This is a genomic window from Amycolatopsis sp. NPDC005961 (assembly GCF_040629235.1).
Taxonomy (GTDB): domain Bacteria; phylum Actinomycetota; class Actinomycetes; order Mycobacteriales; family Pseudonocardiaceae; genus Amycolatopsis; species Amycolatopsis camponoti.
The window spans coordinates 1-55,680 of the sequence record NZ_JBEXVF010000010.1 but is presented as its reverse complement, the minus strand read 5'-3'; the positions used below and the strand labels follow the sequence as shown (position 1 = coordinate 55,680).

Annotated in this window: 57 protein-coding genes (1 of these 57 only partly in view); 16 read left to right on the top strand and 41 right to left on the bottom strand. The window is 71.2% G+C overall.

Going from position 1 to position 55,680, the window contains the following annotated elements; all coding sequences use genetic code 11:
- From ABZ342_RS11580 to ABZ342_RS11550, 7 genes are all read right to left on the bottom strand, one after another.
- Positions 1-1,124: the 5' portion of an MFS transporter gene (locus ABZ342_RS11580; protein WP_360471615.1), read on the bottom strand. 193 nt of this gene lie to the left of the window's left edge; the window shows 1,124 of its 1,317 coding nt (coding positions 1-1,124); its start codon is at positions 1,122-1,124; the stop codon falls past the left edge of the window.
- A 211-nt stretch (positions 1,125-1,335) separates the two neighbouring features.
- Positions 1,336-1,929, bottom strand: a complete 594-nt coding sequence (locus tag ABZ342_RS11575) for a TetR family transcriptional regulator (protein ID WP_360471612.1) — start codon at positions 1,927-1,929, stop codon at positions 1,336-1,338.
- A 44-nt stretch (positions 1,930-1,973) separates the two neighbouring features.
- Positions 1,974-2,717 (bottom strand): 3-hydroxybutyrate dehydrogenase, encoded by a 744-nt coding sequence (locus ABZ342_RS11570; protein WP_360471609.1) that lies wholly within the window; start codon positions 2,715-2,717, stop codon positions 1,974-1,976.
- Entirely contained in the window at positions 2,714-3,571 is an 858-nt protein-coding gene (locus tag ABZ342_RS11565; RefSeq protein WP_360471607.1) for a VOC family protein, read from the bottom strand. Before ABZ342_RS11565 ends, ABZ342_RS11570 begins: the two co-directional genes overlap by 4 nt.
- Before the next feature lie 5 nt (positions 3,572-3,576).
- Complete coding sequence (locus ABZ342_RS11560; RefSeq protein WP_360471605.1) at positions 3,577-4,392, bottom strand: alpha/beta fold hydrolase; 816 nt, start codon at positions 4,390-4,392, stop codon at positions 3,577-3,579.
- Between the two features lie 88 nt (positions 4,393-4,480).
- On the bottom strand, positions 4,481-5,119 hold the full coding sequence (locus tag ABZ342_RS11555; protein ID WP_360471602.1) for a TetR/AcrR family transcriptional regulator: 639 nt from the start codon (positions 5,117-5,119) through the stop codon (positions 4,481-4,483).
- An 84-nt stretch (positions 5,120-5,203) separates the two neighbouring features.
- Positions 5,204-5,632 carry an organic hydroperoxide resistance protein gene (locus ABZ342_RS11550; protein ID WP_360471599.1) on the bottom strand — a complete coding sequence of 143 codons (429 nt, stop codon included), beginning with the start codon at positions 5,630-5,632 and terminating at the stop codon, positions 5,204-5,206.
- Positions 5,633-5,781: 149 nt separating this feature from the next.
- Between ABZ342_RS11550 and ABZ342_RS11545 the strand changes: the two genes are divergently transcribed.
- Both ABZ342_RS11545 and ABZ342_RS11540 read left to right on the top strand, forming a co-directional pair.
- Positions 5,782-6,732 carry an oxidoreductase gene (locus ABZ342_RS11545; RefSeq protein WP_360471597.1) on the top strand — a complete coding sequence of 317 codons (951 nt, stop codon included), beginning with the start codon at positions 5,782-5,784 and terminating at the stop codon, positions 6,730-6,732.
- Positions 6,729-7,346, top strand: a complete 618-nt coding sequence (locus ABZ342_RS11540) for a chorismate mutase (RefSeq protein ID WP_360471594.1) — start codon at positions 6,729-6,731, stop codon at positions 7,344-7,346. The genes ABZ342_RS11545 and ABZ342_RS11540 overlap by 4 nt, the downstream gene beginning before the upstream one ends.
- 69 nt (positions 7,347-7,415) lie before the next feature.
- Here the strand turns inward: ABZ342_RS11540 and ABZ342_RS11535 are convergent, their stop codons facing one another.
- Positions 7,416-8,015 carry a TetR/AcrR family transcriptional regulator gene (locus tag ABZ342_RS11535; RefSeq protein WP_360471591.1) on the bottom strand — a complete coding sequence of 200 codons (600 nt, stop codon included), beginning with the start codon at positions 8,013-8,015 and terminating at the stop codon, positions 7,416-7,418.
- Positions 8,016-8,107: 92 nt separating this feature from the next.
- Here ABZ342_RS11535 and ABZ342_RS11530 point away from each other — a divergent pair, with 92 nt between their 5' ends.
- From ABZ342_RS11530 to ABZ342_RS11515, 4 genes are all read left to right on the top strand, one after another.
- On the top strand, positions 8,108-8,857 hold the full coding sequence (locus tag ABZ342_RS11530; protein ID WP_360471588.1) for an SDR family oxidoreductase: 750 nt from the start codon (positions 8,108-8,110) through the stop codon (positions 8,855-8,857).
- A gap of 86 nt (positions 8,858-8,943) precedes the next feature.
- Entirely contained in the window at positions 8,944-9,444 is a 501-nt protein-coding gene (locus ABZ342_RS11525; RefSeq protein WP_360471585.1) for a TetR family transcriptional regulator, read from the top strand.
- Between the two features lie 13 nt (positions 9,445-9,457).
- Positions 9,458-9,808 (top strand): hypothetical protein, encoded by a 351-nt coding sequence (locus tag ABZ342_RS11520; RefSeq protein WP_360471582.1) that lies wholly within the window; start codon positions 9,458-9,460, stop codon positions 9,806-9,808.
- An 11-nt stretch (positions 9,809-9,819) separates the two neighbouring features.
- Positions 9,820-10,833, top strand: a complete 1,014-nt coding sequence (locus ABZ342_RS11515; RefSeq protein WP_360471579.1) for an alpha/beta hydrolase — start codon at positions 9,820-9,822, stop codon at positions 10,831-10,833.
- On the opposite strand, the gene ABZ342_RS11510 is transcribed toward ABZ342_RS11515, so the two are convergent.
- Positions 10,812-11,261: a hypothetical protein gene (locus ABZ342_RS11510; protein ID WP_360471576.1), complete on the bottom strand. Its 450-nt coding sequence runs from the start codon at positions 11,259-11,261 to the stop codon at positions 10,812-10,814. The two genes, ABZ342_RS11515 and ABZ342_RS11510, sit on opposite strands and share 22 nt — an antisense overlap.
- Positions 11,262-11,383: 122 nt before the next feature.
- Between ABZ342_RS11510 and ABZ342_RS11505 the strand changes: the two genes are divergently transcribed.
- Entirely contained in the window at positions 11,384-12,199 is an 816-nt protein-coding gene (locus ABZ342_RS11505; protein WP_360471573.1) for an endonuclease/exonuclease/phosphatase family protein, read from the top strand.
- A 112-nt stretch (positions 12,200-12,311) separates the two neighbouring features.
- Here the strand turns inward: ABZ342_RS11505 and ABZ342_RS11500 are convergent, their stop codons facing one another.
- A complete protein-coding gene (locus ABZ342_RS11500) occupies positions 12,312-13,187 on the bottom strand; it encodes an alpha/beta hydrolase (RefSeq protein ID WP_360471570.1) in 876 nt (291 codons plus the stop codon).
- Positions 13,188-13,282: 95 nt separating this feature from the next.
- Between ABZ342_RS11500 and ABZ342_RS11495 the strand changes: the two genes are divergently transcribed.
- Positions 13,283-13,738 (top strand): MarR family transcriptional regulator, encoded by a 456-nt coding sequence (locus ABZ342_RS11495; RefSeq protein WP_360471568.1) that lies wholly within the window; start codon positions 13,283-13,285, stop codon positions 13,736-13,738.
- Here the strand turns inward: ABZ342_RS11495 and ABZ342_RS11490 are convergent.
- Both ABZ342_RS11490 and ABZ342_RS11485 read right to left on the bottom strand, forming a co-directional pair.
- Positions 13,713-14,282 carry a hypothetical protein gene (locus ABZ342_RS11490; RefSeq protein WP_360471565.1) on the bottom strand — a complete coding sequence of 190 codons (570 nt, stop codon included), beginning with the start codon at positions 14,280-14,282 and terminating at the stop codon, positions 13,713-13,715. The genes ABZ342_RS11495 and ABZ342_RS11490 overlap by 26 nt on opposite strands.
- A 75-nt stretch (positions 14,283-14,357) precedes the next feature.
- Positions 14,358-15,560: a cytochrome P450 gene (locus tag ABZ342_RS11485; protein ID WP_360471562.1), complete on the bottom strand. Its 1,203-nt coding sequence runs from the start codon at positions 15,558-15,560 to the stop codon at positions 14,358-14,360.
- Between the two features lie 162 nt (positions 15,561-15,722).
- On the opposite strand from ABZ342_RS11485, the gene ABZ342_RS11480 reads away from it, so the two are divergent.
- Positions 15,723-16,277, top strand: a complete 555-nt coding sequence (locus ABZ342_RS11480; RefSeq protein WP_360471559.1) for a sigma-70 family RNA polymerase sigma factor — start codon at positions 15,723-15,725, stop codon at positions 16,275-16,277.
- A gap of 28 nt (positions 16,278-16,305) precedes the next feature.
- Entirely contained in the window at positions 16,306-17,334 is a 1,029-nt protein-coding gene (locus ABZ342_RS11475; RefSeq protein ID WP_360471556.1) for a hypothetical protein, read from the top strand.
- Positions 17,335-17,388: 54 nt separating this feature from the next.
- Here the strand turns inward: ABZ342_RS11475 and ABZ342_RS11470 are convergent, their stop codons facing one another.
- Together ABZ342_RS11470 and ABZ342_RS11465 are read right to left on the bottom strand one after the other, a co-directional pair.
- Positions 17,389-17,700: a hypothetical protein gene (locus tag ABZ342_RS11470; protein ID WP_360471553.1), complete on the bottom strand. Its 312-nt coding sequence runs from the start codon at positions 17,698-17,700 to the stop codon at positions 17,389-17,391.
- 121 nt (positions 17,701-17,821) lie between these two features.
- The gene (locus tag ABZ342_RS11465; protein ID WP_360471550.1) at positions 17,822-18,577 is read right to left on the bottom strand and encodes a DinB family protein; all 756 of its coding nucleotides are present in this window, start codon (positions 18,575-18,577) and stop codon (positions 17,822-17,824) included.
- Positions 18,578-18,701: 124 nt separating this feature from the next.
- On the opposite strand from ABZ342_RS11465, the gene ABZ342_RS11460 reads away from it, so the two are divergent.
- A complete protein-coding gene (locus ABZ342_RS11460) occupies positions 18,702-19,772 on the top strand; it encodes a class I SAM-dependent methyltransferase (RefSeq protein ID WP_360471547.1) in 1,071 nt (356 codons plus the stop codon).
- 36 nt (positions 19,773-19,808) lie between these two features.
- Here ABZ342_RS11460 and ABZ342_RS11455 read toward each other — a convergent pair whose 3' ends face one another.
- From ABZ342_RS11455 to ABZ342_RS11440, 4 genes are all read right to left on the bottom strand, one after another.
- Complete coding sequence (locus ABZ342_RS11455) at positions 19,809-20,447, bottom strand: hypothetical protein (protein ID WP_360471545.1); 639 nt, start codon at positions 20,445-20,447, stop codon at positions 19,809-19,811.
- Positions 20,447-25,207 carry a hypothetical protein gene (locus ABZ342_RS11450; protein WP_360471542.1) on the bottom strand — a complete coding sequence of 1,587 codons (4,761 nt, stop codon included), beginning with the start codon at positions 25,205-25,207 and terminating at the stop codon, positions 20,447-20,449. The genes ABZ342_RS11455 and ABZ342_RS11450 overlap by 1 nt, the downstream gene beginning before the upstream one ends.
- 139 nt (positions 25,208-25,346) lie before the next feature.
- On the bottom strand, positions 25,347-25,793 hold the full coding sequence (locus ABZ342_RS11445; RefSeq protein WP_360471539.1) for a hypothetical protein: 447 nt from the start codon (positions 25,791-25,793) through the stop codon (positions 25,347-25,349).
- An 87-nt stretch (positions 25,794-25,880) separates the two neighbouring features.
- Positions 25,881-26,747 carry an alpha/beta hydrolase gene (locus ABZ342_RS11440; protein WP_360471537.1) on the bottom strand — a complete coding sequence of 289 codons (867 nt, stop codon included), beginning with the start codon at positions 26,745-26,747 and terminating at the stop codon, positions 25,881-25,883.
- Positions 26,748-26,873: 126 nt separating this feature from the next.
- Here ABZ342_RS11440 and ABZ342_RS11435 point away from each other — a divergent pair, with 126 nt between their 5' ends.
- Together ABZ342_RS11435 and ABZ342_RS11430 are read left to right on the top strand one after the other, a co-directional pair.
- The gene (locus ABZ342_RS11435; protein ID WP_360471535.1) at positions 26,874-27,782 is read left to right on the top strand and encodes a sigma-70 family RNA polymerase sigma factor; all 909 of its coding nucleotides are present in this window, start codon (positions 26,874-26,876) and stop codon (positions 27,780-27,782) included.
- An 82-nt stretch (positions 27,783-27,864) separates the two neighbouring features.
- Positions 27,865-28,578, top strand: coding sequence for a hypothetical protein (locus ABZ342_RS11430; RefSeq protein WP_360471532.1), 714 nt, complete (start codon positions 27,865-27,867; stop codon positions 28,576-28,578).
- A 35-nt stretch (positions 28,579-28,613) separates the two neighbouring features.
- On the opposite strand, the gene ABZ342_RS11425 is transcribed toward ABZ342_RS11430, so the two are convergent.
- Positions 28,614-31,907, bottom strand: coding sequence for a hypothetical protein (locus ABZ342_RS11425; protein ID WP_360471529.1), 3,294 nt, complete (start codon positions 31,905-31,907; stop codon positions 28,614-28,616).
- A 255-nt stretch (positions 31,908-32,162) separates the two neighbouring features.
- Here ABZ342_RS11425 and ABZ342_RS11420 point away from each other — a divergent pair, with 255 nt between their 5' ends.
- Positions 32,163-32,909 carry a methyltransferase domain-containing protein gene (locus ABZ342_RS11420; RefSeq protein ID WP_360471526.1) on the top strand — a complete coding sequence of 249 codons (747 nt, stop codon included), beginning with the start codon at positions 32,163-32,165 and terminating at the stop codon, positions 32,907-32,909.
- A gap of 45 nt (positions 32,910-32,954) precedes the next feature.
- On the opposite strand, the gene ABZ342_RS11415 is transcribed toward ABZ342_RS11420, so the two are convergent.
- From ABZ342_RS11415 to pyrR, 18 genes are all read right to left on the bottom strand, one after another.
- Positions 32,955-33,554: an NAD(P)H-dependent oxidoreductase gene (locus ABZ342_RS11415; protein ID WP_360471523.1), complete on the bottom strand. Its 600-nt coding sequence runs from the start codon at positions 33,552-33,554 to the stop codon at positions 32,955-32,957.
- Positions 33,551-34,006 (bottom strand): MarR family transcriptional regulator, encoded by a 456-nt coding sequence (locus ABZ342_RS11410; protein ID WP_360471520.1) that lies wholly within the window; start codon positions 34,004-34,006, stop codon positions 33,551-33,553. The genes ABZ342_RS11415 and ABZ342_RS11410 overlap by 4 nt, the downstream gene beginning before the upstream one ends.
- A 180-nt stretch (positions 34,007-34,186) precedes the next feature.
- Complete coding sequence (locus ABZ342_RS11405; RefSeq protein WP_360471517.1) at positions 34,187-34,663, bottom strand: hypothetical protein; 477 nt, start codon at positions 34,661-34,663, stop codon at positions 34,187-34,189.
- A 2-nt stretch (positions 34,664-34,665) separates the two neighbouring features.
- Positions 34,666-34,869 carry a hypothetical protein gene (locus ABZ342_RS11400; RefSeq protein ID WP_155542404.1) on the bottom strand — a complete coding sequence of 68 codons (204 nt, stop codon included), beginning with the start codon at positions 34,867-34,869 and terminating at the stop codon, positions 34,666-34,668.
- A gap of 6 nt (positions 34,870-34,875) precedes the next feature.
- The gene (locus ABZ342_RS11395; protein ID WP_360471514.1) at positions 34,876-35,553 is read right to left on the bottom strand and encodes a Crp/Fnr family transcriptional regulator; all 678 of its coding nucleotides are present in this window, start codon (positions 35,551-35,553) and stop codon (positions 34,876-34,878) included.
- A 51-nt stretch (positions 35,554-35,604) separates the two neighbouring features.
- Positions 35,605-37,707, bottom strand: a complete 2,103-nt coding sequence (locus tag ABZ342_RS11390; protein WP_360471511.1) for a primosomal protein N' — start codon at positions 37,705-37,707, stop codon at positions 35,605-35,607.
- 89 nt (positions 37,708-37,796) lie between these two features.
- Positions 37,797-38,999, bottom strand: coding sequence for a methionine adenosyltransferase (metK, locus tag ABZ342_RS11385; protein WP_196425431.1), 1,203 nt, complete (start codon positions 38,997-38,999; stop codon positions 37,797-37,799).
- 93 nt (positions 39,000-39,092) lie between these two features.
- Entirely contained in the window at positions 39,093-40,313 is a 1,221-nt protein-coding gene (gene coaBC, locus ABZ342_RS11380) for a bifunctional phosphopantothenoylcysteine decarboxylase/phosphopantothenate--cysteine ligase CoaBC (RefSeq protein WP_360471508.1), read from the bottom strand.
- Entirely contained in the window at positions 40,306-40,575 is a 270-nt protein-coding gene (rpoZ, locus tag ABZ342_RS11375) for a DNA-directed RNA polymerase subunit omega (RefSeq protein WP_005152353.1), read from the bottom strand. The genes coaBC and rpoZ overlap by 8 nt, the downstream gene beginning before the upstream one ends.
- A complete protein-coding gene (gene gmk, locus ABZ342_RS11370; RefSeq protein ID WP_360471506.1) occupies positions 40,572-41,240 on the bottom strand; it encodes a guanylate kinase in 669 nt (222 codons plus the stop codon). The genes rpoZ and gmk overlap by 4 nt, the downstream gene beginning before the upstream one ends.
- Positions 41,237-41,554 carry an integration host factor, actinobacterial type gene (gene mihF / locus ABZ342_RS11365; protein WP_013224622.1) on the bottom strand — a complete coding sequence of 106 codons (318 nt, stop codon included), beginning with the start codon at positions 41,552-41,554 and terminating at the stop codon, positions 41,237-41,239. Before mihF ends, gmk begins: the two co-directional genes overlap by 4 nt.
- A gap of 107 nt (positions 41,555-41,661) precedes the next feature.
- Positions 41,662-42,510 (bottom strand): orotidine-5'-phosphate decarboxylase, encoded by an 849-nt coding sequence (pyrF, locus tag ABZ342_RS11360; RefSeq protein ID WP_360471504.1) that lies wholly within the window; start codon positions 42,508-42,510, stop codon positions 41,662-41,664.
- Entirely contained in the window at positions 42,507-45,821 is a 3,315-nt protein-coding gene (gene carB / locus ABZ342_RS11355; RefSeq protein ID WP_360471502.1) for a carbamoyl-phosphate synthase large subunit, read from the bottom strand. The genes pyrF and carB overlap by 4 nt, the downstream gene beginning before the upstream one ends.
- Positions 45,821-46,942 carry a glutamine-hydrolyzing carbamoyl-phosphate synthase small subunit gene (gene carA / locus ABZ342_RS11350; RefSeq protein ID WP_360471499.1) on the bottom strand — a complete coding sequence of 374 codons (1,122 nt, stop codon included), beginning with the start codon at positions 46,940-46,942 and terminating at the stop codon, positions 45,821-45,823. The genes carB and carA overlap by 1 nt, the downstream gene beginning before the upstream one ends.
- Positions 46,939-47,433 (bottom strand): transporter, encoded by a 495-nt coding sequence (locus tag ABZ342_RS11345; RefSeq protein WP_360471496.1) that lies wholly within the window; start codon positions 47,431-47,433, stop codon positions 46,939-46,941. The genes carA and ABZ342_RS11345 overlap by 4 nt, the downstream gene beginning before the upstream one ends.
- Positions 47,433-48,719: a dihydroorotase gene (locus ABZ342_RS11340; RefSeq protein ID WP_360471493.1), complete on the bottom strand. Its 1,287-nt coding sequence runs from the start codon at positions 48,717-48,719 to the stop codon at positions 47,433-47,435. The genes ABZ342_RS11345 and ABZ342_RS11340 overlap by 1 nt, the downstream gene beginning before the upstream one ends.
- A complete protein-coding gene (locus tag ABZ342_RS11335; RefSeq protein WP_086671159.1) occupies positions 48,716-49,648 on the bottom strand; it encodes an aspartate carbamoyltransferase catalytic subunit in 933 nt (310 codons plus the stop codon). Before ABZ342_RS11335 ends, ABZ342_RS11340 begins: the two co-directional genes overlap by 4 nt.
- Complete coding sequence (gene pyrR, locus ABZ342_RS11330) at positions 49,645-50,262, bottom strand: bifunctional pyr operon transcriptional regulator/uracil phosphoribosyltransferase PyrR (protein WP_155542396.1); 618 nt, start codon at positions 50,260-50,262, stop codon at positions 49,645-49,647. Before pyrR ends, ABZ342_RS11335 begins: the two co-directional genes overlap by 4 nt.
- Before the next feature lie 247 nt (positions 50,263-50,509).
- On the opposite strand from pyrR, the gene ABZ342_RS11325 reads away from it, so the two are divergent.
- On the top strand, positions 50,510-50,998 hold the full coding sequence (locus ABZ342_RS11325; protein WP_003096372.1) for a helix-turn-helix domain-containing protein: 489 nt from the start codon (positions 50,510-50,512) through the stop codon (positions 50,996-50,998).
- 89 nt (positions 50,999-51,087) lie between these two features.
- On the opposite strand, the gene nusB is transcribed toward ABZ342_RS11325, so the two are convergent.
- From nusB to ABZ342_RS11310, 3 genes are read right to left on the bottom strand one after another with little or no spacing between them, the layout of a single operon-like run.
- Positions 51,088-51,543, bottom strand: a complete 456-nt coding sequence (gene nusB, locus ABZ342_RS11320; RefSeq protein ID WP_360471489.1) for a transcription antitermination factor NusB — start codon at positions 51,541-51,543, stop codon at positions 51,088-51,090.
- Positions 51,543-52,106: an elongation factor P gene (gene efp / locus ABZ342_RS11315; RefSeq protein WP_155542394.1), complete on the bottom strand. Its 564-nt coding sequence runs from the start codon at positions 52,104-52,106 to the stop codon at positions 51,543-51,545. The genes nusB and efp overlap by 1 nt, the downstream gene beginning before the upstream one ends.
- 43 nt (positions 52,107-52,149) lie before the next feature.
- Positions 52,150-53,238, bottom strand: coding sequence for a Xaa-Pro peptidase family protein (locus tag ABZ342_RS11310; RefSeq protein WP_360471485.1), 1,089 nt, complete (start codon positions 53,236-53,238; stop codon positions 52,150-52,152).
- Positions 53,239-53,300: 62 nt separating this feature from the next.
- On the opposite strand from ABZ342_RS11310, the gene ABZ342_RS11305 reads away from it, so the two are divergent.
- The gene (locus tag ABZ342_RS11305) at positions 53,301-53,891 is read left to right on the top strand and encodes a B-4DMT family transporter (protein ID WP_360471483.1); all 591 of its coding nucleotides are present in this window, start codon (positions 53,301-53,303) and stop codon (positions 53,889-53,891) included.
- A gap of 57 nt (positions 53,892-53,948) precedes the next feature.
- Here ABZ342_RS11305 and ABZ342_RS11300 read toward each other — a convergent pair whose 3' ends face one another.
- On the bottom strand, positions 53,949-55,430 hold the full coding sequence (locus tag ABZ342_RS11300; protein WP_360471901.1) for a beta-xylosidase: 1,482 nt from the start codon (positions 55,428-55,430) through the stop codon (positions 53,949-53,951).
- Positions 55,431-55,680: the final 250 nt, after the last annotated feature.

The window sequence follows — 55,680 nt, the reverse complement described above, 5'->3', positions numbered from 1 at the left end:
CGGCTCACCGCGACCGCCATGCCGAGGGCGGTCGCGCGGGCTTCGGCCGGGTACAGGCTCGGGATGATGACGTTGATCCCGGTGACCGTCCCGTTGAGGAACAACCCGACGAGCACCGCCACGACGAGCGCGATCACCAGTGTGCCGAGCGAGAAGGAGAACAGGATGAGCGCGAGGGCGCCGATGCCGAAGTAGGCCGCCGTCAGCCGCCGTGGGCCGATCCGGGACACCAGCAACCCCAGCAGCACCGCGCCCGTCACGCCGCCGAGGCTGAGGAGGACGCCGCCGCTGATGCCCTGCCGGCTCGACATCCCCGCCTTGAGCAGCAGGCTGGGCGTCCACGAACTGGCGAAGTAGAACATCAGCTGCGCCGAGACGAAAGCCACCCAGACCAGCACGGTCCGCACCGCGTTGCGCCCGCGGAACAGCGAGTCGAGGACCACCTTGCGCGTCGTCGCGGTGGACGGCGCCGCGGGCAGCTCCCCGACCGGCGTGCGGCCCATCGAGACGAGGATCCGGTTGAGCTTGTCCAGGGCCCCGCGGGGACGGCGGGCGACGAGGAAGTCCATCGACTCCGGCAGGAACCGCAGCGCCACCGCGAAGAGCAGAGCCGTCAGGACGGCGCCGAACACGAAGACCGACCGCCACCCGAACGAGCCCAGCAGCACGCTCGACGCGATTCCGGCGATGACCGAACCCAGGCCGTAGCCGGTGGTGATCAGCGCGACCACGAGCCCGCGGCGGCGGTGGTTCGCGTATTCGGACGTGAGCACCGGCAGGCTGGCCGCCATCGCCCCCACGGCCGCCCCCGTCACCACCCGGCACGCGAGCAGCTGGCCGAAGTCCTGCGCCGCGGCGGCGGCGAGCATGCCCAGCGACGCCAGGGCGAGACAGCCGAGGGTGAGCCGGCGGCGTCCGACGCGGTCGGCCAGCGGAGCGAGGAAGAGCCCGCCGATGGCCATGCCGGCCAGCCCGCCGCTGAGCAGCACGCCCACCGCGGACGGGGACAGGCCCCACTGCCGGGTGATCGACGGCCCGACGTAGGAAGTGACCAGCAGGTCGAAGCCGTCGATCAGGTTGATCACGAGGCAGAGCGCGACCGCTCTCACCTGGGCGCGGCTCATCGGTGAATTCTTCACCTGGTCAAGGACGTTCAAGGAAACCTCGCTTCGTTGCGGCGGCCGGTTACGTCCCCCCGGGAAGCTCTGTATGTAGCGCTCACTATACAACTTCCGCGACGGGTTGACCAGCGCTCGCGGCGCCGAACGTCAGTCCACAGTGGAGTACAGCGTCAGGCTGTTCGGGCCGCCGAGGCGGTCTACCCCCGGAGCGGGGTCACTTCCCCGCGGCCTCGAGACGGTGCCGCAGGAGCCCGTCGACACCCTGGAGGAACGTGTCGCAGACCTCGGCGGGATCCGACAGGCAGCCCGCCGTCATCGCGCCGTCGCGCAGCATCACGAAGTGACGCCCCGCGAGCTCCGGCGCGGTCTCCCCCACCTGCGCGAGCAGGTCCGTGACCGTCCGGCGGAACCACTCGCGATGAGCGAGGACGGTCTGGTGCACCGGGTGGGCGGGATCCGGGTATTCCGCCACGGCGTTGAGGAAAGCGCAGCCCCGGAAGTGCGCCGACCCGATACCGTCGGCGATCGACCGGGCGATCGCCCGCAAGCCGTCGGCCGCCGGCATGCCACCGGCGACGACCTTGTCGACCCCTTCGCGCTCCATTTCGTGGACACCTTGGAGGTACGCGACGACGAGGTCGTCCTTGCTGGGAAAGTGCCGGTACAGGGTGGCGCGGGTGACCTTCGCCTCGGCGACGATCCGGTCGATCCCCACGGAGTGCAGGCCCTCGGCGTAGAAGATCCGCGTGGCCGTCGCGAGCAGCCGCGACCGCGCTTCGGAGACCTGACCTCGAGCGTTCTGCACCATCTTTCGAGTGTAGCAGAGAGAACGTTCGGTACCCCTCTGCCTGATCAGGAGGCGCTCCAGCCTCCGTCCAGGACCAGTTCGGTCCCGCTGATCGAGGCGGCTTCGGGCGAGCACAGGTACGCCACCGCGCCGGCGACCTCGCCCGGCTCGATCAGCCGCTTGACCGCCGACCTCGCCAGCAGCACCTCCGACAACACCTCGCCGGCGCTCAGCCCGTGCACCGCCGCCTGGTCCGCCAGCTGGTTCTCGACCAGCGGGGTGCGCACGTACCCCGGACACACGCAGTTGCTGGTGACCCCGTGGGCCGCACCCTCCAGCGCGAGCACTTTGGACAGTCCCAGCAGGCCGTGCTTGGCGCTTACGTACGCGGACTTGTACGCGCTCGCCCGCAGGCCGTGGATGCTGGAAAGGTGCACGATCCGGCCCCAGCCGCGCGCGTACATGCCCGGCAGCACGGCGCGGCTGAGCACGAACGGCGCCACCAGCATCAGGCGCGTCATGGCCGCGAACCGCTCGGGTTCGAAGCGTTCGACGGGTGCGACGTGCTGCACCCCGGCGTTGTTCACCAGGATGTCGGCGTCGAACGCCCGCTCGGCGAGGGCGTCAGTGTCGCTCAGGTCGATCGACAGTGCTTCGCCGCCGATTCCCTCGGCCGCCCGCGCCGCGCCCTCGGCGTCGATGTCGCACACCACGACGTGGGCGCCGAGCCCGGCGAGCCGGGTGGCCACGGCCCATCCGATCCCGCTCGCCGCGCCGGTGACGAGGGCGCGGCGACCCGAGAGGCTCATGACTTCGGCGCGGCGAACGGGTTCGCGTCCGCGTGGTGGTGTCCCCACTCGTCCGAGCGCCCGAAGTCGTGCGGGACCCAGTCGTCGCCGACTTCGATGCCGCCGCAGCCGATCTCCAGGTGGAACCCGCTGGGGTTGCGGATGTAGAAGGAGATCGCCTTGTCGTTCATGTGCCGGCCGAGGCTGATCGAGATCGGCACCTCGTGGGCCTGGGCCCGGTCGTAGGCCCTCCCGACGTCGTCGATCGAGCCGTGTTCCAGCTCCAGGTGGTGGATCGACGCGGTGTCCGCGTTCGCGAGCGCGATGCTGTGGTGCGTCCGGTTGCAGCGGAAGAAGAACAGACCCGGCGCACGGTAGTCGGTCAGCTTGAACTCGAGCACGGACTCGTACAGCTCCCGCAGTTCGGCGAGCCGGGGACTGGCGAGCACGAGATGGCCCAGGCCGGTCACGCCGGCCGGCCGGTCGACCCCGAGGCGCACCTTGGCTTCCCCGACCGCCAGCTCCACGCGGTAGCCGACCGGGTCGATGAACCAGCGCAGCTGCGTGGCACCGCGCAAGTCCTTCTCCTCCACGGAGCCGTCCGCGACGGCGAACCCGGCGTCGGTGAGCCGCCGGGTCAGCCGGTCCAGCTCGCGTGGTGAGTCGACGATCCAGCCCAGCTCGCGCGGACGGTCCTCAGTGGACGGACGAAGGGCGAGGCGGTACTTGAACTCGTCGAGCTCGGCGAGGGCGATCTCGTCCGTGCCGGACTTGGCGTGGGTGACCCCGACACCCAACGTGCGCCCGAGCAGGTCGGTCCATGCATCGAGGTCGGTGACGTCGAGACCGACGTAGCCCAGCTTCCTGATTCCCACGTGTGTCACCCCTCCGCCGCGGCGGCCGCGCCGCCCTGCAGGAACTCGCGGACGATGTGGTTGAACTCGGGCGCGCGCTCGTACTGGACCCAGTGCCGGCAGTGCGGCAGCACCCGCAGCTCCGCGTTCGGGATGCCGTCGAGGATCCTGGGCGCCCAGGTCAGCGGGACGGTCTGGTCCTCCCGGCCCCACACGAGCAGCGTGGGGGCGGCGATGCGCCCCAGATCGGGCGTCAGGTCACCGAAGTTCGGGGGAATCGGCAGCTCGGGATGAGCACGGAGGCTCGACTCGTACCGCTCGTCGATGAGCGCCTCGGTCGCCAGCGACTCGTCGTACACCATCAGGCGTACGAACTCGGCCATCGCGTCACGCGACGGCTTTTCCGCGGCCATGTAACCGAAGAGGCGTTCGAGGCCGACGGGCCACGGCGGCGCGTCCGCCGGGAGGACCCCGCCCGGCGCCATGAGCACGAGCCGGTCCACGCGGTCGGGGTAGCGCATCGCGATCCGCATGGCCACGGCACCGCCGTAGGAGTTGCCCACCAGGTGGGCCCGCTCGATCCCGAGCGCCGTCATCGCCCGGCACACCCGGTCGGCGGCGTCGAAGATCAACGGCTCGTCCGTCTCGGGCCGCGGCGACTCGCCCCAGCCCGGCAGGTCGACCACGATGTTCCGGTGGTCGGCGAAGGCGGGCAGGTTACCGCCGAAGTTGCTCATCCCGGTGGCGCCCGGCCCCGATCCGTGCAGCCACACGACCGGGCGGCCCGAACCGGCCTCGGTGTAGGCCAGCCGCGTGTCACCGACATCCGAAGTGCTCGTCACTGTGCCGCCTCATTCGTTGTATGTAGCGCTCACTATACAACGGAGGGCGGTGTTTTCAAGGTCGATCAGCCGGCGATCGGCCTCGCGGTCAGCGCTTGCGCTTCGCCGCCCGCTGGTCCGCCAGGCCGCGGATCAGGGCGACGAACGGGGCGACCTGCGAGCGGTAGCTCATGCCGTCGAAGCTGTTGGCCACGGAAAGGCCGTCCGTCAGCGCGCGGCCGAGGACGGCCAGCTCCTGGACGAGGGCTTCGTTGTTCTTGCCGCCGTTCGGGGCGAAGATCGGCGTGAGCGCGGCCACCCAGGAAGCGTGGGCGTAGTCCCGGATGCGGCGCACGGTCGCCTGCACCGCCTCGGCGTCCTTCTGCGGGCCGACACTGATGGCGACCAGCAGTTGCAGGTAGTCCGGCCGCCGGTCGAGGGAACCGCAGGCCGCGGAGAACCACGCTTCGAGACGGTCGAGCGGCGCCCGGTCGTCGAACGACGACGGGTTCGGGAACAACGCGTGCAGCTCGTCGAAAGTCCGCTCCAGCAGCGCCGCGAGCACACCGAGCTTGTTGCCGAAGTGGTAGTAGATCGAGCTGGGCGGCAGCCCGGACTGGGCGCTCAAGTCCGAAATGGCCATGCCGTCGTAGCCCTTTTCCCCGACGAGGGCGCGCGCCGCGTTGAGGATGACCTCGCGGCTGCTCAACCCGGCAGCCGTCGGTGCGGAACTGGAATCCCTCGCCATGCGGCCATGATAGGTCCGCGGCGGCCCCGCTCCCCCACCGGGAGCGCCGGGCCGGCGGGTCTTCCGCCGGCCCGGCCGCCCGGTTCAGGCGACGGTCGCGTCGACGGTCACCGGGATGTTCCCGCGGGTCGCGTTGGAGTACGGGCAGATCGCGTGGGCGCCTTCGACGAGCTGGTCGGCCGTCGCCTGGTCCACACCGGACAGCTCGGCGTGCAGCGCCGCGCTGAGGGTGAAGCCCCCTTCCGGCGTCGTGTGCACCTGGACCTCCGCGACGACGGCGGAGTCGGTGACCTTGACCTTCCGCTGTGCCGCGACGGCCTTCAGCGCCGAGTGGAAGCACGAGGCCCAGCCCGCCGCGAACAGCTGTTCCGGGTTGGTCGCGCCGCCGGGGCCGCCCATTTCCTTGGGGATCGCCAGGGAGAGGTCGAGCAGGCCGTCGTCGGTCCGCGCCTGCCCTCCCGCGCGGCCGTCACCGGTCGAGGTGGCGATGCCGAGGTACAGGGGCTTGGTCATGAGGGGGTCCTTTCCCGATCGCGGACCACTCCGCGATACCGAACGTTCTATCCCGTTCACTATGAACCCGCGGGCTCCCCCAGTCAAGACCGAACGTTCTATCTTACTGTGTTATAGTGATCGCTACATACACTTCGAAGGGTGCGCCCGTGAAACGGCAACGCTGGTCCACCGAAGACATCCCCGCCCAGCACGGCCGGACCGCCCTCGTCACCGGCGCCAGCACCGGGCTGGGCTTCGCGATCGCGGACGCCCTCGCGCGCCGCGGCGCCGACGTCGTGCTGGCCTGCCGCGACGCCGGACGAGCGGCCGCGGCGGCCGACCGGATCCGGGCCGGCTCGCCCGGCGCCGTCGTGCGCACCCTGCTGGCGGACTTCGCCTCGCTCGCCTCGGTCCGCGCCGCCGCCCGGCGGCTGCACGACGAGTACGACCGCCTCGACCTGCTCGTGAACAACGTCGGCGGCTTCCGCGTGCGGTACGCGGTCACCGAAGACGGCTTCGAATCGACCATCGCCGTGAACCACCTCGGGCCGTTCGCGTTCACCGGCCTGGTGCTCGACCTGCTGACCGGGACCCCCGGGTCGCGGGTGGTGACGATGGGCAGCAACGGGCACCGGCAGGGCGCGATCGACCCGGCCGACCTCGACCCCGAACCCGGCCGCGCCTACCGGTTCGTGGCGGCCTACAACCGGGCCAAGCTGGCCAACCTGCTGTTCGCCCACGAACTCGACCGCCGCCTGCGGGCCGCCGGTACCCCGACGATCGCGGTGGCCGGCCACCCGGGCCTGGCCCGGACCGATGGCGGGCGCGAGCTGAACGCGCTGGTCCGGGCCGCACTCGACCCCAAGGTCAACCCGCTCGCGCTCGTCCTGTCCCAGAGCGCGGCGAAGGGTGCATTGGGGCCGCTGCGAGCCGCCACCGACCCGGCCGCCCGAGGCGGCGACTACTTCGGCCCGCGCGGACGCACCGGCTACCCCGAGCCGGCCACCTCCAGCGCGCTGTCCCACGACGCCGGCCTGCAGCGACGGCTGTGGGAGGCGTCCGAGCAGCTCACCGGCGTCAGCTATCTCCCCATCCAGGAAAGCGAGGCAAGCAGGTGAAGACGAGCAGCAAGGTGGCCCGCGGCATCGCCGCCACGGCACTCACGGTGGCCGGCGCGATGACGCTGACCGTTCCCGCGGCCACGGCCGCCGAAGTTCCCGCCGGGGCCGCGCTCGCGGCGAACGGCTCGCTCGGCAGGCTCGGCCCGCTGACCGACCTCGTCGTCGAACGCCTGCGCGTGGGCGACGACGTGGCGGCGGCCAAGTTCGGCACCGACTCGCCGATCGACGACCCCGCGCGCGAGGAGCAGGTGCTGAACCAGGTGCGCGCCCAGGCCGGGGCCATCGGGCTGGACCCGGACGCGGCGGCGGCGTTCTTCCGCGACCAGATCACCGCCAGCAAGGTGGTGCAGCGGGGGCTGTTCGCCCGCTGGACGGCGCACCCGGACGAGGCACCCACCACCCGCCCGGACCTGGGACAGATCCGGGCGCGACTCGACCGGCTCACCACGGACCTGCTCGCGCGACTGGCGTCCACGGTGGACATTCGCGCGGAGCGGATCCCGTGCGCCGTGCAGCTCGTCCTGGCGACCGGCTCGGCGGTGGTCCTGGATCGGCTGGACGCGCTGCACCGCCGGGCGCTCGGCACCGCCGTGCACTCGGTGTGCGCGTAGCCGGCTGCTGCCCCACCCAACGCTTCCTCGGGCACGTTCGTCGTCGGCCAAGGCCGCCGGTCTGAGCGCTCAGGCCGGCGGCCAGTTCCGCAGCGCGAGCTCCGCCACCCGCCGCAGATCCTCCCGGGTCGCGCCGCCCGCCGCCTGGACGGCCATGCCGTTCGCGATCGTCATGACGTAGCGGGCGATCAGCTCCGGTTCGGCGTCGGCGGGCAGATCACCCTCGTCGACGGCCCGCTGGAAGCGTTCGCGCAGGTACTCCTGGCCCAGCGCGCGCCACGCGGCCAAGGTGTCGTGCGCGACCTGCCCGGTCGCGCCGACGGCCAAAGCGCCCTGCACCCCCAGGCAGCCGGCCGGGAACCCGGGCCGGGTGTTGGCCAGGACCGAGCCGACCAGGAACAGCGTCGCCACCTCGTGCGCGGTGGGAGCTTGCAGTGCTTCGACGATGTAGGCGCCGGGGCCTTCGGTGTAGCGCTGCAACGCCAGGCGGAAGAGGTCTTCCTTGTTGCCGAAGGCCGCGTACATGCTCTTGCGGGAAATCCCCATGGCCTCGGTCAAGTCGGTCAGGCTGGCCCCGTCGTAGCCCTGCTCCCAGAAGACCACCACGGCCTTCTGCAAGGCCGCTTCGGCGTCGAACGCCCGCGGCCGGCCCACCTGCGCCTTGTCCACCGCCGCATCCTACCGCTTGTGCACCGATCGGTGCAGAAGCTGCTAGGGTCGACTTCAGCACCGATCGGTGCACAACTATCCGGAGGTCGAAAATGCTGAGGCTGGAAGGCAAAACCGCGGTCGTGACCGGGGGCGGTACGCGCGGGATCGGCCGGGCCACCGCCGCCCGGCTGGTCGCCGAGGGCGCGCACGTGTTCATCACCGGACGCCGCGAGACCGAACTGGACGAGGCGGTGGCGGCGATCGACGGGAGCGTGACCGCGGTGCCGGGTGACATCACGGACCCGGCCGACCTGGATCGCCTCTACGAGCGGGTCGCGGCCCGCGGCCAGGGCCTGGACGTGCTGTTCGCCAACGCGGCCACGGCCTCGTTCGCCACCATCGAGACGATCACCGCCGAGGACTTCGACCAGGTCTTCGGCGTCAACGTCAAGGGCACCGTCTTCACCGTCCAGAAAGCGCTTCCGCTGCTCAACGAGGGCGCCTCGGTGATCATCAACGCCTCCACCGCGGCCGACCGCGGCACCGCGGGCTTCGGCGCCTACGCGGCATCCAAGGCGGCGTTGCGGACGTTCACGCGCGTCTGGGCGAACGAGCTGAAGGACCGCGGGATCCGGGTGAACGCCCTCTCCCCCGGCCCGACCGACACCTCCGGGATGACCGAGCTCGTGGGCGAGGAGAACGCGCCGGCGTTCAAGGCGGCCGAAGCGGCCCGGATCGCCATCGGACGGCTCGGGCGAGTCGAGGAGGTCGCGGCGGCGGTGGCTTTCCTGGCTTCGCCCGACAGCAGCTTCATGCTGGGCGCCAACGTGTACGTCGACGGCGGCGAGAACCAGATCTGAGCCCGAGCCAACCCTGATCAGGACGACGAAAATTTGAGGAACGGTCGTTCTTGACTGATCGTTCCTCAAAAGGCTATCGTCGTGGCATGGGCAGGCGACGGGCGTTCGACGAGGACGAGGTGGTGCGCGCCGCCGTGGGGTTGTTCGGCGGCCGCGCGTACGACGGGGTGTCCGTCGACGACCTCGTCACCCACCTCGGCGTGCACCGCAACAGCCTGTACAAGACGTTCGGCAGCAAGCGCGGCCTCTACCTGGTCGCCTTGCGCCGGCACCTCGCCGACGACGTCCGTCCCCTGGCCGAAAAGCTCGCCACGGCACCGGATGCCGCGACCGCGCTGCGGCTCATCACCTCGGCCGACCTCGGCCTGCTGCTGCTCGCGGCGGTCGAACGGGCACCGGCCGACGACGAGGTGGCCGCCGAAGTGAACGCGGCGCTGGCCGCCGTCGACCAGGCGATCGCCGACGCGCTCGGCATTTCCACCGTCCTGGCGGCCGCCCTCACGGCGGCCGCACTGGGCATCCTCCTGCGCGGTAACCCGGACGGTGTCGCCGCCGCACTCGCCCAAAGCCTCCATTTTCCCGGCTGACAAGGAAACCGACATGGCACTGGTCCACATCGACGGCGACGACCTCGTTGTCGTGATCGAAGGTCTCGACAAGCTCTGGGCCTTCAAGAGCAGCCTGAGCATCCCGCTGGCCAACGTCCGCGGCGCGACCGCGGATCCCGGCATCGCCGCCGATCCCAAGGGAATCCGCGCGCCGGGTGCCCACGTGCCCGGCGTCATCACGGCGGGCACGTTCCACCTGGACGGCGAAAAGGTCTTCTGGGACGTCAAGGATCCGTCGAAGGCCGTCGTGATCGAACTCGCCGACGAGCGCTACGCCCGCCTGGTCGTCCAGGTCGACGACCCGCGCGCGACCGTCACGCTGGTCGAGAACGCCCTGCGCTGAAAGGCGAACCGATGCTCCCCCACCTCGCCGCGGTCGCGCTGTCGCTGGCCGCCGTGACCGCCACCCCGCCCGCCCTCGTGCCCGCCACCGATCGCGAGGTCGTCTTCACCCTCGACGGAACCGCGACGTACGGCACCCTGCACGTCCCCGAACACCATGCCGGGCAACGGTTGCGCGCCGCACTGCTGCTGCCCGGCAGCGGCCCCACCGACCGCGACGGCAACCAACCGGCCGCGTCCCCGAACACCCTGGCCCAGGTGGCCGGCGCGCTCGGCGGCGACCGGGTCGCCACGCTGCGGTTCGACAAGTACGGCACCGGCCGCACCGGCCTCGGCGCCTACCGCGACCACCCGGAGACACTCGACTACCCGGCTTTCGTCCGCCAGGCGAAAGCCGCCTACGAGTCGTTGCGCGACCAGCCGGAGACCGACCCGCACGCGCTGCTGGTCATCGGGCACAGCGAGGGCGCGATGACGGCGTTGCTGCTCGGCGGCACCGTCCACCCGCGCCCGGCCGGCCTGGCTCTGCTACAACCGCAGGCGATCCGCCTGCTGGACCTGGTCGCGCTGCAACTGCACGCCCAAACCGCCGAGGCCGCCCTCACCCCGGAGCAGCGGCGGGCCATTGACACGGCGATCGACGCCGCCGTCACCGCCCTGCGCGAACACCGGCCGGTCGACACCACCGACCTGCCGCCCGTCCTCGCCCAGCTTTTCACGGCTTTCCAAGGAGCGAGCGGCCGGTTCGTGGACAGCGACGACGCCGTCTACCCGCCGGACGCCGCCGCGGCCCTGCGTCCGGGGACCCGGGTGCTGCTGACCTGCGGCACGAACGACACCCAAGTCCCTTGTGCCACAACGGATGCCTTGACCGCCGCCCTGCGCCGCGCGCACGTGGGCGGACCGGGCCGGGTGCCGCTGCCCGGAGTGGACCACCTGCTGCACGACGCCGACCATTCGGACACTCTCGCCCCGGCCGCGCTCGACGCCCTGCACCGGTTCGGTCAGACGCCGGGCCAGAGCTGAACCAGCCAGCCCTCGACGCCTTCGGCGTAGGACCCTTCCTCGAGTTCCGCGGCCGCGACGCGCCGGCCGGAATGCACACGGGCACGGTGCGGACCGGGACGGCCGATGGTCAAGACGTTCGGCGACTGGATCGCGGTGACCGACTGCAGCCGAACCAGATCACGCAGATCGCAGGCGACCTCGACCACCTGGTCCCAGTCGCCGAGCCCCGGCAGCGGATCGGCGTCCCAGAGTTCCAGCCGCACGGCCGGGTAGTGGTCGGTCCCGGCGCTGTGGAGCAGAAGCCCGCCCGGACCGCCGACCGCGAGCCAGTCACCCCGCGGCACGGGCAGGGTCAGCGCGGTGCGGGTCATCGGGATCTCCTGCAGGAGGAACTGGCCGTACTCGACTTCGATGCGGTCGTCGATCGCGGCCGCCAGCGTCGGCATCCCCCACGCTCCTTCCCTTGTCCGCGGTGCATCGTGAGGGTAATGGGGTCGCGAAGAGCGAACGCGGCACCGGCCGGCTTGCCGGCCCCCGGCCGCCGCTCGGCGGTATCGTCGACGTCATCATGACCGTTGACCCCCTCCGGCCGTACGGGGCGCTGATCGAGTCGCGGCTCCGGCTGATCACCTGGAACGTCTGGGGCCGGTTCGGTCCATGGGAACAGCGGCAAGGCGGCATCGCCGCGGTTCTCGCCGAACACGCCCCGGACGTCGTGGCCCTTCAGGAGGCGTGGTCGGCGGCCGATCGGGATCAGGCACGGGAGCTCGCCGCCGCGGCGGGGCTGCCCCACCACCGGTTTTCCGGCGACCGCGAGGAAGAAGGCGTGACGTCGGGCAGCGCGGTGCTTTCCCGCTGGCCGATCACCACGGTGGAGTCCTGGGTCCTGCCCGGACCTCCGGGCCATGAGGGCAGCGCGGTCCGGGCCGACATCGATGGCCCTCGTGGCCCGGTCCGGCTGGTGAGCGTCATGCTCGACTGGCCGTTGCACCACACCCGCATCCGGCAGGACCAGGTCACCGAGCTGGCACAGCGAGTGCGTGAACTCGGCCGCGGCGCGCTGACCGTGGTGTGCGGCGATTTCAACGCCACACCGGATTGCGACGAAATCCGGATGCTCACCGGCCGTGCCGCGGGCGCCGGGGTGTGCTGGCACGACGCCTGGGAATTCGCCGGCACCGGCCCGGGCCACACCTGGTCCACCGCGAACCCCTGGGCGGCGGCGGTGCTGCCTCGCGACCGGCGCATCGACTACGTCTTCTCGACCTCGTTCCGCCGGGGCGGTGCCGGGCAGCCGACCCGGGCACAGCTCCTCGGCACCGCGGCAGCCGGCGCGACGATGCCCTCCGATCACTACGGAGTGCTGACCGAGCTGCGCTACTGAGCCGGCGCGCAAGCCGATGGCGCCGTCGACGAGTTCACGGACGATGTCGGCGTGGCAGGCGTGCCGGTTGATCTCGGCGATGTCACCCACCGGGTGCGCCGCCGATCGGTCGTCAATTCCGGTCGACGTCCGCGTAGAAGGACCGCAGAGCGGCCGCGAGCTGGTCGGGGGCTTCCATCGCCACGTAGTGTCCTATCCCTTCGATCCGTACCGCGGTCACGTTGGTGGCGACCTGCCGCAACGTCGTGGGTGTGAACTCCCCCGAGAACCCCGTCACCGCGAGCACGGGCATGTCCAGCTTCCGAGCTGCGAGCTCGCGAAGTTCTTCGCCTTCCGAGATGAAGGACCGGTACAGGCCGGCGGCGCCGAGAAACGCGCTGGGTCGCGCATAGGAGCGGACGAGCTCGTCGATGTCGGTGCCGGTGAACGCGTCGGGGCTCGCGGCGAGCGAGGGGATCGCGTAGTCGGCGATGAACGCGCGCTCGCGTCCGGTGAGGAGCATCTCCGGGATGCCCGGGGCGGCGAGAACGCCGATGTGCCAGGCGCCGCCGTGGGCGACGTCGGCGAGCTTCTCGGCGCCGAATCCCGGAAGCCCGGTCTCGATCCCGGTGTAGCTGCGGACGAGTTCGGGGTGGGTGTTCGCGACGCGGAACGTCGTGGGGCCGCTGATGTCCTGGCCGGCGAGGTGCACCGGTCCGACGCCCAGCCGCGTGATCAGGTCGCTGAGGTCTTTCGCCGAGGTCGCGCTGTCGTGCTCCGGGGTGGCGGTGGCGGAGTCACCGAATCCGCGCAGGTCGACGGCGAACACCCGGTGGTGCTCGCTCAGCAGGGGGATCAGCTTGTGGAAGACCCACCAGGTCTCCGGAAAGCCGTGTACCAGCAGCACGGGAGACCCCGCGGTGCCGGCGGCCGCGTAGTGCAGCTCGGTGCCGTTGACGCTGAGACGGTGGTGCTCGACGCCGGGGATGGTGGCGGCTGGGCGATTCATGAGCTTACTTCCCGTCGATAGACAAGTCACTTGTCTAACCATAGAGGATGGACAAGTGACTTGTCTATCTCAGGGCGCCTCGTATGATCGACCGCATGGCGCAGTCCAGCGGCGCCGAGCTCGCGCTTCTGCTGCTCGGCGGGTTCCACACGATGGTCGACGAGGTGAGCGTGGAGCTGGCGAGACGCGGCCACGCGGGCGTCCGCCCGGTGCACGAGTTCGCGTTGCGCGCCGTGGACGCGGGTGCGGACACTGCGTCCGAACTCGGTCGCCGCCTGTCGGTCACCAAGCAGGCCGCCGCGCAAACCATCGCCACGCTGGAGGGGTTCGGCTACGTCAACCGCGAGCCCGATCCCGGCGACGCCCGCCGCAAGCGCGTACGAGTCACCCACCGCGGCCACGAGCTGATGACCATCGGCGGCGCACTGTTCGACGACGTGCGCAGCCGCTGGGCGGCCCGGATCGGACCCGAGCAGCTCGAAGTCCTGGAAACACACCTGGCCCGGCTCACCGAGCACCGCTCCTTCACGGCCGAGGACCTGCAGGACTGACCCGGCGAAGCCGCTCCGTGGCTACCCACTCACCCGACTGCCGTCCGTTGCGGTACTCGATCGTCTCGAGCATGCAGATTTCGGTGAAGACGTGGCCCTCGGGCATCACACGGAAGGACTCCTCGGTCCGGAAGGTGGCGGTGAGCGTAATCTTGCCGTTCGTGGTCCTCCAGTAACCGTTGGAGTGGGACACGTAGCCGGCGGCCCTGATCCGCCCGGCGAGCGCCCGCCGGACCTCGGCCACCGTGCCGGGGCGGATGGTCTGCAGGCACATCGAAGCCTGGTGGCCGAGGACCGCCCACCGCCGCCGGCTCTCGTACACCAGCTCGCCGTCGCTCGCGCCGATCCGCGCGGCGAGTTTCCGCATCTCGCGCCACCGCCGCCGGATCGTGAACTCCATGCTGTACCCGGACACGACAACCAGGAACGTGACGAAGAGTGCGATCGGGAACGCCCAGAGCAGCCACGGCCAGTAGTCCGTCCAGAGCCACAGCCCGGTCGCCAGCAGGACGTACGACAGCGGCAGCCAATAACGTCCACGCATCCGGCGCTCCCCAGCTCTGGCGTCCTCGCGGCAGGGTACGCGCGAGCGCTCCGTAGCAGACGACGATCCCGGGGTTCACCACGTGATCAGGAGCCGCCGCAGTCCTCGGGTCAGGCTCTCGGGCTGCCACGCCAGCTCATCGTCCCCCTCGGCCACCCGCAGGCCGGGCATCCTGGTCACCAGGGCGTGCACCGCGACCTGCAGTTCCATCCTGGCCAGCGGCGCGCCGAGGCAGAAATGCGCACCGCGGCCGAACGACAGGTGGCGGGCGGCTTCGGTGCGGTCCACGTCGAACCGGTCCGGGTCGGGGAAGACGGCCGGGTCCCGGTTGGCCGCCGTCACGACCGGGAACACCGTGGTGCCGGCTTCGACGGTCCCGCCGGAGAATTCAACGTCTTCACGGGCCATTCGTGGCTGCCCGGCGTGTCCCAGGGCGACGATCCGGAGCAGTTCCTCGACCGCGTTCGGCACCAGGTCCGGCGCCGCCACCAGGCGTGCCCACTGGTCCGGGTGGTGGGACAACACCAGCACGGACTTGGCCAGCTGAGCCATGGTGGTCTCCTGGCCGGCGCCGATCAGCAGCATCACGGTGATCAGCAGTTCGGCCTCGCTGAGCCGATCGCCGTCCTCGTCGTGCACCTGGGTCAGTCCGGAGAGCAGGTCGTCGCCGGGCTGGTGACGCTTGCGCTCGATCAACCCGAGCAGGTGCGACGCGGCGACGGCGCCGGTGGCCGCGAACGCCTCCTGGTCGAACGTGGTGGTGATGGACATGGCTTCGATGAAGGCGAGCAGGGGTTCGCGCTCGTCGTGGGCGATGCCGAGCAGTTCGCAGATCACGATGCCGGGCAGTGGTTCGGCCAGCCCGCCGACCAGGTCCGCCGGCGGTCCGGCGGCCAGCATCCGATCCAGCAGGTCGGTCGCGACCGTCTCCACTCTCGGCCGCAGGAGTTCCACGTTGCCGATGGTGAACGCCTTGGCCACCAGGCGACGCAGTCTCGTGTGGTCGGGTGGGTCCATGTTCGGCATCATGTCCGGTGACTGCAGGCCGGGGACGATGGTGGGTGCGTCCGGCGTCGCCAGGGCGGCGCGGCTCATCCGGGGATCGGACATCGCGCGCTGGACGTCGTCGTAGCGGGTGACCAGCCGGACCTCGTGCCCGCTCGCCAACCGGACCCAGGGCACCGGGTCGGTGTGCAGCATCCGGATCGCCTCGGCGGCCGGGTCGGTCGAGGGTGGTGCGTCGAACGGGAACAGCGGTGGTCGACCGTGCGCTGTCATCGCGCTCTCCCGGTGCCGTGTCGAAGCGACGATGGCCTGGTGTGCCCGTCGACAGTGTGATCCGGTTCTGCTCGGACCGCAAAGGATCGCCCCGGCCTGAACGCTTTGGGCGCGCGGTGGCAAAGACGGGGTGTCAGGGCGAAGCGAAACCCGAGGAGCTTCATGTCGTCAGACGCGGAACTGATCGGTAGGTCGCTGCGCGGGGACACCGATGCCTTCGTGGAAGTGATCAGCCGGCACGAGACCGCGCTCGGGAACTATCTGGCGCGCAGAGTGGGGCGGCAGGCCGCCGAGGACGTGCTCGGCGATGTGTGGGTGGCGGCTTACGAGTCCCGTGCGAACTACGACCGTTCGTATCCCGAAGCCCGGCCTTGGTTGTACGGCGTCGCGCTGAACCGGCTGCGCCGGTACTGGCGGTCCGCACCGGCCGAGGAGCCGGCGTCGGACCTGACCGGCGTGGCGAGCGACTGGGATCCCTGGCCGGCGGTGGATGCCCGCGTGGACACGCAGGCACTGCTCAGCAGGGCACTGGCTCGGCTCAAACCGGAAGAGCGGGAAGTGCTGGGCCTGGTCGCCTGGGAGGACCTGACCGTCGCCGAAGCCGGGCGGGTGCTCGAAATCCCGGCCGGCACGGCCCGCCGCCTGTTGCACCAGGCCCGCAAGGCATTGCGTGAAGCCCCCGAAGTGGTCGCGCTGCTGCAAGTCCCGACAACGTGAAAGACACCCCATGGATGAAATGGATCTCATGAAGAATCTGCGCGACGTGCCGTCCCCCGGGCCCGAGGCCTATGACCGTGCCCGCACGGCGCTGCGGACGGCGATGGAGGAACAACCCGTAGCCGCGGTCGTGCGACCGAAGCGCTGGTTCTCCTGGCCCAAGGTCGGCGTCGCCGCCGTGGGCGCGGCCGCCGTCGCGGCGGCGGTGGTGGCTACGTCCGGCGGCAGCGTCCCGGCCGGCCCGTCCGACGCGGCCCCGCGGGCGGCCGAGGTACCGCCGGCGGTCGAGGCACCGCTGGTGAAGCTGGCCTCCGCGGTCAAGGCGGCCGGCACGCAGCCGGGAGACGCGTCGCTGATCGTCAACACGAAGTTCGGGCTGGACGGCAAACCGGACCTCAACTACACCCTCTACACCGACAAGGGCCAGCAGTTCACGGGTGACTCGGCGAAGACCCTGGTGGACGCGGTCGCCAAGGGTGACGCCCAGCCCGCTACCCCGTACGACGGGAAGGTGATGGCGGCGGCCCGTCTCGCCGCGAACGGCGATGTCGACCAGGCCAGGACCGCGATGATCACCGCGGGCGGCAACGCTCTGGGAGTCGGCCTGAGCCCCGCCGAGGCCGAAAAGGCCTGGGCGGACGCCCAAGCGGAGACCGCGGAGATGTTCCGCAAGATCGGCAAGCCGGTTCCCGCCCCCCGACCGCGTCCGACGGGCAAGGACCTGGAAAACCTGATCAACAACCACCTGTGGAGCAACACCGAACACGCGCTGTTCGCCAACGCCGCCGACGCGGAGGTCCGCGCGGGCGTGCTGAAGCTGTACGCGACCATCCCGGACATGATCGTCGGCATGACCGCCGTCGACGGCCAGGCCGCGCTGACCCTCACCGCGCCCCCCGCCATCCTGGGCGGCAGTGCGGACGTCCTCATCATCAACGCCGACAACGGCCTGCCGATCCGTGAGGAGATCACCTCGGCGGAACCGTCCCAGCACTGGGTGGTGAACTACAAGTCCTCCCGCGTGACCCTGGCCGACGTGGCCGCGGGCAAGATCTGATCCGTCCGGGGAGGGCCGAGATCATCTCGGCCCTCCCCGGATCGTCCCGCGTTGCTATGGGTGGTTCGCGTCCAGCACCAAGGCCGTCATGTCCAGAAGTCGTCGGTAGTACTCGCGACCATCAGCGTCCAGCTCGGGGATGACCCGGATGAGCCGCTGTTCGCATTCGGCGAGGACGTTCCACCTCCGGTCGTCCAGGAGACCTTGTTGTTCCAGCCATGCGGAGACACAACCGGCCGGGTTCGCATCGAGCATCACCATGTCGATGCCTCCCACGTCGGCACCCCGCCACCGGCTCGGGAACGGCGCCTTGCGATGGGCCTCGAAGAGCGCCGTGACGGCTGTCCGCCGATCCGTGAGATCCACCGGCTTTCCCCTCCTGACTCAGGCCAAGCACTAGTACGGGCGCACGCCGGCGGATCGCCTCCGTCCGCTCGGAACGCGATGGCCGGCGCGGCCTGCGGTCGGCCGGGGAACCGCTCGGCGGCTACCCACCTGCCTCGAGCACCGCGAGGTCGCGCACCGCGTAGCGGTGGTGCTCGGCTTCTTCCTTCAGAACCACCTTGAGGCAGCGGCGCACGACGTAGTCCTGGTCGGGATACATGACAGCCGGCTTGCGACCGCACACCCGGTCGAGTTCGGCCGGGTCGAGCCCGTCGACCGCGCGTCGCATCGCGGCCATGCGGGCGAGCCGCGGCGCGAGCACCTCGTCGAGGGTCGGGGTGGCGTCGAGGGTGAGGCCGAGCTTCTCCGCTTCTTCGGGCGGCATTCCGCCGTGGGGGTAGCCCAACGGGTGATAGGGCGCCTCCTCCTCGAGCACGGCGTTGCCGAGCCAGGCATCGCCGGCGAGCAGCAGATGCCGTTGTGTCTCGACGAAGGACCACTCACCGTCGACCCTCTCGTGGAGCTTGGCCTCGGGCAACCGCCTCGCCCGGTCGAGCGTCGTGCCCCACAGGGTCTCGATGGCGTCCCAAGCGGCCCGGTAGTCCTCGGGGGACGCCGCATTGCGCGCCAGCGCCCGCGCGGGGTGCCGGCGGTCGAGCTCGGCCTCGACGTAAGCGGTTACATCGACGTCGTTGACCACAAGGCGCTCGAAATGACCACCGAGGTAGACGTCGCTGCCGTAGCAGTCGACGATCTTCAGGCCGTCCACCTCGCAGTCGCGGATCTCGAGGCCGGCCAGGTCGCACAAGTGGATACGAGCACCGCGGAACCGGTCGGTCCGGGCGTATTCGGAAACCATCGGAGCAGTCTCGCCGACTTGTCCCGCCCGCGCCACGCTCTCTTCGCGTGCGCCGCAAGACAAGCGCACATTCGTCCGTTCGACGGTGCACCTCCCCCTGGTTCGCGCACTAGGCTCCGCCTCCATGATCGAGGACGACACGCCGGCCGATCCGGTCGCCTCGCGCCGCCCGGCCTACCTGGAGGACCTGGCCGGCGGTGTGGATCGGTTCTTCGAGCCTCGCCGGACCAGCTGTCCGTGGTGCGGCTCCGTCGCGCTTCGGGGCCGACTGCGCACGACCGACTTGCTGCAGCACAAGCCGGGCCGGTTCCTGCTCGACGAATGCCGGGACTGCGGGCACGTCTTCCAGAACCCTAGGCTGAACCCGGCCGGGCTCGAGTTCTACTACCGGGACTGCTACGACGGGCTCGGCGAGAAGAACATGACCGGCATGTTCGAAGGCAACCGGGCGGGGTACCGCTCCCGGGCCGAGCTGGCCCGGGAAGCCGGTGCATCGGGTGAGTGGCTCGACGTCGGCATGGGACACGGGCATTTCTGCGCGGAAGCCGCCGCGGTGCTGCCCGGAGTCGAGTTCGACGGCCTCGATCTCGGCGACGGGGTGGACCTGGCGCGCCAGCAGGGCCGGATCCGTACCGGCTACCGGGGCTTGTTCGTGGACCGGGCCGAGGAGCTCGCCGGGCGCTACGACGTGGTCAGCATGTACCACTACCTGGAACACACGGCGGAACCCCAGCGAGAGCTGGCGGCGGCGAGGACGGTGTTGCGGCCCGGCGGGCTGCTGGCCATCGAGTTGCCCGATCCGGAATGTCGCTGGGCGAAGGTGCTCGGCCGGTGGTGGATGCCCTGGCTGCAACCCCAGCATCTGAACCTGATGCCGATCGGCAACCTCCGTGCCGAGCTGGCGGCCCGCGGATTCACGGTGGTCGCCGAGCAACGGGCCGAGCCGCACGGCGCCATCGACGTGCTGGCCGCGTCGATCATGGCGGTCAACGCACTGACGATCGCCGGGGAGGATCTTCCGTGGCGGGGCGCCCCGCCGGCGTGGTGGCGGCGGATCCTGCGCAAGGTCACGTTCGTCGCGTGCGTGCCGTTGTTCGTACTGGCCTCGGCGGCGGACCGGATCAGCGCACCCTTCGGCAGGCGGCGCGGGTGGTCCAACGCGTACCGGGTGGTGGCCCGCCGGGACGCCGCCTAGCCGCACACTCTGCCGGCGCGGCGATTCGAGGTCGCGTCATGCGCTGTCGGGCCCGGCGATTTCAAGCCTGCGTCGCAGGTCCTCGATGTGCACGAGGTACTCCTGGGCCGCCGCGAGGTCTTCCTCGTCCACCGTGCCGCCACCACTGTGACCCGCGGTGGCGCGTTCCTCCTCCTCGACCCAGGCCAGGTGGGCGGTGTGGTGCTCGTACAGGGCCGCCAGCAGGGAATCCGCGACGCGCGTGATCTCGCTTTCCCGCGTCGGGTGGTACTCGATCGCGAAGACGGTCGCCCGGCCCGCGGCCAGCTCACTGAGGCGGTAGCAGAGGAACTTGCCGCCGAAGCCGGCGTAGTTGTTGAGGCACAGCACAACCGGCAGGAGATCCGGATCGCGGGCGAAGACGGCCCGCTCGTTCTTGCTCATCGGATTGGCCGCCGGTGGTGGGCCACCGCGATCGAGGGGCACGGCCAGGTTCGCCGGCTGGTTGGTGAAGTGGAACAGCAGCACCGGGTCGGGGTCGTGCAGCACGAAGAACTCGGTGGGGAACTCGACGCCGTAGCACTCGCGCAGGACCTCGCGCGGGCCGAGCCCGGTCTCGTACAGCGCCCGTGCCAGGCGGGCCATCGCGGGATAGTCGTCGCGTGCCGCCTCCGCGCGAAGCTGTTCCAGACTCACTACGCCCTTCTTTCGCGGCTGCGCCGTTCGCGGTCGATCGTCTTCAGCAGAGTGCTCAGCGGGCGCCAGACGCTCTTGAGCTCGTCCGCCGTCATGGCGTCGATGATCCGCTCGGCCAGCTCCCCCGCCTTGGCGACGGCCTGCTGTGCCTCTTCCCTACCCTGCGCCGGCAGCTGACTCACCAGGGTAGCGACGTCGTCGCGGAGCTCGTCCAGCTGGGCCTTGATCTCCGGGCTGTCGCCGGTCAGCTTGGGGGTGTCCGCCATCAGCAGCGCGACCTCCTCGACGTGGACGAACACCCGGTCCTGGAGGTCGGCCTTGAACCGATCCCGCGCTCTTCTGGGCCGGATCTCGTTCAACCCCGGCGTAGCCATGGTGAGCTCCCTGGCGAGGTTCACGGCACTGACCATGGTCTGTGACTGCAGGATCATCGCGTAGGCCCGGTGTGCGCGGCGGATGACGCCCGACTCGACAACCTTGCCGTCCTCGACGGTGAGCCTCTTGCCCCTGGCCGCGGCACGGACGTGGGCGGCGGTCGACTCCAGGCCACGTCCGACGTCGCCGGGCTCCGGGCTCGTCATCGTGCTCACCTCCGGCACGAAGACGATCTTGAACTCGACGCCGAAGACTTCCATCAGCCGGTTGCGCAGGAAGCGGCCCTCGGCGCCGCCCACGCCGTAGATCTCGCCCTGGGCCGCGAGCAGCGCCTTGGCCCTGGTGTTCTGGAAGATGCCGCGGAGGCGGCCCTGGCGGTTCTCGAACGCCTTGATCAGCATGTTGGGCTCGGTCGGGTAGAGCATCTGCGGGTACTTCTCGTTGATCGCGACCCGGACGGCCCGGTCGATCTCGTTGAACTGGACGGTCAGCTGTTCCCTGCGTTTGGTGCCGTGGCCCTTCCACTGGTACCCGGCGAAGTGGTAGCCGCCGACGACGAGCAGCGGGTCCTCCGACATCTCCTCGAGCACCTTCTTGTACGCGGCGAGCACACCCATCGTGTTCTTGGCCGTGGCGCCGGTGTCGGCGTCCTGGCCCACGACGTACACCACGTCGTTCAAGTCCTTGAGCACGCCCACCGCGGTGCCGACGTAGGAGGAGCCGAGCACCTCCTGGCGGAAAAGGCCGTACGGCAACGCCTTCTTGTCCCGCAAACCGCGCTCCTGGTCCTCGGCGTGCTTGCGGACCTTGGGGTCCTGCAGGTCCCGGTACGCGGCGCGGACCTCGGTGAACGGGACCGCGTTGTCCGTGCCACGCTTGACCCACCTCGGTGTCCAGACGAAGCCGAACACGGCGAGCAGGAGCTCCGGCGTCTTGCGCACGGCTTTGACGGCGCCGGTGATCTCCTCCTTCCCCTTCGACGGGTCGAGGTGTTCGAGACCGTTGACGCCGATGACGACGGCGGTCCGCGCCGCCGCGAGATCCTTGGTACCGCTCTCCCAGCCGGCGGTGAGGTACCGGACGGCTAGATCCGGGTTGTTCTCCACACCCGACGGAATCGTCGCGATGGTGACGACGAAGCCCATCCGCTTGTCGAGCCCCTCCATCGGAATCCGGTGTGGGCTGAGCTGTTCCACCACGCCTTCGCGCCTGCTGATGGTGAAAGCACCCTTGGCCTTGCCGACCTCGTAGGGGAACAGCTCCTCCGGCGGCGTCTCCGCCTGGGGGTTGATGGCGAGCCGGATCGCGTAGGAGTCCTTGCCGATCTTCTTCAGCTGGATCGACGTGAGCTTGTACTTGCGTTTGATGGCGGGAAGCTTGCGTCGGATGCTCTCCGGCGTCGCGTCCTGGTCCTTGAGCAGACGGGTGGCCTCGCGCAGCGCGGCGGCCAGTGAGTGCTTCTTCTTGTCGGCGCGCTTGTCGCGGCGGTCGGGCCGGCGTTTCCCCGGCCTGTGCCGGTCGTCGCGGCGGCGCCTGCGCGGCCGGTCCCGGGCCGGCCGTCGTGGCCGCTTCGGACGGCCCGGCCGGCGCTTCTTCCCCGGCTTCGGCTTGAGCCTCGCCCACAGCTTCTTGACCAGGCCGGAGATCTTGTCGATGACCCAGTCGACGGCGCGGTTCACCGGGCGGGCGATCTGCTGGAAGATGTTCTTGACCTTGCCGGCGATGCCGCCCAAGCCCAGCAGGGCCGCCAGCGCGCCGATCAGGACGGGAATGGCCCGGGCCAGAGCGTTCTCCACCAACGCCGGCACGCCACCGGTGCCACCCTTCGCGATGGCGATCACCGCGTCGAGGACCGCGTTGACGAACTCGATGATCCGGCGCGCGTTGGTGACGACGAAGCGGATGATGTCGATGATCATCTTGCAGGCGCGGATGAACGCCGACGCCGGCGTGAACAGGGACGCGATCCACGTGATGCCGGCGATGACGATCGTCGGCATCAGGTAGCTCACGAGCTTGCCGATCAGGTCCTTCTTGAGGTCGCCGACGCGGGTCTTCAGGTCGTCCCACATACCGGCCACGCCTCGGCGTTTGACGTTCGAGACCAGCGGGATCGACGTCTCGGCCGCGGTGATGGCCTTGTCGGGGACTTTGCGGGCGAGGCGGGACCGGATGTTCGGCCACGACAGCCCGAGCAGCGTGGCGATCATCATCAGGATGCCCAGGATGTCGAACGTGGCGGGCAGCATGAGCCCGGCCGACGCGCCGATGCCCGTGCCCAGGAGCCACGCCAGCACGCCCTGCTCGAGGTGCCGGCCCGCGTTCTTCATGAACAGCTTCAGGCCACCGCCGACGCCGGTGACCAGGTTGCCGAGGAAGCCGATCGGGTTCTCGAGGATGTAGCCGACGGCGGACGCCGCCTTGGCCAGCACACCGAGCAGCAGCCTGCCCAGCTCGATGATGGTCTTGATGGCGCCGCCGATCGCCGCGATCGCCTTGGCCACCAGGCCCTTGTTCTTCTCCTTCTCCGCCGCGATCTCGTCGTCGACCGACTTGACCGCGTCGGTGTAGCGAGTGGCCAGGTGGTCGACGAGGTCGGAACCCTTCTCGTCGACGGTGTCCGTCAACTCGTCGAACCGGGCGTCGAGGTCGGCCGCCGCCTGCCTGCCGATGGCCTTGAGATCGGCAGGCAGCTTCTCCACCGCGGCCTTGATCTCCTTGCGGCCGGACGCGATGCGGTCCTTCGCGCGCTTCAGCTCGCCATCGACCGTGTCGGCGATCCCGGTGATGATCCCGTCCATCGCCACCAGGTAGTTGTCCCGGGCGTGCTCGTAGATCCGGTTGGCCTCCTCCGGCAGGCCGGCGAACTTGTCCTTGACCCACTTCGTCCAGCCCCACCAGCCGCCGTAGCGCTCGTCCTTGTAGCGGCGCATCCCGTCTTCGTGCTCTTCGGTGAACCGGTCGCGCGCGACCTTCTCCTTGGCCGTGAACTCGTTGTCGACCTTCTCGTCGAGGTCGGCGAGGATCTTCTCGACGTCGCTCTTCGTCTGGTCGAAGAGCTTCTGGAGGAGGTCGGTGACCTCCTTCTGCTTGTCCTCGTCGCTCTTCTTGGTGCTGCCCTTGCGGGTGCGCACCGTGGTGCCGGTCGTCAGGCGGGTGGTGTGGATGCCGGTCATCGCGGCCGCGCCCTGGGTCGCCGCGGCGACCTTGACCTGCTTGAGCTCGCCGGACTCCTCGGCACGGAGCTTCTTGGGCGCCGCCTCGGAGTGGGCGTCCATCGTCTTCTTGTCTTTCACCGCCTTGTCGAACGCCGGCTCGTGGGCGTTGTCGAACCCGAGTTGCTCCTCGGTGACCTTCGCCTTGGTCATGTCCTGCCCGACCTGGTCCGGGCCGGCCGACATGTCCGTCGCCGACGGGGGCAGCCGGTCGGGGGTCGCGAGGTTCGGGTCGGGCGTGCCCGGCTTGCCCGGGACCTTGTCCGGAGCCATGGGCACGACCTGCTTGCCGTCCGGCGCCGGCTCCGGTGGCGCGGCGGTGGTGTCGGCGATCTCCTTGGCCGAGGCGTCCTTGCCCTCGCCGACCTTGCCCTGGACCTCGTTCTTGACCTCCTCGGCCTTACCCGAGTCGCTGAACTTGTCGGCCTCATCGAGGTTCTTCGGCGCTTTGTCGGCCACGGCCTTCTTGACCGCGGCGACGAACTCCTGCTTGTCGAACGCCTTGGGCTTCGCGGCGTCCATGTCTTCGGCGTGAGCCGCCTTGCCCCGCGCCTCGCGATCGTCGGCCGGAGGCTCCGCGGCGGCGTGGGCCGAGCCGGCTTCCGCGGCCGCCGGCGGATGGCTCGAGCCGATGGCCTTCTTCTTGGCGGTGACGTCCTTCTCGAGTGCCTGGAACTTCGGGTCCGCGCCGGGAGAGCGCGGGCCGGTACCTTTTTCCTGCTTGCCGGCTTTGTCCGCCGTGGGCTTGTCCGGTGCGGCCTGGTCCTTCTGGTCGTTGCCAGGAGGGACCGGGGCGGCGGCCTTCGGTCCGGCCGGCGACGCAGGAGGCACCTTCGTGACCGGCGGCTTGCGGGCGGCCGTCACGGTCGGGAGCGGACCGGGCGCCGGTGTCGCCGGCGCCCCGGCCCGGTTCGTCGCCGACCGGTTCGCCACGGCCTGGTTGCCGACCGAGTTCTGGCCGGCGAGCAGCATCCGGCCGGTCCAGGAGGCCGGATCCGGCGTGGCGCCGGGCGGCAAGCCGGTCATGGCCGCGGTGACGACCGCGTTGCCCAGCATGGTGCGGGCACGGACCATGTCCGCGGCGCCGGCCTGCTCGGGTCGGCGCAGGTCGGCTGCCGGCGTGGCCGACGCGGGCGGTCGAAGACCGCGGACCTTGAGCGGAACGGGCATCCGGCCCTACCCATCGTGACGGGGATCGAACCACAGAATGACAGTGCGCCCGTCGCGATCGCGCTGCTCCGGCGTCACCCGGGCGTCACCGGAATGAGGCCGTGGCCCGCCCGGCACCGGGCACGAGGCACGACCCCGGTCAGTCCACGAGCGCGGAAGCCGCGGCCCTGATCTGCTCATCCTCGCTGAAGGTGCGCCATCCTCCGTTGCAGGCGATGCGGCGCGGATTGTCGGCGATCGCCTGTGCCACAGCTCGCACTCGGCCGTCGACCACACCGATGTCGGCGAGATAGCGCAATGCCGCGATGCCAGCCGCCAACACGGTCGTTTCCCGGCGTACGCGGGGATCCGCGTCGTCCAGCAGTGCGAGCAACCGCGGTCTCGCGCCGTCCAGTGCCCGCTGCCAGCCTGGGGCCACCCACTTTTCGGCCGCGGTGACGGCCTCACCGGCCAGCAGACGAATCAGTTCAACCACTTCGCGCCGGTGGTGCACGGCACGGTCCGACACGAGATCGGTCAGCAACGGCAGCGCGGCCGGCGCCGCGGAACAGACCCAACCACCCTGGTGGTAGAGCTTGGTGGTCAAGTCGGCGAGGGCGTCGGACGCCGTGCCCGCGTCCGGGCTCGCGCAGGGCGGGAGGCGCGGGCGGCCTCCCGCCAGGATCGCGAGCCCTCAGCTGCCGGTGACGAAGCCGGCTACGGCCTCGGCGAACACGGCGGGTTCCTCGAGGTGGCCGAAGTGACCGCTGCGCTCCAGTACGACGAGGCGGGCGTCCGGGGTCAGCTCGACCAGCTCGCGTGCCCAGCGGACTCCGCAGATCACGTCGAACCGGCCGGCCACCACCAGCGCCGGCACGGTCAGGGAACCCAGCGCCGTCCGGTCGTCGATCGCGTCCGGCACGAGCCGCTCGTCCAGGCCGGAGATGTGCGTGCCGCGGACGGTCGCCCTCAGCGGCGCGAACTCCGCCTCCCGGCTCCAGTAGTCGGCGAAGTACGCCGGCAGCAGACCGCGCAGCGCGGCGTCCATCTCGTCGTCGTCCGAGATCGACGCCGTCGCCTGCAGGGCGGCCAGCACCCCGGGCAGGTCGGGCCGGTCGGCGTTGCGGCGGGCGAACTCCTCGACGTTGCGCTGGGCTTCGGCGCCGTGCTCCGGCCCGGTGACCGGGGCGCTCTCGTACAGCACCACCCCGGCGACCCGGTCGGGGTGGTGCAGCGCGAAGTACTGCGCGACGAACCCGCCGTGGGAATGGCCGATGAGGTGGGCCGTGGCCACGCCGAGGTGGTCCAGCAACGCGAGCAGGGCACGGGCGTACCGGGCGCGGGTGTACCCGTGCGGGTGGGACGCCAGCCGCCCCGAGCCGCCGGTGCCGATCGGCTCGACGTAGACCACGGTCAGGTGCGCTTCGAGCGCGGGCATCCGCAGGTACGCCCAGTCGACGCCGGGGCCGCCGGGCAGGGCGACGCACACCGGCCCGCGGCCGTGCACGTGGTAACGCTGGCGGACGCCGTCGAGTTCGACGGTGTGGGTGCCGGTGTCCATGATTTTCTCCGATCGCACTGTGCTGGGAACACCGTCAAGATGGCCTCGGGGCAGCGAAGTTCGATCCGGCGGGCATGGCGTGCGTCACACCGCGGAGCCCGGGCCGGGACCGGGCAGAATGATCAGGTGACGTCCATCGAGATCGAGCTGGCGCGCGGTGCCCGGGCCGGCAGCGTGAGCGCCCTCGGGACGTTGCTCGCCCGGCACCAGGCCGACATGCGTGCCGTGGCGCTCGGCATCCTGGGCCACGGCCCGGACGCCGAGGACGCTCTGCAGGACGCCGCGCTGACGGCGTTGCGGCGGATCGGAACCTTGCGCGACCCGGCCGCCGCGGGGCCGTGGCTGCGGGCGATCGTCCGCAACGCCTGCCGCATGCGCCTGCGCGCCGCGCGCCGGGTCGTGCCGGTCGCGGACCCCGGGCCGCCGGCCGATCTCGCGACGCCGGAACGCCTCCTCGACGACCACGTCTCCCGCGACTGGGTCTGGCACGCGATCGACAGCCTGTCCCCGGCGTTGCGGGAGGTGGTCCTGTTGCGCCACTTCAGCGACGTCACGTCGTACGAGCAGATCGCCGCCGCCTGCCGGCTCCCGGTGGGCACGGTGCGCAGCCGGCTGAACCAGGCGCGGACCAAGCTGTCCGAAGCCCTGCTGGCCACGGCCGACCAGGCGTACGACGACGCCGCCGCGCGCAACGCCGCCAGCGCACGGGAGGCGGCCGATACGCTCGCCGCCGCCCGGCGGGGCGAGTTCGCCGGCGTCGTCGCCGACCGCTGGACTCCGGACCTGCGCATGACCAGCGGTCAGGGCTTCCAGGGCGGGCGGGACATGGCGGTGGCGGGCATGGAAGCGGACTTGACCTACGGCGTGCGCCAGCACTTCGTCAACGCCGTCACCAGCCGCGACTTCACCGTGTGGGAGATGGCGATGGTCAGCCCGCCGCACGATCCGCAGCACTGCCCGCCGGCGGTGGTCTGGCTGATGTCGCACCGCGAAGGCCGGGTCGACCGCCTGCGCCTGTTCTTCCCCGCGCGGTGACCGGATCGCCTGGCGGCCGATGGGCTCGGGCCGTGGCGGGTGCGAGACTGGGCGGCGACGTGACGACGCGAAGGAGCTCGCGGTGGCCTCTGATGCCCTTGAAGGACCGGTCCCGGCGTCGAGCGGGCCGGGGCGGCCGGCCCTTCAGGTACTGGACAAGGCCATCGGCTTGCCGGCACCGCTGGTGCGCAAGAACATCGCCCGGGCCCGTCAGCGCAACCCGGATGCCACACCGGCGGAGGTCATCCGCACCCTGGAGCGGATGTACGTCAGCGCCCTGGCGGGCACCGGGGCCGCGGTCGGGGCCACCGCGGCCGCGCCCGCCGTCGGCACCGGGGTCGCACTGGCGTTGTCGGCGGGCGAGGCCTTCTCTTCGCTCGAACTGAGCACCCTGTTCGTGCTCTCGGTCGCCGAGGTCCACGGCGTTCGGCTGGACGAGATCGAACGCCGGCGGACGCTGGTCATGGGGATCCTGCTCGGCCAGTCGGGTTCCTCGACCATCGTCGGCAAGGCCGCCGAGCGCACCGGTCAGCACTGGGCCCGCCAGCTCGTCAGCAAGGTGCCCACGGCGACGCTGAATCAGATCAACAGCGTCCTGGGCAAGAACTTCGTCACCAAGTACGGCACCAAGCAGGGCATCATCGTGCTCGGCCGGGTGGCTCCGTTCGGCATCGGCGCGGTGATCGGCGGTGGCGCCAACGCCACCGTCGCCACGCTCGCAGTCCGAGCCGCCCGACGCGCGTTCGGCCCGGCGCCACAGTCATGGCCCGAAACAGAGCGGACTCCGGACGGCTGATGACCTCGCGTGTCACGGCGTCCAAGCCCCGCACATCACTCAGGAGCGAGGGAAATGTGCGACGCGCGTTCGCGGACGTCGGCGTCGGGGTGCGCGCGCAGGGCCCCTACCAGGTCGCGCCATGGGTGCGGCCATCCGGCGTGGGGGCCGGCCTGGCCGGCGATGCTCGCCGCCAGCGAGGCCTCCGCCGGGCCGGTCGTGAGGGCCTGAGCGGTGCCGAGCAGCTCGGCCCGTCCCGGGTCGTGGCCGGCCAGCCAGGTCGCCAGCCGGTCCGCCACCTGCCAAGCCAGTGCGGGACGGTCGGCGAGGGCGGCGATCCGGCGGACGGCCGGCAGCAGTTCGCCGTGGCGAGGGAGGGCGGCGACGGCGAGCAGCAGCGCGTCCGTTCGGTAATCCGCATGGTGCGCCAGCGTCGTCGACAGCCGCTCGGCCGCGCCGCGCATGGTTTCGCCGTCGGTGTCCAGGCGGGCTGCGAAGCAGGAGACGAAGTGGCGTAGTCGTTGTCGCGCCGGCTGGTCCCGGCCGTTGGCGACGACGTCGTCCGCTTCGGCGAGCGTCGTGACCACGTCGTCCAATGGCGCCGGATCGCCGGTGACCGCGCACGCCGCGAGTACCGCTTCGACCGCTGCCCGCCAAGTCGCGGTGCTGGTGAGGTCGCCGATCAGGGTGACCAGCGCAGCAGGTCCTTCGCGGTCCCAGGCGCTCCACGCGGGCCAGGCGGCCAAGCCGGTTCGCGCGGTGTCCGGGTCGGCGCTGCCCGCCACGCCGCGCACCAGCGCGCCGTAGCGCTCGCGGTGGTGCTCGGCGATGGTCATCGGGTGGGCTTCGGTCACGGCCGTGGCCACCGCGGTCATGGTGGTCGCTTCGGCGAGCCAGTGCCAGGCACGGTCGTCGTCGAGCAACCGGCGCGCGGCCGACACGATGGCGCGGCGGAGGTCGCGGTGCAGATCCGGGGTCGCCCACAGGGTGGCGAGATCACCGGCGGCGCCGGGCACGCGGTGCTCGGCGAGCAACCGGACCGCCTCCTTGCGCGCCGTCAGCTTCTTCCCGGCCAGCACCGGACGCAGGGCGGCACCCAATGCGTCCGGTGGGATGGCGCGGGCGGCCCGGCCGGCCGCGTACACCGCGACCCGGGCGCGATCGGTGTCGGCGTAGCCGAGCAACGTGCCGAGTGCGTCGCCGGGCCGATCGGTCCAGGCCAGGCCGGCCAGCGCGGCCTCGACCACGGCGACTTCGTCGTCCTGGAGGAACGGCCGCACGTCGTCGAGGGCGGCGCCGGGCAGGCTCGCCAGCCGCCGCACGGCCGAGACCCGCTCCCAGACCGGCTTGCGGGGCGCGGTCGCGAGGTCGGCCAGCAGCTCGCCGTACCGGGCGACCTGACGCGGCAGCCAGTGCCGTGACCCCCCGCTGAACGTCGGGACCAGCCGGACACCGCGGGCGACGAACCGGCCGCGCGGCGGCCGGTCCAGCACGCGGTCGAGCAGGTCGGTCCGGCGTTCGCTGATCGCGTTCGCCACGGCGGTCACGGTGATCGTCGACGGGTCGCGGCGGAGCACGGCCTCGACGCGTTCGTCCCGGGTCGCGGGCGGGGCCAGCCACAGCCCGAGTGCCCAGCGGACCGTGGCGTCGTCGGCGGCGCCGGTCGCTTCGCCCACGGCGGCCTGGAGGTCGGGCATCGTCCACGCGCGCCGCCGCAGGCCCGAGGCCAAGGACAGGACCAGGTCGTAGCGGCCGGCGCGGGCGTCGGCGGTGATCCGCGGCCGCAGCGCGGAGAACAGTCCGTGTTCGGCGCCGCGGGGCAGATCCTGATCGAGCCGGTGCAGGGTGAGGGCGTGGGCGTGTCCACCGGACAGCTCCACCATCAGCAGCCCGCTCTCGGCCAAGTCGGGCCGCGTCGTGAGCGTTCCCTGCCGGACCAGGGTGACGGCCAGCGTGCCGACCGCCTGGCGGGTGGCCCAGGACGCGTCCCTGGCCTGGACGGCATCGGTGGCCAGCTTGACCAGGGTGGACGGATCGGCCGACCGCAGGAGCCAGCCCGGGAGCGCGGCGATGGCCGCGAGCGCGGTGTGGCGGACCGGATCCTGCTCGTTGGGCAGCCGGGTCAGCGACCCGAGCTGGCCGGCGACGACCTCCGGGTCCCGGGTCGCGGCCGCCGCGCCGATCAGCAGCGGGTAACCGAGGGCACGCTCCACGGCGGTCGGCCGGGCGGTCGCGGCGCGCAGGTGGGGCTCGGCCTCCGGCCAGGGCAGCCGCGCGGTCGCCTCCCGCCGCAGGTCGGGGTGGTCGGCCACGGGGCGGGTGGCGAGCAGCCGGCGGGCCTGCTCGTGCCGGGACCGCCACGGCAGGACGTCGAGCAGGGCGATCGGCAGTCCGGCCTGCTGCGGGGTCTGCTCCCCCAGCGCTCCACCCAGGACGATCGCGCGCCGGGCGGGCGGGAGCCCGCGCAGCAATGCCGTCAAGCGGCGCACGTCGGTGAGCGAGGTGCGCGCGAGCGAGGTCAGGGACTCGTCCGTGGCCCGCCGCAGAGCGAGCTCCATGCTCCGGCCCGCGCTGAACCGGATGCGCCGCGCGGGATCGGCGAGGATCGCCACGACGCGGTCCGGGTCGGCCGCGGTCGCCGTGGCCAGCCAACGGTCCGCACCGGCCGGGAGCCCGGTCGACGGTCCCGACCGCGCCAGCAGGTCGACGAGGTGTCCGGGGTCTTGCCGGACCAGCTGTCCCAGCGCCGGACCGAAGAGAGCCCACACGGCGTTGCGCCCGGCGTCGCCGGCTTCGGTCAGCCTCCGGCGCAGGTGCGCGAGCACGACGGCGGGGTGACGGCGGGACAGCGCGGCGAGGTTGGGCACCGCGAAGTCCAGTTCCGGCAGTAAGGCCGTCACGGTGTCGGCGTCGCAGGCCGGGAGCACGGCGGCGGCCTCGTGGTCACCGAAGCGAGCGCGCACCCGGGGCAGCAGTGCTTCGGCCCACTCGGTGGCGCCGGTGGCGCGCACCGCGCGGTAGAGGGTGTGCCGCCACGCGAGGGGCGCGGTCGGGAGTGCCGCGGTGAGGACGTCGAAGTGCAGGCCGTGGCGAGCGCAGTGGGTCATCGCCAGAGCGGCGACCCGGGTGTCCGTCGCGACGAGGCTGCGGCGCAGGTGCGTGTCATCGCCTGCGATGGTGGCCATCTTCGCGGCCCAGGCGCGCGGAAGCCCGGGGACGGCGTCCAGTTCCGCGAGCAGAGCGGTCAGCTCCGGCGAACCGGCCAGCGCGCGTGCGGTATCGGCGAGGACCCGCCTTCGTGCCGGAGCGGGCAGCGGATCGATCCGGCTGAGAAGGGCGCGCAGGTCCATTCCGGGGATTCTTCCCGATCATGGAGCCCGCACCAACGCAATTCCGCTCGACGGCGCGGACCGTGCCCGGCGGCACGAGAGCGCGTCCGGGTTCGACGCGATAACCGGTGGCCCGGCACGTGCGACCCGCCTAGCCTGCCGTCCGACCGTATGACCTTCCGTTCGAAGAGGTGCATTGCATGAATGTCCGGGCAGCCCGGCCGTCGACGGCCGACCCCGCGCTGGACTACCCCTTGGACGTGAGGAATCCCCGAAGTGGATCTACCCCGTAGCTTCACCATCCGCGAGAGCGGCCACCGCATCCACAACCCGCTCACCAGCCGGAAACTGGCCGGCCTGGGCGAGGCGCTGAGCCCACCACCCGGCACTCGGCTGCTCGACCTGGCCTGTGGCTCCGGCGAGCTGCTGTGCACCTGGGCCCGCGATCACGGCATCACCGGAACCGGCGTGGACATCAGCACCGTGTTCCTGGCCAAGGCCCGGGCACGAGCGATCGAACTGGAGGTCGCCGAACAGGTCACGTTCACCCACGGCGACGCGTCCGACCACGTCGCCGACGACGCGGTCGACATCGGGGCGTGCGTGGGTGCGACCTGGATCGGAGGTGGCGTGGCCGGCACCGTGGACCTGCTCCGACGCAGCCTGCGCCCCGGCGGCACGATGCTGATCGGCGAACCGTACTGGCGCAGGCGACCCCCGGACCAGGCCACCGTCGAAGGCTGTCACGCCACCAGTGAAGACGACTTCCGCATCCTCCCGGAGCTGCTGGAACAGTTCGGGGAGCTGGGTTGTGACGTCGTGCAGATGGTCCTCGCCGACCAGGACAGCTGGGACAGCTACGTCGCGGCCCAATGGCTCAACACCCGCCGCTGGCTGGACGCCCATCCCGACGACGAGCTGGCCGAGCAGATGCGCGCGGAACTCACCGCCGCTCCGGCGCGCCATGCCCGGTACCCACGCGAATTCCTCGGCTGGGGCGTCTTCGCTTTGATGAACCGCTGACACCGGCGGCCGAGTGAGTCCCGGTGATCCGGCACCGGGACTCACTCACCTACCTGACGTCGTCGCTTCTTCGAGGGTTTTGAGTGCCCGGGCGTGCTCGACGAGGTCGCGGAGGGAAGCCGGGACGAATTCGGCGACCCGGCGTGCCCAGTCCGATCGCTCGACCAGTTCGCCGGTGGGGTCGAAGAGCCGGTCGGCGTGGGCGAGGGGGAGGCTTCGGGGCAGGGGCAGCATGCCCGCTTTGCTCAGGGACAGCCGCAGGTGCTGGCCGGCCAGGGCACCGCCGTGTGCGGTGGTGGAGTACGACACGATCGTCGCGGGTTTGCCGGCGGCCTCGGTGGCGAGGAAGTCCAGGGCGTTCTTCAACGCGGCCGGTGGCGCGTGGTTGTACTCGGGTGTCAGGAAGACGTAGGCGTCGGCGGCCGCCATGGCTTCGAGCCAAGCCCGCACGGGTGCGGACGGCCGGCGGTCGTGGTTGGCCAGCGGCGCGAGCGGCTCGTCGAAGAACGGCATCGGGTGGTCGGCGAGGTCGAGCACGGTGAACTCGGCGCCGTCGACGAGGGCCGCTTTGCCCATGACGAACCGGCAGACGCGGTCGCCGAGCCGTCCGGGGCGGGTGCTGCCGAGGATGACCGCGATTCTCATTGCCGCTCCTCGGTTTCCAGGAGTTCGCACATCGTCTTCAGTGTCTGGATGGTGGTGGCCATCGCGGCGTCGGTCATGTGCTCGCCGCCCAGGCGCTCGTATTCGTGGTGCACGGCCAGCCCGTCCTGCACGAGGGACTGGCCCGCGGGGGTCAGCGTCAGCGCGTGCTCGCGACGGGACGCGGACGAGGTCGTGACGGCCAACCAGCCTCGGTGCCGGGCGGTCTCGACGTGCCGGCTGACCGCGCCCTTCGTCAGGCTGAGGAGGTCGGCGATCTCTTGTTGTGACGGGGAAACGTCGCCGGCGTCGGCGATCGACCGGAGCACGAGGAACAGGGTCCGCCCGATGCCGATCCGCTGCTGGAAACGGCGATCGCCGACCCGTTCGCTCAGCAGGGCCGCCCGGTGCAGGTAGCGCATGAGGTCCCGATGCGGGGACGGATGCTGCGTCACGGCAACAGTCTATCCCTGAACAGTCGACATGTGAACGGTTTGCCGCCAAACCGATCGCCGACTCGGCCGGCTTCGCCACACCACCGAGTTGGTTCCGCCCTGGGGCCGGCCAGGAGCATCCAGGAAGCGTGGTTGGGCGGATCGGTCACCACAGCGGCGGCACGGTCTTCCGGGCCAAGTTCACTTCAGGCAGATCAGCTGGGGTCGTGGCAGCTCTAAGGACGCTTTGCCGAGCTGTGCTCGGATCCTCTGGATGTCGGCAAGGTCTTTGGGGCGCGACAGTTCCGTCTTGTACTGGAGCACGTCCTCGAGCCGGGCCAGACGAAGGCCGCCGACGACTTCTGCGTTGTCCATCAGGTTGTCCACATCCCACCGGGACGTGATCCACCCGGCGGAAAACTGGATCCGGCCTCGGCCGCACTGCCAAACCGGATCCCCGCTGTACGCTCCCACACTCGGGACGCCGGTCCGCCTCGCCCAAGCCAAGACGTCGCCCCGGGCCACCACGTCGAGGTCGCGGATGGTCGTCCGCAGCCCGTGCGCCAGCAGCGGCGCGCTGCCGAAGAGAACGAAGTGCCTGGGATCGAGGTCCCAGGCAAGAAGTTCGCGGATGAACTCGTTCCGAAGGAGGCGCTTCGCCTCGGGGGTGGTCGTCACGGCTATTCCTTGTCGTCGGTTCGCGATGACAGGCCACGCCCGATCAGGCCACGCATGGCCTTGATGATCTGGGGGCGTTCCGCCGGCTTGCTGTTCCGGATCGCGGCTTTGAACATCATCAGCCTGACGATCTGGTGGACGACAGTCCCGATCGCCAGCATCGCGAGGACCCAGCCGCTCGAAGGGTGCTCCAGCACGGACAGCACGGCTGATCACCACGACGACATGGGCCGGCCACCGGCTATCCGGCGCAGCCCTTCGGCATCGGTGACGCGGAGGACGAGGCGCCCGGTGTCGATCAAACCGCTCTGCTTGAAAACGCGGACGATCTTCTTGGTCGCTTCCAGGGAGGAGCCGCTCAAGGATGCGAGGTCCTTCTGGCTCAGTCCGATGGTCGGCACCCCGTCGACGACCTCGCAGATGCCGTTCCCGATCAGTTCGGTGAGTGCCTTGGCGATCCGCCGTTCCATCGCGAGGTCGGAATCCGAGATCTTCCGCGTCGCTTGAGCGAGCCGCTTGCGGACCGCGGCGTGCAGGGCTTGCTCCGCGGGTCGGTTCTCGTCGAGGAACTTCAGCAGTTCGGCCGCCGGAACGTGCAGCGCCTCGACGTCACCCCAGGCGGTCACGGTGGCCGACCGCGGCTCGTCGTCGATCACTCCCAGCTCGCCGACCGTCTCCCCCGCCCCCCGGAAGGCCACGATCCGTGCCGGCTGACCGGTGGAGACCTGCACGTGTCCCTTCCTGATGAGCAGCAGGAAATCGCTGTCCTCCCCTTCGCGCATGAAGACGTGGCCGTCGCCGCGCCGCAGCACGCTACCAACACCCTCAAGAGTGCGGATCTCTTCCTCGTCGAGAAGCCATCTGCTCTCGTCTGCGTGCGCTTCGGCCATGAGTTGAGTGTAAAAGTACCTTTTGATCGTAGGCAAGAGGCACTCTTGCGGCTAGATGAGGTCCAGCGGATCCACCTGGACGCGGATCGGTTCCGTCGCCTTCTTGGCGTCCCGCCGGGCCGCGGCCGCGTGGATCGAGGACGACAGCGCCTTGCCCTCCGCGCGGGATACCCGCACCAAAGCCCGCTCCCGTGCGGCATTCCCGTCCTCGTCGATCTCCCCGAGCGGGACCGGGCCCAGTACCTCCCCCGACGACGGCAGCGGCAGGTCGTCGAGGAAGCCCGCCACCGCGTCCGGGCTTCCCTCGACGCTCGCCATCCGCATCGCCGGCGGGAAGCCCAGCTCACGACGTTCCGACAGCTCCTGCCCCGCGTGCCACGCCGGGTCCCAGCGGACCAGTGCCTGGACCACCGGCATCCCCGCCTCCGCTCCGACGATCACGCGGCCGCCCGAGGCGGCGGGGCGGACCAGGGAGGCCGCCGCCATCCAGCGGCGCAACGCCTCCTCCCCCGCCCGCAGGTCCTGACGCCCCAGCAAGGCCCAGCCGTCCAGCAGCAGTGCCGCGCCGTAGCCGCCCTCGGCCACCGGTTCCGCTCCCGGCGTGCACACCACCAGCGCCGGCTTGCCCGGGACCGAGGCCAGGACCTCCGCCGCTCCCGAGGTGCGAACCGGGATGCCCGGGAACGCCCGCCCCAGCTCCTCCGCCGTCCGCTTCGCGCCGACGATCACCGCGCGCAGGCGGACCGAGCCGCACGCCGTGCAGCGGAACGCCGTCTCCGGGACTCCGCACCAGCGGCACGCCGGGGGTTTCGGCTGCCCGTCCACCGACCCGCCGGGCAGCGCCAGCGGCCCCGCGCAGCGGCGGCAGTGCGCCGGCGTGCGGCAGTTGCCGCACGCCAGGCCCGGGACGTACCCGCGCCGGGGCACCTGGACCAGCGTCGGCAGGCCCGCCGCAAACGCTTGCCGCGCGGCTTCGAACGCCACGGCCGGCAGCCGGGCGACGCGCGCCGCCTCGTCTCGGGCGACGTCGAAGTCCTCGCCGACCGGGGTGACGCGGGGCGCCGCCGACCGCAGCACCGTGCGGTCGGCCAGGACCGGCACGGCCCAGCCCGACTCGACCAGCAACTGGGCCTCCGCCGTCCGGGCGAACCCGCCGACCAGCAGCGACGCCTTCGCCGCATGCGCGCGGTCCATCAGCACGTCGCGGACGTGCGGGTAGGGCGCGTGCGGGTCGAGGTGCAGGTCGTCGCCGTCGTCCCAGACGACGAACAGGCCGGGGTCGTGGACCGGCGCGAACATCGCCGCCCGGGTGCCGACCACCACGCGCACCGCGCCGCGCAGCACCGCCAGCCAGCGCCGGTACCGCTCCGCGGGCCCGAGGCCGGCGATCAGCGCCACCACGGCGTCCTCCCCCACCAGCGCCGCGCAGTCCTCGTGCACCCGGGTCAGGTCGCGGTGGTCCGGGACCACCAGCACCGCGCCCCGCCCCGCGGCGGCCACCGAAGCGGCGGCCTCGGCGAGCCGGCGTGGCCAGTCCTCGCCCGGCAGGGCCTGCCAGACGGCGTTCGCGGGCTTGCCCTCGGCCAGGGCCTCCAGGAACGCCGGACCACGCTGGTAGCGCCCCCAGGCCGTCGTGTCGGGTGCTTCGGGCAGCGCCACGGGCGCCGGCGGCGGTTCGGCCTCGGCCTTCGCGTGGCGGGGCGGGATCGCCAGGCGCAGGACGTCCGACAGGGTGCCGCCGTAGCGGTCGGCGACCGCGCGGCAGACCGCGTGCGACGACGGCGGCAGCACCGCCTCGGGCGACGTCACGCGGTCGAGGAACGCCAGCTTGCTGCCGTAGTCGCTGGTCTCGCCGCGCTCGATCAGGTAGCCGTCGACGAGCTGCCCGGCGAACCGGACGCGCACGCGGCAGCCGGGCACGGCGGTCTCGTGCAGCTTCTCCGGCACGAGGTAGTCGAAGGTGCGGTCGAGGTGGGCCAGCGGGATGTCGACGACGATCCGCGCGACCGGCCGCTCGGGCGCGGGCGACTGGGCCCCCTTGGCCTTCTGGCCGGGCTTCGCCGGTTTCCGGGCACGCGAGGGCGCCGCCTTCGCCGGAGCGGGAGGCGGCTTCTCCGGGAGCTCCCAGAGAGCGGCGGGCTCGGAACTACTCACGCCGTGATCTCTACCAGACCCCTCCGACATCCCGGACGCCAGGAAGGCCACCTCGAAGAGCTTCGAGGTGGCCTTCACCGGATCGTGCGTCAGGCTCCCGCGGCGTTCTTCAGCGCCTCGGCGCGGGCCGTGCTCTCCCAGGGGAGGTCCAGCTCGGGCCGGCCGAAGTGGCCGTACGCCGCCGTCGGGGCGTAGATCGGGCGAAGCAGGTCGAGATCGCGGATGATCGCGGCGGGCCGCAGGTCGAAGACCTCGGTGATGGCCTGCTGGATCTTCGACGGGTCGACCGTCTCGGTCCCGAACGTCTCGACGAACAGGCCGACCGGGGCCGCCTTGCCGATCGCGTAGGCGACCTGGACCTCGGTCCGCGACGCCAGCCCGGCGGCGACGACGTTCTTGGCCACCCAGCGCATCGCGTACGCGGCGGAACGGTCGACCTTGGACGGGTCCTTGCCGGAGAACGCGCCGCCACCGTGGCGGGCCATGCCGCCGTAGGTGTCGACGATGATCTTGCGCCCGGTCAGGCCGGCGTCGCCCATCGGGCCGCCGATGACGAAGCGGCCGGTCGGGTTGACCAGCAGCCGCGCGCTGGAGGTGTCGATGCCCAGCGCGTCGATCTCGGGGCCGACCACGTGCTCCTTGACGTCGACGCTGAGCATCCGCTCGAGGTCGATGCCGTCGGCGTGCTGCGAAGACACGACGACCGTGTCGAGGCGCACCGGCTGGTCGCCGGCGTACTCGATGGTCACCTGGGTCTTGCCGTCCGGGCGCAGGTACGGCAGCACGCCGTCCTTGCGGACCGCGGTCAGCCGCTTCGACAGCCGGTGCGCCAGCGCGATGGGCAGCGGCATCAGCTCGGGGGTGTCCGAGCAGGCGTAGCCGAACATCAGGCCCTGGTCGCCGGCACCCTGGCGGTTGATCTCGTCTTCGTCGGACTCGACCCGCGACTCGTACGCGGTGTCGACGCCCTGGGCGATGTCGGGCGACTGCGAGCCGATCGCGACGTTGACGCCGCACGAGTTGCCGTCGAAGCCCTTGGCCGAGGAGTCGTACCCGATCTTCAGGATGACGTCGCGGACGATCGTGGGGATGTCGGCGTACGCCTCCGTGGTCACCTCGCCGGCGACGTGCACCTGGCCGGTGGTGATCAGGGTCTCGACCGCCACGCGGCTGCGCGGGTCCTTCGACAGCAGACCGTCGAGGATCGAGTCGCTGATGGCGTCGCAAATCTTGTCGGGGTGCCCTTCGGTCACCGACTCCGAGGTGAACAATCTGCTGCTAGACGCGGTCACGGTGGCCGTCACTTCCTCACCTTGTCGTCGGATGCCCCGAAACTTAGGCACCCCTTACCTGTGCAAGCGTACTGACTATCGCTCGGAGGACGGTCAACGCTTCATGAAGCTCACTACAGCGTCCCACAGAGTGGACGCGAGTTCGGCTTTCGCGCCCAAGGGGATGGGGATTTCCGTGCCGTCGGAGCCGAGCAGCCAGCCCGAATTGTCCTCCGTGCCGAACGCCTTGCCGTCGCCGACGGCGTTCACGACCAGCAGATCCGCGCCTTTTCGCTTGAGTTTCACGCGGGCGTGGTCGAGGACGTCGCCGTGCTCGTCCCCGGTTTCCGCGGCGAATCCCACGACGACCTGTCCGGGACGCCGGTTTCGCACCAGTTCGGCCAGGATGTCCGCATTGCGGTCAAGAGTAATGACCGGGTCCGGCTGATCGTCGGACTTCTTGATCTTGTGGTCGGCCCGGTTCGCCGGCCGGAAGTCGGCGACGGCGGCGGCCATCACGACGACGTCGGCGGTCTCGGACGCGGCGTGCACCGCCTGTCGCAGCTCCTCCGCCGTCGAAACGTGCGAGACGGTCGCGCCCGCCGGGTCCGGCAGCGCGACGGTGTGGGCGGTGACCAGGGTGACCTCGGCGCCGCGCTGGGCGGCGACGCGGGCCAGCGCGTAGCCCTGCTTGCCGGACGAGCGGTTGCCCAGGTAGCGGACCGGGTCGAGCGGCTCGCGGGTGCCGCCCGCCGACACCACGACGCGGACCCCTTCGAGGTCGCGCGGGAGGGCGTCCGGCCGGGCCAGCAGCAGCCGGGCGAGGTCGACGATCTCGGCGGGGTTCGCCAGGCGGCCCTTGCCGGTGTCGACGCCGGTCAACCGGCCGGAGTCGGGCTCGGTGACGATCGCGCCGCGCGAGCGCAGCAGGGCCACGTTGGCGCGGGTCGCGGGGTGCTCCCACATCTCCGTGTGCATCGCCGGGAAGAAGGCGACCGGGCACCGGGCGGTGAGCAGGGTGTTCGTCAGCAGGTCGTCCGCGAGGCCGTGGGCGGCCTTGGCGAGCAGGTTCGCCGTGGCCGGGACGACCAGGACGAGATCGGCTTCCTTGCCGACGCGGACGTGCTGCACCTCGGGCACCTCGGTGAACACGCCCGTGTGCACGGGGTGCCCGGAGAGGGCTTCGAAGGTGGCCGCGCCGACGAAGTTCAGCGCGGCTTCGGTGGGGACCACGCGGACGTCGTGACCGGATTCGGTCAGTCCGCGCAGCACCTCACAGGCCTTGTAGGCGGCGATGCCGCCGCCCACGCCCAGGACGACCTTGGGCTTACTCACCCTCGGTGTGCTCGAGCAGGCCGCCGTGGATCTCGCGCAGCGCGATCGAGAGCGGCTTCTCGCGCGGGCCCGGCTCGACGAGCGGGCCGACGTACTCGAGCAGGCCCTCGCCCAGCTGGGCGTAGTAGTCGTTGATCTGGCGGGCACGCTTGGCCGAGTAGATCACCAGCGCGTACTTCGAGCTGACCTTCTCGAGCAGGTCGTCGATCGGCGGGTTGGTGATGCCCTCGAGCTCTTCGTGCAGCGTCGCCTGAGTCGTCACTCTTGGTGCTCCGAATCTGTGGGACTACCGGCGGCAAACTGCTCGCCGGTAATCAAGTTTAGCAAGTGCTCAGCGGCCTCTCGCACGTCGGCGTTGACGACCCGGTGGTCGAACTCGCCGGCGGCGGCCAGCTCACGCTCCGCTTCGGCCAGCCGGGCCTGCACGGCGGCCTCGTTCTCGGTGCCGCGCCCGGTGAGCCTGCCGACCAGTTCGTCCCAGGACGGCGGCATCAGCATCACCAGCCGGGCCTCCGGCATCGCCGCGCGGACCTGGCGGGCGCCCTGCAGCTCGATCTCCAGGATGGCCGGGCGGCCGTCGGCGAGGGCCTTCTCGACCGGCTCGCGGGGGGTGCCGTAGCAGTTGCCGGTGAACTCGGCCCACTCGAGGAGCCGGCCGTCGGCGACCATCGCGTCGAACTCGGCGCGGTCGACGAAGTGGTAGTGCGCGCCCTCGACTTCGCCGGGGCGGGGCTTGCGCGTGGTCACCGAGACGCTGAAGTAGATGTCGGGCTCCAGCTTCCGCAGCTCGCCCACCACGCTCGACTTCCCGACCCCCGAAGGCCCCGATACGACGGTGAGCCGGTGCCGGGGGATGTCCCCCGTCACCGGCTCACTGCCGCGGTCGGCGCCCCGGTTCACCGGGTAGTCACGACCGGCGCCGTTCACTCGCCGCTGAACTCGGCCAGCAGCGCCTTGCGCTGCCGGTCGCCGAGGCCGCGAAGGCGACGGCTGGGGGCGATCTCCAGTCGTTCCATGGTCTGCTGCGCGCGGACCTTGCCGACGCCCGGAAGGGCCTCGAGCAGAGCCGAAACCTTCATCTTGCCGAGGACTTCGTTCTCCTCGGCCTGCTTCAGCACGTCGACCAGAGTGGTACCGCCCCGCTTCAGCCGCTCCTTCAGCTCAGCACGGATCTTGCGAGCGGCGGCGGCCTTCTCCAGCGCCGCAGCGCGCTGTTCCTCTGTCAGCTGGGGAAGTGCCACGTTTTCCTCCGGTAGTTCTCAAATCTGGGTGGGTGACGCGACGGTACCCACCCGTGAGCACCGGCCACAATGCGGGGGTGCCTGGTGGGACCCCGTTCCGGGCCCTGCTATTGGTCGTTTTCCTGCGGGTCGGCCAGCACTTCGGCGACCCGTTCGACCGCTTGGCGCAAAGCCGCTTGCTCCGGACCGTGCTTCAGGATGTCGCGAGACGACGCGGGCAGCACTCCCGGCAGGGATGCGCCGAAGAGCGCCTTCAGATCGGCCACAGTGGCTCCCTGGGCCCCGAAACCGGGTGCCAGCACGGGTCCGTTCAGCCGCGAGAGGTCGAGCTCCCCCGGCGGAACCGTGGCGCCGACCACCACACCCACATCGCCGAGCGGCCCCGCGGATGCGTTGAGCGCCGCCGCGGAGTCGACGATCGCCTGCGCGACGGTGCGGCCGTCGGGCAGTTTCGCGTTCTGCACTGCGGCCGCTTCGGGGTTCGAAGTTCGCGCAAGCACGAAGATGCCGCGCCCCGCGGCGACCGCCGTTTCGGCGCATTGGGCCAAAGAGCCGAACCCGAGGTACGGCGAAACGGTGATCGCGTCGGCCGCGATCGCCGCCCCGTCGGCCACGTACGCGGCCGTGTACGCCGCCATCGTGGAGCCGATGTCGCCGCGCTTGACGTCCAGCAGCACCAGAGCGCCGGCTTCGCGCGCGGTTTCGACGACCCGCTCCAGCACGCGGACGCCCGCCGCACCGAAACTTTCGAAGAACGCCGACTGCGGCTTCACGATCGCCGTGCGCGCCGCCAGGACCTCCGTGGCGGACAGCGCGAACCGTTCCAGGCCCGAAGCGTCCACCGGGAGCCCCCAGGCCTCGAGGAGGCCCGGGTGGGGGTCGATCCCGGCGCACAGCGGGCCCCGGTCCGCGACGGCTTTCGCCAGCCGCGCCCCGAAGCGCTCCCGCGTGCTCACGACTTCGCCTTCAGCGCCGCCTGCAGCTCCTGCAGGGACTTGACCCCGATGTCGCCCCGGATGAGCGCCTCGATGCCGTGCACGGCCGCCGCGGCGCCCTGCACGGTGGTCACGCACGGGATGTCGCGCGACACCGCGGCGGTGCGGATTTCGTAGCCGTCGACGCGCGGACCGCTGTTGCCGTAGGGAGTGTTGATCACCATGTCGACGTCGCCGTTCAGGATGACGTCCACGATGTTCGGCTCGGCTTCGGTCGAGCCCTGGTAGTGCTTGCGCACCACCGAGCACGCGACCCCGTTGCGCCGCAGCACTTCCGCGGTGCCGGACGTGGCGAGGATCTCGAACCCGAGGTCCGCCAGGCGCTTCACCGGGAAGACCATCGAGCGCTTGTCGCGGTTGGCGACCGAGACGAACACGCGCCCGGACGTCGGCAGCGAGCCGTAGGCCGCGCTCTGGGACTTGGCGAACGCCTTGCCGAAGTCGACGTCGACGCCCATCACCTCGCCGGTGGACTTCATCTCCGGACCCAGCAGCGAGTCGACGCCGTGGCCTTCGGGCGTGCGGAAGCGGTGGAAGGGCAGCACGGCTTCCTTGACCGCGACCGGCGAGTCGGCCGGCATCTGCCCGCCGTCGCCGTCGGACGGCAGGACGCCGCTCTCGCGCAGGTCCTTGATCGTCGAGCCGGTCATGATCAGCGCGGCCGCCTTCGCCAGCGGCACCGCCGTGGCCTTGGACACGAACGGCACCGTCCGCGACGCCCGCGGGTTGGCCTCCAGCACGTACAGGACGTCGTCCTTGAGCGCGTACTGGACGTTCAGGAGCCCGCGCACGCCCACGCCCCGCGCGATCGCCTCGGTGGAGCGGCGGACGGCCTGCAGATCGGTGTGCCCGAGCGTGATCGGCGGCAGCGCGCACGAGGAGTCGCCGGAGTGGATGCCGGCCTCCTCGATGTGCTCCATCACGCCGCCGAGGTAGAGCTCTTCGCCGTCGAACAGCGCGTCGACGTCGATTTCGATGGCGTCGTCGAGGAAGCGGTCCACGAGCACCGGGTGCTCGGGGGTGATCTCGGTGGCGCGGCTGATGTACCCGGCGAGGGTCTCCTCGTCGTAGACGATCTCCATGCCGCGCCCGCCGAGGACGTACGACGGCCGGACGAGCACCGGGTAGCCGATCTCGTCGGCGATCCGCTTGGCGCCCTCGAACGACGTCGCCGTGCCGTAGCGCGGCGCGGGCAGCCCGGCGTCGGTGAGGACCTCGCCGAACGCGCCGCGGTCCTCGGCCAGGTGGATGGCCTCCGGCGGCGTCCCGACCACCGGGACCCCGGCGTCGGCGAGCCGCTTCGCCAGGCCCAGCGGGGTCTGGCCGCCGAGCTGGACGATGACGCCGGCGACCGTGCCGGACGCCTGCTCGGCGTGCACGACCTCGAGGACGTCCTCGAAGGACAGTGGCTCGAAGTACAGCCGGTCGGACGTGTCGTAGTCGGTGGACACGGTTTCCGGGTTGCAGTTGACCATGACGGCCTCGAACCCGGCCTCCCGCAACGCGATCGCCGCGTGCACGCAGGAGTAGTCGAACTCGATGCCCTGGCCGATCCGGTTCGGGCCCGAGCCGAGGATGAGCACCTTCGGCTTCTCCGTCTGCGCCGCCACTTCGGACTGCGCTTCGGGGTCGGACTCGTAGGCCGAGTAGTGGTACGGCGTGTTCGCGGCGAACTCCGCCGCGCAGGTGTCCACGGTCTTGAACACCGGCCGCACGCCGAGGCGGTGGCGCAGCGTGCGGACGCCGTCCTCGCCGGCCAGCTCCGGCCGCAGCGCGGCGATCTGCCGGTCGGACAGCCCGGTGCGCTTGGCGCGGCGCAGGAGATCGCCGTCGAGCACCGGGGCGTCGCGGACCTCGGCGCCGACCTCGCCGATGTAGGCGATCTGGTCGATGAACCACGGGTCGATGCCGGAGGCCTCGTGGACCTCCTGCACCGAAGCGCCCAGGCGCAGCGCCCGTTCGACTTCGTACAGCCGGCCTTCGTGCGGCGTGCGCAGGGAGTCCAAAGTGGACTCCACCGTGACGCCATCGGGGTCGGGCAGCGTCCAGAACCCGGTCGCCTTGGTCTCGATCGACCGCATCGCCTTGCCGAGCGCCTCGGGGAAGCTGCGGCCGAACGACATCGCCTCGCCGACGCTCTTCATCGTCGTGGTCAGCGTCGGGTCGGCGCCCGGGAACTTCTCGAAGGCGAACCGCGGCATCTTGACGACGACGTAGTCCAAAGTGGGCTCGAACGCCGCCGGGGTCTCGCCGGTGATGTCGTTCTGGATCTCGTCGAGCGTGTAGCCGATGGCGAGCTTCGCGGCGATCTTGGCGATCGGGAAGCCGGTCGCCTTGCTCGCCAGTGCGCTGCTCCGGGACACGCGCGGGTTCATCTCGATGACGACCATCCGGCCGTCTTCGGGGTTGATCGCGAACTGGATGTTGCAGCCGCCGGTGTCGACGCCGACCGCGCGCAGCACGTCGATGCCGACGTCGCGCATCACCTGGTACTCGCGGTCGGTGAGCGTCATGGTCGGCGCCACGGTGACGGAGTCGCCGGTGTGCACGCCCATCGCGTCGACGTTCTCGATCGAGCAGACGACCACGACGTTGTCACTGCGGTCGCGCATCAGCTCGAGCTCGTACTCCTTCCAGCCGAGCACGCTCTCCTCGATGAGCACCTCGGTGACCGGCGACTCGTCGAGGCCGGTGGAAGCGAGCCGTTCCAGGTCTTCGGGCGTGTGCGCCATGCCGGACCCGAGCCCGCCCATGGTGAACGACGGCCGGATGACGACCGGGAGGCCCAGCTCCTTCACCGTGTCCCGGACCTCGTCCATGGTGTTGCAGACGCGGCTGCGCGGGGTCTCGGCGCCGACCTCGGCGACGATGTTCTTGAACTTCTGCCGGTCCTCACCGCGCTGGATGGCGTCGATGTCGGCACCGATCAGCTCGACCCCGTACTTGGCGAGCACGCCGCGCTCGTGCAGCGCGACGGCGCAGTTGAGCGCCGTCTGCCCACCGAGCGTGGCGAGGATCGCGTCGGGGCGTTCGACGGCGATGACCTTCTCGACGAAGTCCGGCGTCACCGGCTCGATGTAGGTCGCGTCGGCGAACTCGGGGTCGGTCATGATGGTGGCCGGGTTCGAGTTCACCAGTGACACGCGCAGGCCTTCGCTGCGCAGCACCCGGCAGGCCTGGGTCCCGGAGTAGTCGAACTCCGCGGCCTGCCCGATCACGATCGGCCCGGAGCCGATCACCAGCACGTGCTGGATGTCCGTCCTCTTCGGCATCAGGCCTTCTTCTCCATGAGCGAAACGAAATCGTCGAACAGGGGCGCCGCGTCGTGGGGGCCGGCCGCGGCTTCGGGGTGGTACTGCACCGAGAACGCCGGGACGTCGAACGCCCGCAGGCCCTCGACCGCGCCGTCGTTCGCGCAGTAGTGGCTGACCTGAGCCGCGCCGAAGGGCGACTCGAAGCGCTGCCCCGGCTCGCCTTCGAGGGCGAACCCGTGGTTCTGCGCCGTGATCGCCACCTGCTTGGTGGCGACGTCGATCACCGGGATGTTGATGCCGCGGTGGCCGTAGCGCATCTTGTACGTCCCGAGGCCGAGCGCGCGGCCGAGGACCTGGTTGCCGAAGCAGATGCCGAACAGCGGGATCTCGCGGCCCAGTACCTGCTTGGTCAGCTCGGTCGCGTGCGTCGTCGTGGCCGGGTCGCCCGGGCCGTTGGACAGGAACACGCCGTCCGGCTCGATCGCGAGCAGCTCGTCCAAGGTCGACGTGGAGGGCAGCACGTGCACCTCGATGCCGCGCTTGACCATCTGCCGCGGGGTGTTGGACTTGATGCCCAGGTCCAGCGCGACCACCCGGAAGCGCGTCTCGCCCTCGGCCGAGACGACGTACGGCTTCGGCGTGGTGACCTGGCCGGCCAGGTCGGCGCCCTCCATCTTCGGGCTGGCGAGCACCTCGGCGACCATCTCGTCGACGGTGCCCAGCGCGTCGCCGGAGAAGACCCCGGCGCGCATCGCGCCCAGCTCGCGCAGGTGCCGGGTCAGCGACCGGGTGTCGACCTCGGCGATGCCGACGATCCCCTGGTTCACCAGCTCCTCGTCCAGCGTGCGCTTCGAGCGCCAGTTGGACGGCGTGCGGGCCGGGTCGCGGACGACGTAGCCGTTGACCCAGATCTTCGAGGACTCGTCGTCCTCGTCGTTCCAGCCGGTGTTGCCGATCTGCGGCGCGGTCTGCACCACGATCTGCCCGTGGTAGGACGGGTCGGTCAGCGTCTCCTGGTAGCCGGTCATGCCGGTGCAGAACACGGCCTCGCCGAGGCTTCGCCCCCGCGCGCCGTAGGCAGCGCCGCGGAACACCCGGCCGTCTTCGAGCACCAGTGCGGCCTGAGCGCGCGCGTTCACTGGGCACCTCCCTTGATCTTCAACTGTTCGATCCACTGTGGATAGTCGTCGAGGTCGTCGCCGCGGAAGCCGGTGTCGACCTCGGTTTCGCCGGCCCGCCAGGTGAGCACCAGCAGCGCGTCCGTGCCCATCACCTTCCCGGCGATCTTGGTGTCGCGCCGGACGCCGGTGACCGCGTCGCGCGGGATCCAGAAGTCGGGCGCTCCCCCGCGTTCGACCGCGACACCGCCCTCGTGCAGCCGCAGGACCGCGCCGGTGCGCAGACCCGCGCCGCGGGTGACGACCCGGTTCTGCCACTCCCCCGCGAACGTCGTCGCGACGTAGACACCGGTGGACTCCAGCAGGACGTCCCCCGGCTCCGCGGGGATGGCGGGGAACGGCGGCACCTGAACGCTCTGCGAGCGCGCCTTGCGCCGCCAGCCGACGTACATGCCCCACAGGCAGAGCAGGAAGAAGGCGACGATCGCCAGCACCAGCCAAAGGCGTTCCATCAGCAGACCTTCCCGTCCCGCGCGGTGAGCCGCCCGCGCAGCAGCGTCGCGGTCACCACACCGGGGAGCCGCATTCCCTCGTACGGGGTGTTGGCGGCGATGCTGGCCAGCTCCGCGCCGCGGACCGTCCACTCGGCGTCCGGGTCGACCAGCGTCAGGTTCGCGGGCTCCCCGACGGCGATCGGGCGGCCCTGGTCGGCCAGGTTCCCGATCTCCGCGGGGCGCTCGCTCATGACGCGGGCGACGCCGCGCCAGTCGAGCAGCCCGGTGCGGACCATGGTCTCGGCCACGATGGACAGTGCCGTCTGCAGCCCGAGCATGCCCGGCCGCGCCGCGCTCCACTCCGTGTCCTTGTCCTGCACCGCGTGCGGGGCGTGGTCGGTGGCGACGCAGTCGATGACGCCCTCGGCCAGCGCGGTCCGCAACTTCTCCGCGTCGGATTCCGTGCGCAGCGGCGGGTTCACCTTGTTGACTGGGTCGTAGGTGGCCAGGCGCTCGTCGGTGAGCAGCAGGTGGTGCGGCGTGACCTCGGCCGACACCTTGGTGCCGCGGTCCTTCGCCCAGGCCAGGACGTCCGCGGTGCCCGAAGTGGACACGTGGCAGACGTGCAGCCGCGCGTTCGCGTGCCGGGCCAGCAGGCAGTCGCGGGCCACGATGGACTCTTCCGCGGCGGCCGGCCAGCCGGTGTAGCCGAGCCGGGCCGCGCGCTCGCCCTCGTGGGCCTGGGCGCCGACGGTCAGCCGCGGCTCCTCGGCGTGCTGCGCGATGACGACGTCCAGCGCGGTCGAGTACTCCAGCGCGCGGCGCATCAGCAGCGGGTCGGCGACGCAGAGGCCGTCGTCGGAGAAGACCTTCACCTGGGCCTGCGACTTCGCCATCGTGCCCAGTTCGGCGAGCTTCTCGCCCTTGAGCCCGACGGTGACCGCGCCGACCGGGTGGACGTCGACCAGGCCGACCTCCTGCCCGCGCCGCCACACGTGGTCGACGATCACGGCGTTGTCGGCGACGGGGTCGGTGTTGGCCATGGCGAACACCGCGGTGTACCCGCCGAGCGCCGCCGCGGCCGAGCCGGTCTCGATCGTCTCGGTGTCCTCGCGGCCGGGTTCGCGCAGGTGGGTGTGCAGGTCGACGAACCCCGGCAGCAGCACCTGGCCACCCGCTTCGACGATTTCGGCGTCCTCCGGGACGTCGACGGTGCCGATCCCGGTGATCACCCCGTCCTCGACGAGGACGTCGACCGGGTCGCCTTCGCCGTAGGGGCGGGCGCCCTTGATCACGGTGCTCACGCGGCGGCTCCTTCGCTGGCCAGCAGGTGGTAGAGGACCGCCATGCGCACGTGGACGCCGTTGCGGACCTGTTCGGTGATGGCCGAGGCCGGGGAGTCGGCGACCGCGCTCGCGATCTCCATCCCGCGCAGCATCGGGCCGGGGTGCAGGACGACCGCGTGCTCCGGCAGCAGCTTCTGCCGCTTCTCCGAGAGGCCGTACGCGATCGAGTACTCGCGGGCGCTCGGGAAGAACCCGCCGTGCATCCGCTCGGCCTGAACCCTGAGCATCATCACCGCGTCGACCGCGGGCAGCTCGGCGTCGAGGTCGTGCGAAACGGTCACCGGCAGGCTCTCGACGCCGTAGGGCAGCAGCGTCGGCGGCGCGACGAGGACCACCTCGGCGCCGAGCGCGGAGAGCAGGTGGATGTTCGAGCGGGCGACGCGGCTGTGCAGGACGTCACCGACGATCGCGATCCGGCGGTCCTTGAGCGAACCGAGCCGCTCGCGCAGGGTCGCCGCGTCGAGCAGCGCCTGCGTCGGGTGCTCGTGGGTGCCGTCGCCGGCGTTGACCACCGACGTGCCGGGCTCGGCGAGCCACTCCGAGAGCCGCTGGGCGGCACCGCTGGCGGGGTGCCGGACGATCACGCAGTCGGCGCCCGCGGCGGCCAGCGTCAACGCCGTGTCGCGTAGGGACTCGCCCTTGTTGACCGAGGAGCTGGACGCGGAGACGTTGATCACGTCGGCGCTCATCCACTTCCCGGCGATCTCGAACGAGACCCGCGTACGCGTCGAGTTTTCGTAGAACAGGGTGATCACCGTGCGGCCGCGCAGCGTCGGCAGCTTCTTGACCTCACGGCCGAGCAGGGTGTGCTTCAGCTCGTCGGCGGTGTCCAGCACGGCCGTGGCCAGCGCCGGGTCCAGCCCGTCGGTGGCGAGCAGGTGCTTCACGAGTCTTCTCCAGGTACTTCTTCGGTCGGGCCGCTTTCCGAGGGACGGAGCAGCACCGCGTCGCGGCCGTCGATCTCGGCCAGCAGGACGGACACGCCCTCGGTGCGGGCGGTCGGCACGTTCTTGCCCACGTAGTCGGCGCGGATCGGCAGCTCACGGTGACCTCGGTCGACGAGGACGGCCAGCTGCACCGCGCGGGGGCGGCCGTGATCACGGAGGGCATCGAGCGCGGCCCGGATCGTGCGGCCGGAGAAGAGGACGTCGTCGACCAGGATCACCACCCGGTCGTCGATGCCGTCGGCGGGCAGCTGCGTCTGTTCGAGCGCGCGCGGCGGGCGGCGGCGGAGGTCGTCCCGGTAGAGGGTGACGTCGAGGGCGCCGGTCGGCGGGCGGACTCCGGAGAACTCGCCGATCTTGTCGGCGAGGCGCGCCGCGAGGGGAGTGCCGCGGCTGGGGATCCCGAGCAACACGGGCGGGGTAGTGCTCTCCGCACCGTTCGCGGTCTTTTCGATGACCTGATGGGCCATTCGGGCGATCGTGCGCGCGACATCGCCGGCCGTCAGGAGCTCGCGCTCCCCGGCCGAACCAGCCGCGCCACGCGGACGTGACGACACTTCGGACTCCTTCCCCGCCTCACCGGACGGGTCCTTAAAGGACGTCTGTTCCCCTGCTGGTCGGGGCTTTCCCACCGACAGTAGCAGGCACTTTGCTCAGTCTTACGGGTGGTGTGGCGTGATTCGCGGCAAGCTCCTGCTTGACCTGGTGACAACAATGCGTAACCATTACTCTGAGTATTCGACTCGAAGAGTCCCCTGGACCGGTCACCCCGACCGGAGGGGGTGGAGAACGGAGAACGACCAGATGGGCGATTACGCCAAGGCGCTCGGGGCCAAGCTCCGCGGGATCCGCCAGCAGCAGGGCCTGTCCCTGCACGGGGTCGAGCAGAAGTCCGGTGGGCGCTGGAAGGCCGTCGTCGTCGGCTCGTACGAGCGTGGCGACCGTGCCGTCACCGTGCAGAAGCTGGCCGAGCTGGCCGACTTCTACGGCGTGCCGGTGGTCGAGCTGCTGCCCGAGGGCCGGGTCCCCTCCGGCGCGGAGCCCGCCACCAAGATCGTGATCAACCTCGAGCGCCTGCAGCAGCTGCCGGCCGAAAAGGTGGGCCCGCTGGCCCGCTACGCGGCGACGATCCAGAGCCAGCGCGGCGACTACAACGGCAAGGTGCTCTCGATCCGCACCGAGGACCTGCGGTCCCTGGCGATCATCTACGACATGACCCCGGGCGAGCTCACCGAGCAGCTCATCGACTGGGGTGTGCTCCCGCCGGAGGCGCGGCCGTCCAAGGAGGACTGATTCCGGGTGTGCTGTGCCGACAGCAGTGAGCGTTCCCGGTGGGGGCACCGGAGACGCTCACTGACTTCGTCGGGGGGCTCGCAGCAGACCTACAGGACGGCGCGGAGGCGGTCGGCGATCGTGCCGATCCGGCCCAGCACGCCGTTGACGAACCGCGGCGAATCGTCCGTGGAGAGTTCCTTCGCCAGGCCGACGGCCTCGTCGATCGCGACCGGGTCCGGCACGTCCCCGGCCCAGAGCAGCTCGTAGACCCCGACCCGCAGCACCGCGAGGTCGACCTTCGGCATCCGCTCCAGGGTCCAGCCCTGCGCGTGCTCGGCCAGCAGCTCGTCGATCTGCGTCTTCCGGGCGGTCACGCCCTCGACCAGGCTGATCGTGTAGTCCCCGATCGGGTCGACCTCGGTCGCGCCGACCCGGTCGGCCAGCAGCGTGACCGCGTCGGCGTCGCGCTGCGAGGCCTCGTACAGCATTTCCACCGCGCGACGGCGCGCCTGCCTGCGGCTGATCGCGCCGCCGCGGTTGGGGTGGGGCTTCGACGTCGGCATCAGCTGGAGACGCGGCCCAGGTAACGGCCGTCGCGGGTGTCGACCTTGATCTTCTCGCCGGTGGACAGGAAGAGCGGGACCTGGATCTCCGCGCCGGTCTCCAGCGTCGCCGGCTTGGTGCCGCCGGTGGAGCGGTCGCCCTGCAGGCCCGGGTCGGTGTGCTGGATGACGATCTCGACCGAGGTCGGGAGCTCGACGTAGAGCGCCTCGTTCTCGTGCACCGCGACCTGGACCTCGGTGTTCTCGAGCATGTAGTTGGCGTTGTCGCCGACGACCGCGGCCAGCACCGTGATCTGGTCGTAGGTGTCGCCGTCCATGAACACGAAGTCCTGGCCGTCCTTGTACAGGTAGGTCATGTTCCGGCGGTCCACCGTGGCCGTCTCGACCTTCGTGCCCGCGTTGAACGTCTTGTCGACCACCTTGCCGGTGAGCACGTGCTTGAGCGTCGTGCGCACGAAGGCGCCGCCCTTGCCCGGCTTGACGTGCTGGAACGCGGTGACGGTCCACAGCTGGCCCTCGAGGTTGAGGACGAGCCCGTTCTTCAGGTCGTTGGTCGTGGCCACGAGCTTGCAGTCTCCTGTGTCGATCTACGGTTCGCGGCCGCTGTCAGACGACCACGAGGTTCTTGGTGCTCAGGGTGAGGAGTTCGGGCTCCCCAGCCCGCACGACGAGCGTGTCCTCGATGCGCACGCCACCGCGCCCCGCGAGGTAGACGCCGGGCTCGACGGTGACCGCCATACCGGCGGACAGTGTACCGACGCCCGTCGCGGCGAAGCTGGGCGCCTCGTGGATCTGCAGGCCGACGCCGTGGCCGAGACCGTGCGCGAAGTGCTCGCCGTGCCCGGCGTCCGCGATCACCCCGCGCGCCGCGGCGTCCACATCGGACACCTCGGTGCCCGGCACGACGGCGCGGACCCCGGCCGCCTGGGCGGCGTGCACGAGGTCGTACACCTCCCGCTGCCAGTCCGCGGGTTCGCCGAGGACGAAGGTGCGGGTCATGTCGGAGTGGTAGCCGTCGACGGTCGCGCCGAAGTCCAGCTTGACGAAGTCGCCGCGCTTCAGCTGGGCGTGCGTCGGCTGGTGGTGCGGGATGGCCGAGTGCGCGCCGGCGGCGATGATGGAGGCGAAACTGGGCTCGGCCGAGCCGTGCTCCAGCATCCGGTTCTCCAGGTCACGGGCGATTTCCAGCTCGGTCCGGCCGGGCCGCAGGCCGCCGGCGGCGACGAGGTCGTCCAGCGCCCGGTCGGCGGCGGCGCAGGCCTGGCGCAGCGCCTCGATCTCGGCTTCGTCCTTCACCAGCCGCAGCTTCTCGACCAGCCCGGGGGTGCGTTCGAGGGCGACGTCCTTCTTGAGCGACTCGTACTCTTCGACGCTGACGTGCTGGCTCTCGAAGCCGACGCGGCCGTAGGTCCTGGCGTCCTTCGCGGCTCTCGCGACGAGGGCGGCGGCGCTGGCCCGGTCGACGACCTTGTCCAGGTCGGGCACCTCGGCGGCCGACTGGGTCGTGTAGCGGCCGTCGGTGCAGAAGAGCGTCTTCCCGTCGCCCTCGGCGTGCAGCAGCACGGCGGCGTTCGAGCCGGTGAACCCGGTGAGGTAGCGGATGTTGAGCAGATCGGTGACCAGCAGCGCGTCGACACCGGCTTCGGTCAGAAGCCCGCGCAGCGCCGCCCGGCGTCGTCCATGGGTTTCGGGCACGTCCCCAGCCTAGTGGGCGCTGGCGAAGCGACTCGCCAGTAACCTGGCCTACACTCCGCAGGATGAGCGCTTGGGTGATCCGCGGACTCGGGATGGCGGTGCTCCACGGCGTCGCGCTGACGCTGCTGGCCAAGTACGCCGTGTACCACCCGACGGACCAGACGCTGATGGTTTCCCTGACCCTGGCGGCGCTGGTCGGCGCGGCGGCGCTGTGGAGCGCCCTGGACGCCTGGCGTGACGTCCCCGACCGCGGCCGCGCGTGGTTCATCGCGGCGCTGGTGGCGGGGGTCGTGTCGGGGATCCTGTACGTGATCGGGCGGGCGGTGTTCGTCGACCAGACGGGCGTGTCGGAGCTGGGCGGGGCGTTGACCGGCGGGGCGGCGTTTTCGGCGCTGCTGGTGCTGGTGCCGGCCGGGCTGGGGCTTTTCGTGGGTGGGCGGATCGGGCGGACCCGGCCGTCGGAGGAGGACGATGCGGAGCGCGAGGTTTCTTCGCCTTCGCCCGCGCCTTCACCGCGTCCGCGCCGGCGGGTCCGGGTGGACGGCTCGGAAGCCTCGCCTCAGCCTCGTCGGCGGGTCAGGGCGGACGACCCGGAACCCTCGCCGCGACCGTCTCCGCGGATGCGGCCTCGCAGCGGGGAACCCCGCACCTAGCACGCGGTCTCCCACCGCAGCGCGGCGTCGGTTCTCGCCGATGAGCTGCCTCCGGCGTCAGCCGACCAGTGACGCGCCTTGCGGGTAGCCGTCCCATTGGGCGTCCGTCACCGGGTGGGCCGCCGAGCCGTTGCCGGCAACGAGCGCCGCGTCCGGGACTCCCCACAGGCGGCGGTCGTCGAGGACCAGTGCCAGGCCGCGGCCGGGGGCCCGGACCGACTCCGCGCCCGAGCGCAGCCGCGTCGCCACCGGCAACGCCGCCACCTCGGGCGGTTCCTTCTCCAGCAGCTCGCCGGCCAGGGCCGCGGCCACGCCGCGCCGGTCGACCCGCACCCGCTGCCCGGCGCGGACCAGGTCCATCGTCCGGTCCGGCGACGGCATCGTCACGCCGTCGAACGTGGCGGCCACCCGGCCCGGGTTCGCGCAGGCCTGGCTCCCCACCAGGTCGAGCCCGAAGTGCCGCAGGGCGGTCGGCGCGCCGGCCCCGCCGATCGCGGTCGCGCGCACGACGTCGAACGGCACCCGGTCGCACGGCGCGGCCGACGACAGCGGCGCGTGCCCGTCCGCGCGGCGCACCAGCCCTGGCCCCTCCTTCCACGGGCCCGGGATGACGACCGCCCGGTACGGGTTGTCGGTGAAGTCCGCGGTCCAGAACGTCAGCGTCGTCCCGGTATCGGTCTCGTGCGCGATGACGAACGCGTCGAGCGCGCCCACCCACATCAGGTCCGCGCTGAACCCCTCGACCACCGACCGGCCGCGCGGCGCGGCGGTCGTGGCCACCGGCACGAACCCGCCGACGTCGAGGGCCTGGACCCCGGCCCCGAACGCGGGGTCGTGCGACCGGAGCACGAACTGCCCGGCGCCGTTCCACGCCGCGGCGCGGCCGGTGGTGTCGGTGAACATCAGGTAGAACCAGCCGTCCAGGTAGACGGCCGAGGGCTGGCCGGCGCCGTAGACGTTGGCGCGGTGCACGTCGTGCGACGGTCCGAGGATCGGCTTCCCGCCCGCCGCGCGGGTCCAGTGCACGCCGTCCGCGCTGGTGGCGAGCCCGACGGCGTTGCCGAGCGCGTGGTCGCCTGCCGCGCCGGTGTAGTAGAGGTAGTAGGTCGAGCCGACGCGCAGCACCGACGGGTCGCAGGTGTGCATGCCGTCGAACTGCCCGGGAGCGCCGGAGAAGACGGCGGCCGGGATCCCGCCGCCGGGCCCGGCGAACGGCCCGTCGATCGACTGGGCCTGGGCGTAGAGGATGTCGTCGCCGGCGGGTCCGGCGCCGCCGTACTGGCTGCACCACCACATCCGGGTCTGCCCGCGGTCGAGCATGACGGACGGCCCGTAATTGTAGACGGCGTCCGCACCACCCGCGGCGATCACGCCACCACTCTCCCGGGGGTCACCCGAAGCGAGCTTGACGTCGACCGGCCGCGGCGGGGAGCCGGTCTTTCCTCCAGCGATGGCCGGATTGTCCCCGGCCGCCTGAGGCTGGGCGTAACCCTCGGTGCACCCGGCGACGAGCAGCCCGGCCAGGACACTGGCGAGCAGGGCACGAGCGGGTCGCCGACCCCCACGACGAAACGGGCGCACGACATCGGAGTGTAGCGAGACCGAACCCGTCCGAGTGATGGCACGCCTGGTCGGCGGTCATCCGTTCGCGCCCAAGATCGCGGGCGCAGCAGGGGGTTCGCAGTGTGCGCCGGTCAGGCCGGTCGTGAGTGGGGAACAGGGTTAGAACACTGTTTCCCACACAACCCCCGCCCCGGCGTGCCCCCCCGTGCATCTGTACAAGCCCAGC

Bases quoted from the DNA above. Each gene is read 5' to 3' on its own strand.
- ABZ342_RS11325 (WP_003096372.1), top strand. From the start codon at position 50,510: ATGGGCGATTACGCCAAGGCGCTCGGGGCCAAGCTCCGCGGGATCCGC.
- ABZ342_RS11515 (WP_360471579.1), top strand. From the start codon at position 9,820: ATGCTCCCCCACCTCGCCGCGGTCGCGCTGTCGCTGGCCGCCGTGACC.
- ABZ342_RS11495 (WP_360471568.1), top strand. From the start codon at position 13,283: ATGGCGCAGTCCAGCGGCGCCGAGCTCGCGCTTCTGCTGCTCGGCGGG.
- ABZ342_RS11345 (WP_360471496.1), bottom strand. From the start codon at position 47,433: ATGGAACGCCTTTGGCTGGTGCTGGCGATCGTCGCCTTCTTCCTGCTC.
- ABZ342_RS11395 (WP_360471514.1), bottom strand. From the start codon at position 35,553: ATGGCCGAAGCGCACGCAGACGAGAGCAGATGGCTTCTCGACGAGGAA.
- ABZ342_RS11575 (WP_360471612.1), bottom strand. From the start codon at position 1,929: ATGGTGCAGAACGCTCGAGGTCAGGTCTCCGAAGCGCGGTCGCGGCTG.
- ABZ342_RS11555 (WP_360471602.1), bottom strand. From the start codon at position 5,119: ATGGCGAGGGATTCCAGTTCCGCACCGACGGCTGCCGGGTTGAGCAGC.
- ABZ342_RS11460 (WP_360471547.1), top strand. From the start codon at position 18,702: ATGATCGAGGACGACACGCCGGCCGATCCGGTCGCCTCGCGCCGCCCG.
- carB (WP_360471502.1), bottom strand. From the start codon at position 45,821: ATGCCGAAGAGGACGGACATCCAGCACGTGCTGGTGATCGGCTCCGGG.
- ABZ342_RS11440 (WP_360471537.1), bottom strand. From the start codon at position 26,747: ATGGACACCGGCACCCACACCGTCGAACTCGACGGCGTCCGCCAGCGT.
- ABZ342_RS11530 (WP_360471588.1), top strand. From the start codon at position 8,108: ATGCTGAGGCTGGAAGGCAAAACCGCGGTCGTGACCGGGGGCGGTACG.
- ABZ342_RS11505 (WP_360471573.1), top strand. From the start codon at position 11,384: ATGACCGTTGACCCCCTCCGGCCGTACGGGGCGCTGATCGAGTCGCGG.
- ABZ342_RS11485 (WP_360471562.1), bottom strand. From the start codon at position 15,560: ATGACAGCGCACGGTCGACCACCGCTGTTCCCGTTCGACGCACCACCC.
- ABZ342_RS11500 (WP_360471570.1), bottom strand. From the start codon at position 13,187: ATGAATCGCCCAGCCGCCACCATCCCCGGCGTCGAGCACCACCGTCTC.
- ABZ342_RS11415 (WP_360471523.1), bottom strand. From the start codon at position 33,554: ATGAGAATCGCGGTCATCCTCGGCAGCACCCGCCCCGGACGGCTCGGC.
- ABZ342_RS11425 (WP_360471529.1), bottom strand. From the start codon at position 31,907: ATGGACCTGCGCGCCCTTCTCAGCCGGATCGATCCGCTGCCCGCTCCG.
- ABZ342_RS11450 (WP_360471542.1), bottom strand. From the start codon at position 25,207: ATGCCCGTTCCGCTCAAGGTCCGCGGTCTTCGACCGCCCGCGTCGGCC.
- ABZ342_RS11475 (WP_360471556.1), top strand. From the start codon at position 16,306: ATGAAGAATCTGCGCGACGTGCCGTCCCCCGGGCCCGAGGCCTATGAC.
- ABZ342_RS11480 (WP_360471559.1), top strand. From the start codon at position 15,723: ATGTCGTCAGACGCGGAACTGATCGGTAGGTCGCTGCGCGGGGACACC.
- ABZ342_RS11520 (WP_360471582.1), top strand. From the start codon at position 9,458: ATGGCACTGGTCCACATCGACGGCGACGACCTCGTTGTCGTGATCGAA.
- ABZ342_RS11305 (WP_360471483.1), top strand. From the start codon at position 53,301: ATGAGCGCTTGGGTGATCCGCGGACTCGGGATGGCGGTGCTCCACGGC.
- ABZ342_RS11550 (WP_360471599.1), bottom strand. From the start codon at position 5,632: ATGACCAAGCCCCTGTACCTCGGCATCGCCACCTCGACCGGTGACGGC.
- ABZ342_RS11570 (WP_360471609.1), bottom strand. From the start codon at position 2,717: ATGAGCCTCTCGGGTCGCCGCGCCCTCGTCACCGGCGCGGCGAGCGGG.
- ABZ342_RS11525 (WP_360471585.1), top strand. From the start codon at position 8,944: ATGGGCAGGCGACGGGCGTTCGACGAGGACGAGGTGGTGCGCGCCGCC.
- nusB (WP_360471489.1), bottom strand. From the start codon at position 51,543: ATGCCGACGTCGAAGCCCCACCCCAACCGCGGCGGCGCGATCAGCCGC.
- ABZ342_RS11490 (WP_360471565.1), bottom strand. From the start codon at position 14,282: ATGCGTGGACGTTATTGGCTGCCGCTGTCGTACGTCCTGCTGGCGACC.
- ABZ342_RS11510 (WP_360471576.1), bottom strand. From the start codon at position 11,261: ATGCCGACGCTGGCGGCCGCGATCGACGACCGCATCGAAGTCGAGTAC.
- ABZ342_RS11465 (WP_360471550.1), bottom strand. From the start codon at position 18,577: ATGGTTTCCGAATACGCCCGGACCGACCGGTTCCGCGGTGCTCGTATC.